This window comes from Streptomyces sp. NPDC104371, from assembly GCF_055583785.1.
In genome coordinates this window covers 436511-494181 of record NZ_JBVJNF010000004.1, presented here as the reverse complement: position 1 = coordinate 494181, position 57671 = coordinate 436511, and the positions used below count along the sequence as shown (strand labels likewise).

Sequence of the window (57671 nt, the reverse complement as noted above, 5' to 3'; positions counted from 1 at the left end):
TGGGCGCCGCCCACGCGTCCCGTACGGCCGCCGCACGGGACGCGGGTGGACCCGGCGCTGCTGGCGCATGTGGCGTCGGTGGTGCGGCGGGCGCTCGCAGAGTGCGCGGGGGACGTGCTGTGCTTCCTGCCCGGCGTCGGGGAGATCGCGCGGGTGGCGGGACAGCTGGGGGGCCTCGGGGACGTCGAGGTGCTCCAGGTGCACGGGCGGGCGCCCGCCGCGGTGCAGGACGCGGTGCTGTCGGCCGGCACCGGCAGGCGGGTGGTGCTGGCGACGGCCGTCGCGGAGTCGTCGCTGACCGTGCCGGGCGTACGCGCGGTCGTCGACTCCGGGCTCGCGCGGGAGCCGCGCGTGGACCACGCGCGCGGGCTGAGCGCGCTGACGACGGTGCGGGCCTCGCAGGCGGCGGGACGGCAGCGCGCGGGCCGCGCGGGGCGCGAGGCGCCCGGCCGGGTCTACCGCTGCTGGTCCGAGGCGGAGGACACACGGCTGCCGCGCTTCCCGGCGCCGGAGATCAGGCTCGCCGATCTGACGGCGTTCGCGTTGCAGGCGGCGTGCTGGGGTGATCCGGACGCCTCCCATCTGGCGCTCCTCGACGCGCCTCCGGGCGGGGCGATGGCGGCGGCGCGCTCGGTGCTGACGGCGATCGGCGCGGTGGACCCGACGGGTCGGGCCACGCCGCGCGGCCAGGAGCTGGCCCGGCTGGGTCTGCATCCTCGGCTGGCGCGGGCGCTGCTGGACGCCGCCCGGGAGATCGGCGCGGACCGGGCGGCCGAGGTGGTCGCCCTGCTGAGCGAGGAGCCGCCGCGGGAGTACGGCGACGACCTGGCGGCGGCATGGCGGACGGCCCGGCGCGGCGGCGACGCCTACGCGGCGCGCTGGCGGGACGAGGCGCGCCGACTGCGTGCCGCGCTGAGCGGGCCGTCCGGGGACTCCCGCGGCACCGGTACAGGTGCGGCCTGGAACTCTCGCGGCGCCGGAACAGGCGCAGCCCGGGACCTTCACGGCACCGGAACAGGCACAGCCGGGAACCCTCACGGCACGAGGACAGGCACGGCTGGGGACCCTCACGGCGCCGGGGCAGGCGCGGCCGGGATCTCTCGCGGCGCCGGGGCAGGCGCGGCCGGGGCTCGGGACGATCAGGTGGTCGGGCTTGTCGCGGCTCTTGCCTTTCCCGAGCGTCTCGCGCGGGCCGACGGGGGTTCGTATCTCATGGTCAACGGCACCCGCGCCACGCCGGGCGACGGGTCGGGGCTGTGCGGCGCGCCGTGGCTCGCCGTCGCTGTCGCGGACCGGCCCGTCGGCGCCGGGCACGCGCGCGTGAGGCTCGCCGCGGCGGTCGACGAGGACGTGGCGCGGCGGGCCGCCGGGGCCCTGTACGCCGAGGGGGACGAGGTCCGGTGGGCCGAGGGGGACGTGGTGGCCCGGAGCGTCGCACGGCTCGGGGCCGTGGAGCTGACGGTACGGCCGCTGCGGGACCCGGCACCCGCCCTCGTACGGGGAGCCCTGCTGGACGGGCTGCGGGAGGAGGGGTTCGGTCTGCTGCGGTGGTCCGCGGAGGCGCGCGCCCTGCGGCAGCGGCTCGCGTTCCTGCGGCTGCATCTGGGTGAGCCCTGGCCGGACGTCCGTGACGACGCGCTCCACGCGCGCGTGGACGAGTGGCTGGAGCCCGAGCTGGGCCGTGCCCGGCGGCGTGCCGACCTCGCGCGGATCGACGCGGGGCAGGCTCTCGCCCGGTTGCTGCCCTGGTCCACCGGGGAGGCGGCGCGCCTGGACGAGCTGGCTCCCGAGCGGATCGCCGTGCCGAGCGGCTCCAGGGTCCGGATCGACTACGCGGACCCCGAACGACCCGTCCTCGCCGTCAAGTTGCAGGAGATGTTCGGGCTTCAGGAGTCGCCCGCGCTCGCGGGGGTGCCCGTCCTGGTGCATCTGCTCTCCCCCGCCGGGCGGCCCGCCGCCGTCACCGCCGACCTCGCGTCCTTCTGGCGGGAGGGGTACAAGGCCGTACGGGCGGAGCTGCGGGGCCGCTATCCCAAGCACCCCTGGCCCGAGGACCCGGCCGGCGCGGAGCCGACCCGGCACACCAACGCGCGGCTCAGGCGCTGAGCGGCGCGGACACGTCGCACACGAAGGCGGCGCCCCACCCTGAGGGGAGGAGCGCCGCCTTCGTACGTGCCTGGTCTACGAGGCCGCCTCGGCCACCGTCAGTTCGACCGTGAGGGTCTTGCCGCCCGCGATCTCGATGCGGAGCAGGAACGTGCCGGTCGTGTCGTCGGCGTACAGCTTCGGCAGCTCGATCCGGCCGTTCGCGTCGGTCTCGAGGCCCGAGAGGGTGCGTACGGCCTTGCCGTTCGCGTCCTTGAAGTAGGGGCCCTTGTCGTTCGCGGTCGGGTCGAGGACGGACTTGACCACGGTGGCGGTGGCCGTGACGCCGCGCGCGGCGGCGCCCTGGTACGTGGCCTGCACACCGACCTGGGTCGCGAACTCGCCGCCCGGGGTGGAGGTCAGCTCGGTGTCGCCGGTGCGGGTGAGGCTGTCGGCCTGCCGTTCGGTGACCGTGGCCGTGTAGTCGACGCCGGGGACCAGGCGGCCGACGACGAGGGCGCGGACCGTGAACGTGCCGGTCTTCGTCCCGGCGACGAGCGCGGGCGCGGTGGCCTTGCCGGAGCCGTCGGTGACCACCGTCGCGACGTTCTCCCCGCCGGTGAACGCGGCGTCCGTGTCCCCGGTGATCGTGAACCGCACGCGGACCTTCGGCACGGCCTTGCCCGCCGTGGTCACGGCCTTGACCGCGACCTTCTGGTCGAACGTGTCGCCCGTCATGGCCGAGAGCGTGCCCGTGCCGCTGTCGGCCAGGTGGTCCACGGTGTCGGTCGGCGTGGGCGCCGGTGTCGCCGGAGGCGTGGACGGCGGCGTCGGCTTCGACGGCGGGGTGGGGTCGGCCGGCGGCGTCGACGGGGTCGAGCCGGAGCCGGTGTGGTCGCCGCCGCCGGGCTTGTGGGTGGCGGGCTTCGTGGGCTTCGGCCCCGTGGTCTCCCGCGGCGTGGGGGTCGGGGTCGGGCCCACGCCGGAGTGGTCGTCGCTGCGGTGCGAGGGCAGCGAGCCCGTGCCGTCCGGGATGGAGTGGCTGCCCTTGCGGTAGTACTCGTACCAGGACAGAACGGTGTTCAGGTAGTCCCGCGAGTTGTTGTAGCTCAGGATCGCCGCGTCCATGCCCGACCGGACCGACATGTCGCGGTCGAGACGGCAGAGGTAGTGCCCGGCGGCGAGGGCGGCGTCGTAGATGTTGTTGGGGTCCTTGACGCCGTCGCCGTTGCCGTCGCGGCCCGCCCAGTCCCACGTGGTGGAGAGGAACTGCATGGGGCCGATGGCACGGGCGTAGGTGCCGTCGTGGTTCAGGATCCGGGCGAAGCCGCTGCTGCCGTCGAGTTCGGGGCCGAGGATCGGCGAGAGGGTCTTGCCATTGGCGTCGACCTGGCCGCCGCGCGCGTGGCCGGACTCCACCTTGCCGATGGCGGCGAGGAGTTGCCAGGGGAGGTTGCAGCCCGGCTTGGACCGCTGCAGTTCGTCCGCCGCCTTCTTGTAGGCGTCGAGGACGGTGGCCGGGATACCGGCCTCGGAGGCCCCGGGGGAGCCGGAACCGCCGGTGGTGGGGTCCGTGGTCGGGCCGGGCGACTCGGTGGGGCTGTTGAGCGGCGGCAGGTCCGTGAAGTAGCGGCTGTTGCCGGTGGCCGTGCCGCCGTCGTCGCCGTTGCCGCCCGCGTCGGGCGTCGGCTGCGCACCGCTGGTCAGTCTGCCCTGGTCGTCGGTGGTCACTCCCGAAGCCTGGGACGCGGTGAGCGCCGCGACCGCGGCCGCGGCCACGGCTGTGGTGGCCGCTCCCCTGCGCAGCCTCTTGCCGAAATGCGCCGCCATTGAGTGAACCCCTCCCGTCGACGACCATGCCTGTGCTGTTGTGGTGGTGCGTGGTACGGCCACACCCCCGGCGTGGCAACCAATTGACCCTACGACAACTTCCGTCGCGCGGGCACCCGTTGGCGCCCGACACTTCCCCTTCGGTCATACCCGCCGCGACCGGCACGCGGACCGGCCGGGCCACCACACCCTTTCACGCGTCCTCCCTAGGGACACCCGTGATCGCCGTATGGTTGCGCCCGGCCGGTCTCATTCATGAGCAGGACATTGCCTGTTGGGGCACTGTCGCTCTAGTGCGCCGCGGACTCCCAGTCGCCGCCGTGGCCCACCGAGACATCCAGCGGCGCCCGCAACCGCACCGCGTCCGCCATCTCGCGGCGGACCAGTTCCTCGACCCGGTCCCGCTCGCCCGGGGCGACTTCCAGGACGATTTCGTCGTGGACCTGGAGGAGCATGCGGGAGGTGAGGCCCGCCTCGCGCAGGGCGCGGTCCACGTTCAGCATGGCGATCTTGACGATGTCGGCGGCCGTGCCCTGGATCGGGGCGTTCAGCGCCATGCGCTCCGCCGTCTCCCGGCGCTGGCGGTTGTCGCTGTTCAGGTCCGGCAGATAGCGGCGGCGGCCGAACAGCGTCTCCGTGTAGCCGGTGGCGCGCGCCTCGTCGACCACGCGGCGCAGATAGTCCCGTACCCCGCCGAAGCGCTCGAAGTACGTGTCCATGAGGCCGCGGGCCTCGGCCGCCTCGATGTTCAACTGCTGGGACAGGCCGAACGCCGACAGGCCGTACGCCAGGCCGTACGACATCGCCTTGATCTTGCGTCGCATCTCGGCGTCCACCGCCGAGCGGTCGACCCCGAACACATGGGAGGCGACCGTGGTGTGCAGGTCCTCGCCGGAGGTGAACGCCTCGATCAGGCCCTCGTCCTCCGACAGATGGGCCATCACGCGCAGTTCGATCTGGCTGTAGTCCGCCGTCAGCAGGGAGTCGAAGCCCTCGCCCACCATGAAGCCGCGGCGGATCGCCCGGCCCTCGTCCGTCCGCACCGGGATGTTCTGGAGGTTCGGGTCCGTCGAGGACAGGCGGCCCGTCGCCGCGACCGTCTGGTTGAACGTCGTGTGGATCCGGCCGTCCGCCGCGATCGTCTTGATCAGGCCCTCGACCGTGACGCGCAGCTTCGCCTGCTCACGGTGGCGCAGCATGATCACCGGGAGTTCGTTGTCCGTCTGTGTCGCGAGCCAGGCCAGCGCGTCCGCGTCCGTCGTGTAACCCGTCTTGGTCTTCTTGGTCTTGGGCAGGCCCAGCTCGCCGAAGAGGACTTCCTGAAGCTGCTTGGGCGAGCCGAGGTTGAACTCACGCCCCGCCGCCGCGTGCGCCTCCTTCACCGCCTGCTGCACGGCGCCCGCGAACATCTGCTCCATGGCCTGCAGATGCGTACGGTCCGCGGCGATGCCGTGGCGCTCCATGCGGGCCAGCAGCGCGGAGACCGGCAGTTCCATGTCGCGCAGCAGGTCCGCCGCGCCGACCTCGCGCAGCTTCTGCTCGAACGCCTCGCCCAGATCGAGGATCGCGCGGGCCTGGATCATCAGCGCCTCGGCCTCGGCGCCCTCGTCCGCCCCGAACGCGAGCTGCCCGTCCGCCAGGGCCGCGGGCTCCAGCTCCCGGCCCAGATACTCCAGCGACAGCGCGTCCAGCGCGAAGGAACGGCGGCCCGGCTTGACCAGATACGCGGCCAGCGCCGTGTCCATCGTCACGCCGTCCAGCGACCAGCCGTGCTCGGGCACGACCCGCATCGCGCCCTTGGCGTTGTGCAGCACCTTGGGCCTGGCCGGGTCGGCGAGCCACTGCGCGAACGCCTGCTCGTCGGCCTCGTCCAACTGCGCCGGGTCGAACCACGCCGCCGCCCCGTCGGCCGCGGCCAGCGCGATCTCGGCCACCGCGCCCGTGCCCAGCGCCCACGCGTCCACCGTGGCCACGCCCAGGGGCTTGTCGCCGTGCTCGGCGAGCCACGGCTTCAGCTCGCCCGCCCCGAGCACCGCGCCGTCCAGCTCGACGCCGCTCGCCGCGACCGGTGTCGTCTCGGCCACCTCGGCGCCCGGGTCGACGGCGAACAGCCGCTCGCGCAGCGACGGGTTCCTGATCTCCAGGGTGTCCAGGATCATGGCGACGCCCGTACGGTCGTAGGGCGCGCGCTCAAGGTCTGTGACCGCCTTCGGCAGTTCGACCTGCCGCTCCAGCTCCGTGAGGCGGCGGTTGAGCTTCACCGACTCCAGATGGTCGCGCAGGTTCTGCCCGACCTTGCCCTTGACCTCCTCGACCCGCTCGACCAACTCCGCGAACGAACCGAACTGGTTGATCCACTTCGCGGCCGTCTTCTCGCCGACGCCCGGGATGCCCGGCAGGTTGTCCGACGGGTCACCGCGCAGCGCCGCGAAGTCCGGATACTGCACCGGCGTCAGCCCGTACTTCTCGAACACCTTCTCCGGGGTGAACCGGGTCAGCTCCGAGACGCCCTTCGTCGGATACAGCACCGTCGTGTGCTCGGTGACCAGTTGGAAGGAGTCGCGGTCGCCCGTGACGATCAGCACGTCGAAGCCCTCGGCCTCGGCCTGGGTGGCGAGCGTGGCGATCACGTCGTCCGCCTCGAAGCCCTCGACCGCGAAGCGCGGGGCGCGCATCGCGTCCAGCAGCTCGCCGATCAGCTCGACCTGGCCCTTGAACTCGTCCGGGGTCTTCGAACGGTTCGCCTTGTACTCCGCGAACTCCGCCGAGCGCCAGGTCTTGCGGGAGACGTCGAACGCCACCGCGAAGTGCGTGGGCGCCTCGTCACGCAGGGTGTTGGCCAGCATCGACGCGAAGCCGTAGATCGCGTTCGTCGGCTGGCCCGTCGCGGTCGTGAAGTTCTCCGCGGGCAGCGCGAAGAACGCGCGGTACGCGAGGGAGTGCCCGTCCATGAGCATCAGCCGGGGACGGCTGCCGCCGGAGGTCTTCTCGGTCTTCTTCGATGCTGTCTTCGCCACGCCCTCGATCCTGCCACGCCCCACTGACAGCGAGAGCCGCCCGGACCGACAGCCGGAGCTGTCCGGTCCCGGCCGGTGGCTCTGTCACAGGCGCGTGCGAGGATCGGAGAGCTACCTCACAGGTGGGAGCGACCGGTGGGGACGGTCAGGGACGGTCGGTGGAATCAGCCGACGGGAACGACCGGCGGGAATCGACCGGTGGGAACGCCGGTGCGATCGGCCGGTGGGAACGCGCAGGTGTGAACGAAGGGGAGGGCCGCGATGGCCAGCAAGCCGCCCAAGGGTGACCCGGTCCAGGACGCGCCGCAGGTGGCCGGGGCGCAGCACGCCGCCGCGGGGCTGCCCGCCGTCAGGCACACCCTGCGCATGGCCCAGCAGCAGATGGGCGTGCGGCGCACGGCGCTCACGCTGCTGCGGGTCAACCAGAAGGACGGCTTCGACTGCCCCGGCTGCGCCTGGCCCGAGCCCGAGCACCGGCACACCGCCGAGTTCTGCGAGAACGGCGCGAAGGCGGTCGCCGAGGAAGCCACGCTGCGCCGGGTCACCCCGGCGTTCTTCGCCGCGCACCCGGTGGCCGACCTCGCCGGCCGCAGCGGCTACTGGCTGGGCCAGCAAGGACGCCTGACCCACCCCGTGTACCTCCCCGACGGCGCGGACCACTACGAGCCCGTCACCTGGGAGCGCGCCTTCGACATCATCGCCGAGGAGATCTCCGGGCTCTCCTCCCCCGACGAGGCCGTCTTCTACACCTCGGGCCGCACCAGCAACGAGGCCGCGTTCCTCTACCAGCTCTTCGCCCGCGAGCTGGGCACCAACAACCTGCCCGACTGCTCGAACATGTGCCACGAGTCCTCCGGCTCCGCACTCTCCGAGACGATCGGCATCGGCAAGGGCAGCGTCCTGCTGGAGGACCTCCACCGGGCGGACCTGATCATCGTCGCCGGGCAGAACCCCGGCACGAACCACCCCCGGATGCTCTCGGCCCTGGAGAAGGCCAAGGCGAACGGCGCGCGGATCATCAGCGTCAACCCGCTGCCCGAAGCGGGCCTGGAGCGCTTCAAGAACCCGCAGACCCCGCAGGGCATCCTCAAGGGCGCCGCCCTCACCGATCTGTTCCTCCAGATCCGTATCGGCGGCGACCAGGCCCTCTTCCGCCTCCTCAACCAGTTGATCCTCGACACCGAGGGCGCGGTCGACGAGGAGTTCGTCCGCGAACACACCCACGGCTTCGAGGAGTTCGCGGCAGCCGCCCGCGCCGCCGACTGGGCCGAGACCCTCACCGCGACCGGTCTCGCGCGCGAGGAGATCGAGCAGGCCCTGCGCATGGTCCTCGCCTCGAAGCGCACCATCGTGTGCTGGGCCATGGGCCTCACCCAGCACAAGCACTCCGTCCCCACCATCCGCGAAGTCGTCAACTTCCTGCTGCTGCGCGGCAACATCGGCCGCCCCGGCGCGGGCGTGTGCCCCGTGCGCGGCCACTCGAACGTCCAGGGCGACCGCACCATGGGCATCTTCGAACGCCCCGCGCCCGCCTTCCTGGACGCGCTGGAGAAGGAGTTCGGGTTCGCGCCCCCGCGCGAGCACGGCTACGACGTCGTACGCGCCATCCGCGCCCTGCGCGACGGCGCGGCCAAGGTCTTCTTCGCGATGGGCGGCAACTTCGTCTCCGCCTCGCCCGACACCGAGGTGACCGAGGCCGCCATGCGCCGCGCCCGCCTCACCGTGCATGTCTCGACCAAGCTGAACCGCTCGCACGCCGTCACCGGCACCCGCGCCCTGATCCTGCCGACCCTCGGCCGTACGGAACGCGATCTCCAGGGCAGCGGTGAGCAGTTCGTGACCGTCGAGGACTCCATGGGCATGGTCCACGCCTCGCGGGGACGACTGAAGCCCGCGAGCCCGCATCTGCTGTCCGAGCCCGCCATCGTCTGCCGCCTGGCCCGCCGCGTCCTCGGCAGCGGCAGCACGACGCCCTGGGAGACGTTCGAGAAGGACTACGCGACCATCCGCGACCGCATCGCGCGCGTGATCCCCGGCTTCGAGGACTTCAACGCGCGCGTGGCCCGCCCCGGCGGCTTCGCGCTCCCGCACGCCCCTCGCGACGAGCGCCGCTTCCCCACCGCCACCGGCAAGGCCAATTTCACCGCCGCACCCGTGGAGTACCCGACGCTGCCCGAAGGCCGACTGCTGCTCCAGACCCTGCGCTCGCACGACCAGTACAACACCACCGTCTACGGCCTGGACGACCGCTACCGCGGCATCAGGAACGGCCGCCGGGTCGTCCTCGTCCGCCCCGAGGACGCCCGCGCGCTGGGCGTGGCGGACGGTTCGTACGTCGACCTCGTCAGCGAGTGGAAGGACGGCGTCGAACGCCGCGCGCCCGGCTTCCGCGTCGTGCACTACCCCACCGCCCGCGGCTGCGCCGCCGCCTACTACCCGGAGACGAACGTCCTGGTCCCCCTCGACGCCACCGCGGACACCAGCAACACCCCCGCGAGCAAGTCCGTCGTGATCCGCCTGGAACAATCGGCGGCCGACTGAGCGTTTGCTCAGCCACCAGCCGCGTGACCGATCACCGCCGAACGGAGCCGTACCCATGGGCGAGCAGCACACCGTGAAGTTCCCGCAGGAAGTCCTCGACGAGTACGCCGCGCTCGGGGTCGACCTGCCCGCCCTCTTCTCCGCCGGGCATCTCGGCACCCGTATGGGCGTCCAGATCATCGAGGCCGCCGCGGAGCGCGTCGTCGGCACCATGCCCGTGGAGGGCAACACCCAGCCCTACGGCCTGCTGCACGGCGGCGCCTCGGCCGTCCTCGCCGAGACGCTCGGCTCGATCGGCGCCATGCTCCACGGCGGCGCCACCAAGATCGCCGTCGGGGTCGACCTCAACTGCACCCATCACCGCGGGGTGCGCTCCGGCCTGGTCACCGGGGTCGCCACCCCCGTCCACCGGGGCCGCTCGACCGCCACGTACGAGATCGTGATCAGCGACGAGGACGGCAAGCGCGTCTGCAGCGCCCGTCTCACCTGCCTGCTGCGTGACGTACGACAGGGCGACGCCGACCTGATCCCCGCCGCGGGCTGACCGCCAGGGGGTGGCCCGGCCGTACGGACACCCCCTGCCGTCCCCGCACTTCTCCGGACCCGCCCTTCTCCGGACTCACCGGACGCCGCGCCCCGACCGGGCCCAAACGCGCCCCTTGCCGTGCGCGCCGGGACAACACACCGCATCGCGCTCGAGACGGCGCGAGACAGCGCGAGACATCCGTATCCGACCGTCATCCGACTGTTCCGGATTACCGCCTGTTCCCGGGATTTACCGCGGAATCCTGGCCCCCATTTCCTGATGTAACACTGCGTAACTCGCGCGCAATTCGACATCAACACCCTCTTCGCCGACATCCGCTTCCTTGATCATTCAGGAAGCGCGACTCGGCCTGCGACGCACGCGCACTCAACTCCCCCACGACGAAACGGAATTGATCGTTCGATAAACGTGTGGAGTACATGGAATTTCCGCCAAACCGGCCAAGATCCACCCCTGCGGAAGCCAGACAACCTGCACGTCATAACAAGAAAGTCACAAGCCAGCGCACGAGATGCCCATTTCGTGAGACCGGGCCTAGAGTCACGGCCAGTCACCGCTCCATCGGGAGTTCGGTACCAGCGCGGCCCCCGCCCGCCCTCACCCCGGGTCAGCCACGCTTGCGGAAAGGACTGATTGTGCGACAGCGTTCTCTGGTGATACTCACCTCCGTTCTCACGACCGGAGCTCTGACTCTCACCGCGTGCGGCTCCCGCGACGACAAGAGCGACAACAGCGGTGACAAGAACGACATCACCGTCACCATCGGCGTCGACGCGCCCATCACGGGCGACCTGTCCGCTCTCGGCCTCGGCATCAAGAACTCCGCCGATCTCGCCGTCAAGACGGCGAACAAGGAAAAGACCGTCCCCGGCGTGACGTTCCAGGTCAAGCCGCTCGACGACCAGGCACAGCCTTCCGTCGGACAGCAGAACGCCCAGAAGTTCATCGACGACGACACCGTCGTCGGCGTCGTCGGCCCGCTGAACTCCGGCGTCTCCCAGTCGATGCAGAAGCCGCTCAACGACGCCGGTCTCACCCAGGTCTCCCCCGCCAACACCGGCACCGAGCTCACCCAGGGCGAACACTGGAAGACCGGCGACAAGAAGCGCCCCTACAAGACCTACTTCCGCACTGCCACCACGGACCAGATCCAGGGCGCCTTCGCGGCGAAGTACCTCTTCAACGACGCGAAGATCAAGCAGGTCTACCTCATCGACGACCAGAAGCCGTACGGCGCCGGTCTCGCGGCCTCCTTCAAGGCGACCTTCACCACCCTCGGCGGCAAGATCGTCGGCTCCGACCACGTCAACCCCGACGACCGCGACTTCAACGCCGTCGTCACCAAGGTCAAGAGGTCCGGTGCCAAGGCTGTCTACTACGGCGGTGAATACCCCGCCGGCGCGCCCCTGAGCCAGCAGCTCAAGGACAGCGTCCAGATCCCCCTCATGGGCGGCGACGGCATGTACAGCGCCGACTTCATCAAGCTCAACAAGAAGGCCCAGGGCGACATCGCCACCTCCGTCGGCAAGCCCGTCGAGGAACTCGACTCCGCCAAGAAGTTCATCGCGGACTACAAGACGGCCGGATACAAGGACGCCTACGAGGCGTACGGCGGCGGCACCTACGACGCCACCTGGGCGATCATCGAGGCCGTCAAGATCGCCGTCGCCGACAACCGCGGCAAGCTCCCTGACAACGCCCGCGCCAAGGTCCTCGACGCCATGAGCAAGGTCAAGTTCGACGGCGTCACCGGCCCCGTCTCCTTCGACCAGTTCGGCGACACCACCAACACCATGATGACCGCCTACCAGGTCGACGGCGGCAAGTGGAAGTCCAAGCTCAGCGAGGTCTACAAGCCCTGACCCCGGCGGAGCCCTCCCGGGCAACGCACTGACTGACACCAGACCGCGCGGGGGCGCTACCAGCGCTCCCGCGCGCTGCCATATCCGAACCACTCCACGGAGGCCCTGCGGTGAACGAACTGCCGCAACAGCTGGCCAATGGACTCATCCTCGGCGCGATGTACGGTCTCATCGCGATCGGCTACACGATGGTCTACGGAATCATCCAGCTCATCAACTTCGCCCACGGCGAGATCTTCATGATCGGAGGCTTCGGAGCTCTCACCGTGTACCTCTGGATGCCGGCCGGTGTCTCCCTCCTCGCGATCATCCCACTCATGATCATCGGCGGCGTCATATGCTCCGTCGCCGTCAGCACGGCAGCCGAACGCTTCGCCTACCGGCCCCTGCGCAACGCTCCCCGACTGGCCCCGCTGATCACCGCGATCGGACTCTCCCTCGCACTCCAGCAGGCCATCTGGAAGTGGTACCCCGACTCCAAGAAGGACCGTTCCTTCCCCCAGTTCAAGGGCGAAGCGATCGACGTCCTCGGCGCCCACATCCAGCGCGGTGACCTCTTCGTCCTCATCACGGCGCCCATCTGCATGCTCGCCCTCGGGCTCTTCGTCTCCAAGACCCGCTCCGGCCGCGGCATGCAGGCCACCAGCCAGGACCCCGACACCGCGAAACTCATGGGCATCAACACCGACCGCATCATCGTCATGGCCTTCGCCATCGGTGCCGCGTTCGCCGCCGTCGCCGCCGTCGCCTACGGGCTCAAGAACGGCCAGATCGGCTTCCGCATGGGCTTCATCATGGGCCTCAAAGCGTTCACCGCGGCCGTACTCGGCGGCATCGGCAACATCTACGGCGCCATGCTCGGCGGCGTCGTACTCGGTGTCGCCGAATCCCTCGCCACCGGCTACATGAGCGACGTCCCCGGCATGGAACTCTTCGGCGGCGGCGCCTGGAAGGACGTATGGGCCTTCGTCCTCCTCATCATCGTCCTGCTGCTCCGCCCCCAGGGCCTGCTCGGCGAACGCGTCACGGATCGGGCGTGATACCGATGACCACCCACCACACCACCACGCCCGGCGCCGCACCCTTCCTCGCCATCCCCACGGCCGCGGCCCGACTCGGCACCCTCGCAGGCGCGGCCGTCGCGTTCGCCGGCACCTTCCTCGCCTGGACCTGGACCAGCAAGTTCCCCGGAGACCTCACCGTCACCGGCTACCCCGGCGGCCTCCAGGTCCTCACCCTCGTCAGCGCCGCGCTCACCGTGCTCCTCGCCCTGTCCGGATACGGCATCCGAGGGCTCCGCTGGCTCACCCCCGGCGGCACCAACAGCCCCGTCCGCCTCCTGGCCCTCGGCACCCTCGGCACCACCGGCTACGCCATCGGCGCCATCGCCTACGACCTCGGCGGAGCCGTCAACCTGGAACCCGGCGCCTGGGTCAGCGGCATCGGCGCACTCATCGCCGTCGTCGCCGCACTCGGACTCCCCGGCGACCAGCCCACCTCCGACGCCGCCGCGGCCGGCGCCTGGGAACGCTTCCGCGACAGCCTCCGCGCGCCGTCGGCCCCCCGGGCCAAAGCCCTCCCCGACTGGGCCGAAATCCTCATCATCGTCGCCTCGTTCGGCATCGGCCTCTACGTCTTCTCCTACGGCATCGACACCGACTACACCGAACTCTTCATCGGCTTCCTCATCACCGTCGGCTTCGCCTTCACCGCACTCCGCCGCGCCGGACTCGTCTCCCGTCTCACCGCGCTGACCACGAAGCACCGCAACATCACCCTCATCGCCGCCCTCGTCGTAGCCGTCTGCTTCCCGTTCACCCAGCAGAAGGAGGAGTACGCGCTCATCGGCGCCAACATCCTCATCTTCGCCACCGTGGCACTCGGCCTCAACGTCGTCGTCGGCCTCGCCGGTCTCCTCGACCTCGGATACGTCGCCTTCCTCGGCGTCGGCGCCTACGCCGCCGCCCTCGTCTCCGGCTCCACATTCTCGTCCGTCGGCGTCCAATTCCCCTTCTGGGCCGCCGTCGTGACCGGCGCCGCGGCCTCGCTCGTCTTCGGCGTCCTCATCGGCGCCCCCACCCTGCGACTGCGCGGCGACTACCTCGCCATCGTCACCCTCGGCTTCGGTGAGATCTTCCGCCTGACCGTGAACAACCTCAACGGCAACAGCGGACCCGACCTCACCAACGGCTCCCAGGGCATCCCCAGCATCCCCGACCTGAAGTTCTTCGGATTCGACTTCGGGCTCAAGCACGACATCCTCGGCTTCAGCCTCGGCAGGTCCGCCAACTACTACCTGCTGATGCTCGTCTTCACCGCCGCCGTCGTCCTCGTCTTCCGCCGCTCCGGAGAGTCCCGTATCGGCCGCGCCTGGGTCGCCATCCGCGAGGACGAGACCGCGGCCACCGCCATGGGCATCAACGCCTTCCGGCTCAAACTGGTCGCCTTCGCCCTCGGCGCCACCCTCGCCGGACTCGCCGGAACCGTCCAGGCACACGTCAACTACACCGTGACCCCCGAGCAGTACCAGTTCGCCGGCTCCGTACCCCCCAACTCCGCGTTCCTCCTCGCCGCGGTCATCCTCGGCGGCATGGGAACCCTCAGCGGACCCCTCGTCGGCGCCGCACTGCTCTACCTCATCCCGGCCAAACTGCAGTTCATGCAGGACTACCAGCTCTTCCTCTTCGGCGTCGCACTCATCCTCCTGATGCGCCTGCGCCCCGAAGGCCTGGTCGCCGACCGCAGGAAGCAGCTCGAATTCCACGAGGACGACCAGCTCGACGTACCGGAGCCACGACAGTCCGAAGAGACCGGCGTCGGCACCGCCAAGGCGGGGGCGTGACCACCATGACCACCACCACGAAGACCGCCACCACCGTCCTCGACGCGAGCGGCGTCACCATGCGCTTCGGCGGCCTCACCGCCGTACGCGACGTCGACCTCACCGTCAACGCGGGCGAAATCGTCGGCCTCATCGGCCCCAACGGCGCCGGCAAGACCACCTTCTTCAACTGCCTCACCGGCCTGTACGTCCCCACCGAGGGCAAGGTCAGCTACAAGGGCACCGTCCTGCCGCCCAAGCCTCACCTCGTCACCCAGGCAGGCATCGCCCGCACCTTCCAGAACATCCGGCTCTTCGCCAACATGACCGTCCTGGAGAACGTCCTCGTCGGACGCCACACCAGGACCAAGGAAGGCCTCTGGTCCGCCCTCCTGCGCCTCCCCGGCTTCACCAAGGCCGAACACGCCAGCCGCGAACGCGCCATGGAACTCCTCGAGTTCATCGGCCTCCAGGACAAGGCCAACCACCTCGCGCGCAACCTCCCCTACGGAGACCAGCGCAAGCTCGAAATCGCCCGCGCGCTGGCCAGCGACCCCGGACTCCTGCTCCTCGACGAGCCGACCGCCGGCATGAACCCGCAGGAAACCCGCGTCACCGAAGAACTCATCTTCGCCATCCGCGACCAGGGCATCGCCGTCCTCGTCATCGAGCACGACATGCGCTTCATCTTCAACCTCTGCGACCGCGTCGCCGTCCTCGTCCAGGGCGAGAAGCTCGTCGAAGGCACCTCCGACGTCGTCCAGGCCGACGAACGCGTCATCGCCGCCTACCTCGGCACGCCCTTCGAAGGCGAACCCGGAGAAGAGGAGGCCGCCGAGGTCGCCGCCGCCGAAGCCGCCGCCGACGCCCCCGCAGACAGCACCACCGGCAGCACCGAGGGAGACTCCCAGTGACCGCACTGCTCGAGGTCCAGGACCTCAGGGTGGCCTACGGCAAGATCGAAGCCGTCAAAGGCATCTCCTTCAGCGTCGAAGCCGGCCAGGTCGTCACCCTCATCGGCACCAACGGCGCCGGCAAGACCACCACCCTGCGCACCCTGTCCGGCCTGCTCAAGCCCACCTCCGGCACCATCACCTTCGACGGCAAGCCGCTCACCGGCACGCCCGCGCACAAGATCGTCGCCCTCGGGCTCGCCCACTCCCCCGAAGGGCGGCACATCTTCCCCCGCCTGTCCATCGCGGAGAACCTCCAGCTCGGCGCCTTCCTCCGCAAGGACAAGGACGGCATCGAGAAGGACATCCAACGGGCCTACGACCTCTTCCCCATCCTCGGCGAACGCCGCAAGCAGGCCGCGGGCACCCTCTCCGGCGGCGAACAGCAGATGCTCGCCATGGGCCGCGCCCTCATGTCCCAGCCCAAGCTCCTCATGCTCGACGAACCCTCCATGGGGCTCTCGCCGATCATGATGCAGAAGATCATGTCCACGATCGCCGAGCTGAAGTCCCAGGGCACGACGATCCTGCTCGTCGAGCAGAACGCCCAGGCCGCGCTCTCCCTGGCCGACCAGGGCCACGTCATGGAAGTCGGCTCCATCGTGCTGTCCGGCACGGGCCAGGACCTGCTGCACGACGAATCCGTACGGAAGGCCTACCTCGGCGAAGACTGAGCGCCGGGCAGGCAAGAGGCCCGCACCCCGGATCGATCACCGGGGCGCGGGCCTCTCTGCGCACGCTGTGCCGTCGCGGGGCCTCAGCCCTTGGCGGCCTTCTTCTCCTCGCCGTCCTGGATGACGGCCTCGGCGACCTGCCGCATCGACATCCGGCGGTCCATCGACGTCTTCTGGATCCAGCGGAAGGCCGCGGGCTCGGTCAGCCCGTACTCCGTCTGCAGCACCGACTTCGCCCGGTCCACCAGCTTGCGGGTCTCCAGCCGCTGGGTGAGGTCCACGACCTCCTTCTCCAGCGTCTTCAGCTCCGTGAACCGCGAGACGGCCATCTCGATCGCCGGTACGACATCGCTCTTGCTGAACGGCTTCACCAGATACGCCATCGCGCCCGCGTCCCGCGCCCGCTCGACCAGGTCACGCTGCGAGAACGCCGTCAGCATGAGCACCGGGGCGATGCACTCCTCGGCGATCTTCTCGGCCGCCGAGATACCGTCCAGCTTCGGCATCTTCACATCGAGGATGACCAGGTCGGGCCGGTGCTCCCGCGCCAGCTCGACGGCCCGCTCACCGTCACCGGCCTCACCGACGACGTGATAGCCCTCCTCCTCCAGCATCTCCTTGAGATCGAGCCGGATGAGCGCCTCGTCCTCGGCGATGACGACACGGGTCGTCAGCGGAGGCACATGCGACTTGTCGTCATCATCGACAGGCTGGGGCGGCTCGGGGGCGGTCACGGGGACTCCTCGTTCAGGGCAGGCAGGTTACTGCTCCCAGAAGCGTACCTAGCTACGATATGGTGGTGACCCAAGGGGGCCCGTTCCCCCTTGATTTCCAAGGCCCCAGTACTCCAACTGGTTAGAGAGGCCGCTCTCAAACAGCGGACAGTGTGGGTTCGAATCCCACCTGGGGCACTTTTCCTTGGATTCCAAGGGCGAGATCATCGGAGGTTCACGTTCTCGTGAACCTCCGCTCTTTGCTGCACGCGACCCCATTCAGTCGCACAGAGTGTGCCGCATGTACGACATCGGCACTCGCCGCGCCTGCCCCAGATGCCAGGACGAGCCCGCCCCGCCCGAAGAACCGGCAGCGTATGCCTACCTCCTGGGCCTCTATCTCGGCGACGGCTGCATCAGCGCTCACCACCGAGGCGTCTACGTCATGCGTATCGCGCTGGACCAGGCGTGGCCGGGCATCATCGACGCCTGCGAAGCAGCGTTGTACGCCGTGCGCCCGGACAACCGCGTATGCCGTGTGAAGAAGCGGGGGTCCTACGCGGTCTCCTGTTTCAGCAAACACTGGCCGTGCCTGTTCCCCCAGCACGGCCCCGGCAAGAAGCATGAGCGTCGGATCGTTCTCGAACGCTGGCAGCAGGAGATCGTCGACGCGTACCCCTGGGAGTTCATCCGGGGGCTCATCCACTCCGACGGCTGTCGCATCATCAACTGGACGACCCGCCTGGTCGCCGGAGAGCGCAAGCGCTACGAATACCCTCGGTATTTCTTCTCCAACAAGTCGGACGACATCCGCAAGCTCTTCACGAACACCCTCGACAAGGTCGGCGTCGAGTGGACCGTGCTCGCCCGCGGCAGCGATCCTTTCAACGTCTCCATCGCCCGCAGAGCCTCCGTAGCCCTCCTGGACACCCACGTGGGCCCCAAGTGCTGACGCCACGACGCGGCGGTCTATCGAGGAGCGTCGTCCTCGCCGATGTGGTGGACGCGGACCATGTTCGTGGAGCCTGATACTCCGGGCGGGGAGCCTGCCGTGATGATCACCACGTCGCCTCGGCGGCAGCGGCCGTGCTTCAGGAGCAGTTCGTCGACCTGGTCCACCATCGCGTCCGTGGAGTCGACATGCGGGCCGAGGAACGTCTCCACGCCCCAGGTGAGGTTGAGTTGGGAGCGGGTGGCCGGGGTGGGGGTGAAGGCGAGGAGGGGGATCGGGGAGCGGTAGCGGGACAGGCGGCGGGCGGTGTCGCCGGACTGAGTGAAGGCGACGAGGAACCTCGCGCCGAGGAAGTCGCCGATCTCGGCCGCCGCGCGGGCGACCGCGCCGCCCTGGGTGCGGGGCTTGTCGTTGCCGGTCAGGGGCGGCAGCCCGCCCGCGAGGATGTCCTCCTCCGCCGCTTCGACGATGCGGGCCATCGTGGCGACCGTCTCCACGGGGTACTTGCCGACGCTGGTCTCGCCGGAGAGCATCACGGCGTCCGTGCCGTCGATCACCGCGTTGGCCACGTCCGAGGCCTCGGCGCGGGTGGGGCGGGAGTTGTCGATCATCGAGTCGAGCATCTGCGTGGCGACGATGACCGGTTTGGCGTTGCGCCGGGCGAGCTTGATGGCCCGCTTCTGGACGATCGGGACCTGTTCCAGGGGCATTTCGACGCCGAGGTCACCGCGCGCCACCATGATGCCGTCGAACGCGGCCACGATGTCGTCGATGTTCTGGACCGCCTGGGGCTTCTCGATCTTGGCGATCACGGGGAGCCGCAGGCCCTCCTCGTCCATGACGCGGTGGACGTCCTTGATGTCCCTGCCGGTGCGGACGAAGGAGAGGGCGATGGCGTCGCAGCCGGTGCGCAGCGCCCACCGCAGGTCGTCCTCGTCCTTCTTGGAGAGCGCGGGGACGGAGACGGCGACGCCGGGGAGGTTGAGGCCCTTGTGGTCGGAGACCATGCCGCCTTCGACGACGGTGGTGTGGACGAGGGGGCCGTCGACGGAGGTGACGTCGAGGGCGACCTTGCCGTCGTCGACGAGGATGCGTTCGCCGGGGCTGACGTCGGTGGCGAGTCCTGGGTAGGTGGTTCCGCAGGTGTGGCGGTCGCCCTCGGCGCCTTCTTCGACGGTGATGGTGAAGGTGTCGCCGCGTTCGAGGAGGACGGGGCCTTCGGTGAAGCGGCCGAGTCGGATCTTGGGGCCCTGGAGGTCGGCGAGGACGCCGACGGTGCGGCCGGTCTCCTCGGAGGCCTGGCGGACGTGCCGGTAGCGCTCCTCATGGTCGGCATGGCTGCCGTGGCTGAGGTTGAAGCGGGCGATGTCCATTCCGGCTTCGACCAGGTCCTTGATCTGGTGGTACGAGTCGGTGGCGGGCCCCAGGGTACAGACGATCTTCGCTCGGCGCATGGTTCGACCCTAGGCCTTACCGACTGGTAGTGGACGGGGAGTTGGCGCTCGCGCGCTGATGGTCCGTCACTGCTCGTCTGGTGGTCACCAGATCGCAACCTTCTGGGGCTGTTGCGCGTGGTGGTGACGGGACCACAATCTACGCGCGTCATTGACCGTTTCCGCAAGGAGTCACCAGTATGCCGTTCAACCGCCGTACGTTCCTGAAGAGTTCCGCCGTGACCGGGGCGGGGGTGGCGCTGACCGGTGCCGTGGCGGCTCCGGCCGCGCAGGCCGCGCCGAAGAAGGGCCCCAAGCGGCACTCGCTGACCGTGATGGGCACCACCGACCTCCATGGCCACGCGGTCAACTGGGACTACTTCAAGGACGCCGAGTACACGGACGCGGCGGGCAACGCGACGGGCCTGTCGCGGATCTCGACGCTGGTCAAGCAGGTCCGCGCGGAGAAGGGCCGGGAGAACACCCTGCTGCTGGACGCGGGTGACACGATCCAGGGCACCCCGCTGACGTACTACTACGCGAAGGTCGACCCGATCACGGCCAAGGGCGGCCCGGTGCACCCGATGGCGCGGGCGATGAACGCGATCGGCTATGACGCGGTGGCGCTCGGCAACCACGAGTTCAACTACGGCATCGAGACGCTGCGGAAGTTCGAGTCGCAGTGCGACTTCCCGCTGCTCGGCGCGAACGCGCTGGACGCGAAGACGCTGAAGCCCGCCTTCGCGCCGTACTTCATGAAGAAGTTCCATGTGAAGGGCGGGGCGCCGGTGACCGTCGCGGTGCTGGGGCTGACGAACCCGGGTATCGCGATCTGGGACAAGGCGTACGTACAGGGGAAGTTGACGTTCCCGGGGCTGGAGGAGCAGGCGGCGAAGTGGGTGCCGAAGCTGCGGTCGATGGGTGCGGACGTGGTCATCGTGTCGGCGCACTCGGGTACGGACGGGACGTCCTCGTACGGCGACCAGGTCCCGTACGTCGAGAACGCCGCGGCGAACGTGGCCCGGCAGGTGCCCGGGATCGACGCGATCCTGGTCGGCCACGCGCATCTGGAGATCCCGGAGCTGAAGGTCACCAACGAGGCGACGGGGAAGACGGTCGTGCTGTCGGAACCGCTGTGCTTCGCCGAGCGGTTGGCGCTGTTCGACATCGACCTGGTCTTCGAGAAGGGCAGTTGGCGGGTGGAGTCGGTGGCGGCGTCGCTGCGCGACTCCAAGACGGTGGCCGACGACCCGCAGATCACCCGGCTGTTGGCGAAGCAGCACGAGGCCGTGGTGACGTACGTCAACCAGGTCGTGGGCCAGGCGACGGAGACGCTGACGACGGTCGACGCCCGCTACCAGGACGCCTCGATCATCGATCTGATCAACAAGGTCCAGGAGGACGTGGTCACGGAGGCGTTGGCGGGTGGCGCGTACGCGTCGCTGCCGGTGCTCTCGCAGGCGTCGCCGTTCTCGCGTACGTCGGAGATCCCGGCCGGTGATGTGACGATCCGGGATCTGTCGAGCCTGTATGTGTACGACAACACGCTGGTCGCGAAGTTGATGACGGGTGCGCAGGTGCGCGCGTACCTGGAGTACTCGGCGGAGTACTTCGTGCAGACGGCGGCGGACGCGCCGGTGGACGTGGAGAAGCTGACGAACGCGAACAACCGGCCCGACTACAACTACGACTATGTGTCGGGGCTTGCGTACGACATCGACGTGGCGCAGCCGGCGGGTTCGCGGATCAAGAACCTGACCTTCGACGGCGCGCCGCTGGACGACGCGCAGGAGTTCGTGTTCGCGGTGAACAACTACCGGGCGAACGGTGGTGGCGCGTTCCCGTACGTGGCGTCGGCGAAGGAGCTGTGGTCGGAGTCGACGGAGATCCGGACGCGGATCGCGGAGTGGGTGACCGCGAAGGGCGTGCTGGACCCGAAGGACTTCGCGTCGGTGGACTGGAAGCTGACGCGGAACGGTACGCCGATGTTCTAGTCCCAAGGTTCTGATGAGCTGTCGAGGGTCCGGCCGGGTTCGGCCGGACCCTCGGCGTGTTCGGGGGTGTTCAGGTCTGGTCGATGAGGGCTTCGGTGGTGTGGTCGGGTGCGTCGGGTACGGCCTCCTGGTGAAGTCCGAAGGTGGTGAAGGCGGTTCGCCGGGGCTGGGGGTAATGCTCCGTGCCGGTGAGGGAGTTGAGGATGGTGGCGCTGCGCCAGGCGGCGAGGCCGAGGTCGGGGGCGCCGACGCCGTGGGTGTGGAGTTCGGCGTTCTGGACGTAGACGGACCCGGTGATGGCGGGGTCGAGGACCAGGCGGAACCGCTCGTCGATGCGCGGGCGTCGGCTGCGGTCGCGGTGCAGGTGGGGGGCGAGCCCGGCGAGGACGCGGTCCGGGGGCCGTTGGCGGTAGCCGGTGGCGAGGACGACGGCGTGGGTGGTGAGGCGGGAGCGGGTGCCCTGCTGGCTGTGTTCCAGGTCGAGTCGGATCGCTCCGCCGGGGGTGCGCTCGGCGGTGTGCACGCGGACGCCCGGGGTGAGGACGGTGTCGGGCCAACTGCCGTGCAGGGTGCGGCGGTACAGCTCGTCGTGGAGGGCGGCGAGGGTGCCCGCGTCGATGCCCTTGTGGAGCTGCCATTGCGCGGGGACGAGGCGGTCGCGTACGGATTCGGCGAGGCCGTGGAAATAGCGGGTGTAGTCGGGGGTGAAGTGCTCCAGGCCGAGCTTGGAGTACTCCATGGGGGCGAAGGCCTCGGTGCGGGCGAGCCAGTGCATCTTCTCGTGGCCGGTGGGCCGGTGGCGCAGCAGGTCGAGGAAGATCTCGGCGCCCGACTGTCCGGCGCCGACGACGGTGATGTGCTCGGCGGCCAGGAGGCTCTCGCGGTGCCTGAGGTAGTCGGCGGCGTGGAGGACGAGGGCGTCGGGGGCGTCGACGAGGGGCCGCAGGGGTTCGGGCACATGGGGTGCGGTGCCGATACCGAGGACGATGTTGCGGGCGTGGGCGCGGCCGAGGGAGGTGGCGGTGCCGTCGATGTCGAGCTGGGTGAAGTCGACGTCGAACAGGGCGCTTCGGGGGTTCCAGCGGACGGCCTCGACCTGGTGGCCGAAGTGGAGCGAGGGGAGGCTGTCGGCGACCCAGCGGCAGTAGGCGTCGTATTCGGCGCGGGGGATGTGGAAGCGCTCGGCGAAGTAGAAGGGGAAGAGGCGTTCGCGGGTCTTGAGGTGGTTGAGGAAGGTCCAGGGGCTGGTGGGGTCGGCGAGGGTCACCAGGTCGGCGAGGAAGGGGACTTGGAGGGTGGCGCCGTCGATGAGGAGGCCGGGGTGCCAGTCGAAGCGGGGGCGTTGTTCGTAGAAGGCGGTGGAGAGGTGGGTGAGGGGGTGGGCGAGGGCGGCGAGGGAGAGGTTGAACGGGCCGACGCCGATGCCGATGAGGTCGTGGGGTGGTGCGGGGTGGTGCGGTGGGGGGTTGGTCATCGGGGGGTGCTTCCTTCTGCCAGTTTCAGGAGGGCGGCCAGGTCGCCGGGGCGGGTGTGGGGGTTGAGGAGGGTGGCCTTGAGCCAGAGGCGGCCGTCGAGCCGGGCGCGGCCGAGGACGGCGCGGCCGTCGTGCAGGAGGGTGCGGCGGAGGGCGGCGACGGTGTCGTCGGGGGCGCCGGTGGGTCGGAACAGGACGGTGCTGATGGCGGGTCGGGCGTGGAGTTCGAGGGTGGGGTGGGCCTCGATGAGGTCGGCGAGTTCGTGTGCGCGGGCGCAGACCTGGTCGACGAGGGCGCCGAGTCCGCTGCGGCCGAGGGTCTTGAGGGTGACGGCGATCTTGAGGATGTCGGGGCGGCGGGTGGTGCGCAGGGAGCGGCCGAGGAGGTCGGGGAGGCCCGCTTCGGTGTCGTCGGCGGCGCTGAGGTAGTCGGCGCGGTGGTGGAGGGCGCGCAGGTCGTGGGGGTCGCGGACGGTGAGGAGTCCGGCGGCGACGGGCTGCCAGCCGAGCTTGTGCAGGTCGAGGGTGACGGTGTGGGCGCGGTCGAGGCCGGTGAGCGCGGGGCGGTGGCGGTCGCTGAAGAGGAGTCCGCCTCCGTAGGCGGCGTCGATGTGGAGGCGGGCGCCGTGGGTGGCGCAGAGGTCGGCGAGGGCGGGCAGCGGGTCGATGAGTCCGGCGTCGGTGGTGCCTGCGGTGGCGGCGACGAGGACGGGCCCGGTCAGGGTGGTGAGGGTGTGGTCGAGGGCGGCGGGGTCGAGGGTGCCGTGCGGGGCGGGGACGAGGACGGGTGCGGGCAGGCCGAGGAGCCAGGCGGCGCGGGGCAGGGAGTGGTGGGCGGCGGTCGAGCAGACGAGGCGGACGGGGCCGAGGGTCTCGCGGGCGAGGAGAAGGGCCAGGAGGTTGGATTCGGTGCCGCCGGTGGTGACGAGGGCGTCGGCGGCGCCGGTCTCCTGGGCGAGGGCCTGGGTGACGAGGGCCTCCAACTCCGAGGCGGCCGGGGCCTGGTCCCAGGAGTCCAGGGAGGGGTTGAGGGCCGAGGCGGCGAGGTCGGCGGCGGTGGCGACGGCGAGGGGCGGGCCGTGCAGATGGGCCGCGCACAGGGGGTCGGCGGGGTCGGCGGCGCCTTCGGCGAGGGCGCGGACGAGGGTGTGGACGGCGTCCGGGTCGCCCTCGGCCGGGAGGACCTCGCCGACGGCGGAGCGCAGCCGCGCGGCGACGGCCCGCGGCCCGCCCGCGGGCAGTGGTCCGCCGCGCGCGCGGGCGCCTTCGGCCAGGGCGTCGAGGACGGTGGCGAGCAACGGGCGTAGTGCGTCCGGCCCTTCGGGTCCGGAGGCGAGAGACGGAAGGCTCATGGGGGGTGGTCCTCCCTGGCGCGCGACGGGAGAACCAAGCCTGCACGGCGGGGAGTTCGGATCGCCAGACGGCAGCCATGATCAGACCCGAAGGAGGTACTCCCCAGGCGGCGCAGAGGGGCCGGCCGGGCCTCCGGGGCCCGGCCGGCTCACGGTGTCTACGCCTCGCGTACGCGCAACACCCGTGCCAGGTCGTCCAGTTCGTCGACGAGGCGACGGCGCAGGGCGGGGATCGGGTCGGCTTCGCTCAGGCACTGTTCGCCCTGGCGGAGCATGTCAGGGCGGGCGGCGTGGCGGGGGAAGGCCCAACGGCCCGCGGCGGCGGCCATGGCGGGGCCGCGTCGGGCGGCGAGGGCGGGGGCGTCGGCCCAGAAGCGGTCGGCGTACTCCCCGAGGAGTTCGGCCTGTTCGGGCTGCCAGAAGCCCTCGGCGGTGGCGGTGAACAGGTAGTTGGACAGGTCGTCGGTGGTGAACATCGCGTCCCAGGCGCGCCGCTTGCTCGCGGGGTCGGGCAGGGCGGCGCGGCAGCGGGCGGCGCCCTCCTGGCCGGTGGCGCTGGGGTCGCGCTCGAGTTCCTCGGCGATCGCGCTCTCGTCCACGGCGCCGAGGACGGCGAGGCGGGCGAGGGTGCGCCAGCGCAGTTCGGGGTCGAGTTCGGGGCCGCCGGGGACGGTGCCGTCGGCGAGCCAGGCGGCGAGGGTGTCGGGGTGGGCGGCGTCGTCGATGAAGTGGCGTACGGCGATCAGGCGCAGCCCGGGGTGGGAGCCGTCCTCGGTGCGGCGGATGAGGTCGCGGCACAGGTCGGTGAGGGTGGCGAGGGCGGCGGGCCGCTGGTCGGGGGTGAGGTAGCGGTCGGCGACGTGGGCGCGGGCGAAGGCGAGGACGCCGTTGACGACGGCGAGGTCGCTCTCGTGGGGCAGGTGGGCGCGGGCCGTCTCCAGGTAGGTGGTGGCGGGGAGGTCGCCGTCGCGGACGGCGTCGCGCAGGGCGTTCCAGATGACGGCCCGGGTGAGGGGGTCGGGCAGGGTGGACAGGGCCCCGCGGACGGCGGTGAAGGAGTCGGGGTCGAAGCGGATCTTGGCGTAGGTGAGGTCGCCGTCGTTGAGGAGGAGCAGGGCGGGGCGCTTGCCGAGGCGGAGCGGTGCGGTCTGCGGGATGTCGAGGTCGAGGCGTTCGCGCAGGGTGAGGGCGCCGTCGGGGAGGTGGCGGTCGTAGAGGCCTACGGTGATGCGGTGCGGGCGGCTGCCGTCGTGGTCGACGGTGAGGGCGCAGGTGCCGTCGGCGGCCTGGGTGAGCCGCGGGGTGAGGGTGTCGACGCCGGTGGTGCGCAGCCAGGCGTCGGCCCAGGCGTGGACGTCGCGGTCGGTGACGCTCGCGAGGGAGTCGATGAAGTCGGCGAGGGCGGCGTTGCCGAAGCGGTGGCGCGCGAAGTGGGTGTTGATCCCCGCGAGGAAGTCCTTCTCGCCGAGCCAGGCGACGAGTTGACGCAGCGCGGAGGCGCCCTTGGCGTAGGAGATGCCGTCGAAGTTGAGGAGCGCGGCGGCGGTGTCCTCGACGGCTTCGGGGGCGACGGGGTGGGTGGAGACGCGCTGGTCGGCGTCGTATCCCCAGGACTTGCGGGCGACGGCGAAGTCGGTCCAGGTGTCGGTGAAGCGGGTGGCTTCGGTGAGGGTCTGGTAGCCCATGTACTCGGCGAAGGACTCGTTCAGCCAGATGTCGTCCCACCAGCGCAGGGTGACGAGGTCGCCGAACCACATGTGGGCCATCTCGTGGGCGATGACCATGGCGCGGGTCTGGCGCTCGGTGTCGGTGACGGCGGAGCGGTAGACGAACTCGTCGCGGAAGGTGACGAGTCCGGGGTTCTCCATGGCGCCGGAGTTGAACTCGGGGACGAACGCCTGGTCGTAGGAGTCGAAGGGGTAGGGCTCCTGGAACTTCTCGTGGTAGCGGTCGTAGCACTGGCGGGTGATCTCGAAGAGTTCGTCCGCGTCGGCGTCGAGGTGGGGGGCGAGGGAGCGGCGGCAGTGGATGCCGAAGGGCAGGCCGCGGTGTTCGGTACGGACGGAGTGCCAGGGTCCGGCGGCGACGGCGATGAGGTAGGTGGACAGGGGCGGGGTGGTCGCGGCGCGCCAGGTGCCGTCGCCCTGGTGGGTGGTGATGCCGTTGGCGAGGACGCTCCAGCCGTCGGGCGCGGTCACGGTCAGGTCGAAGACGGCCTTGAGGTCGGGCTGGTCGAAGGCGGCGAAGACGCGTTGGACGTCGTGCATGAACAACTGGGTGTAGGCGTACGTCTCGCCGTCGGTGGGGTCGGTGAAGCGGTGCATGCCCTCGCCGGTGCGCGAGTAGTGCATGGCCACGTCGACGCGCAGTTCGTGCGGGCCCGGCGTGAGGTCCTTCAGCGGCAGCCGGTTGTCGGTGAGGGTGGCGGGGTCCAGTGGTGCGCCGTCGAGGGTGGCGCTGCGCAGTTCGGCGGGCTTGAACTCCACGAAGGTGTCCGCGGCCCGGTCCCCGCGCACCGTGAACTGGATGAGGGTACGGGAGTCGAAGGTCTCGTCGCCTCGGGTCAGGTCGAGGGCGATCTCGTAACGGTGGACGTCGAGGAGCCGGGCACGGGTCTGCGCTTCATCGCGCGTCAGTACGGACATGGGGACATGCTGCCTGACGCCGCCCGCGGGGCACAGGGGCGGTCCGGTACACGGCCTGCGGCCGCCGTCCGCGCCGATGCGTCGGACGGGGCACGAGGGCGCGGGGTCCGGGAGCGCGGGGGGTCACTTCCCGTCGGCGGTGTCCTCCGCGATCCGCTCATGGTGCCGGATCACCTCGGCGATGATGAAGTTGAGCAGCTTCTCGGCGAAGGCGGGGTCGAGCTTGGCGCTCTCGGCGAGCCTGCGCAGCCGGGCGATCTGGGCGGCCTCGCGCGCGGGGTCGGCGGGCGGCAACTGGTGCGCGGCCTTGAGGTGGCCGACCTGCTGGGTGCACTTGAAGCGTTCGGCGAGCATATGGACGAGGGCGGCGTCGATGTTGTCGATGCTGTCGCGCAGCCGGGCGAGTTCGGCACGGACGGCGGGGTCGGCGTCCGGGGCGGCGGTGTCGCGGGGGGTCATGAGGGACCAGCTTAGGGTGTGCGGGGCGCCCTGATCCTCGGTGTCCACAGTCCGGATCGTCCGTGGGTGGTGCCGTTGTCCGTGGTGGCCGTGTGCGCCCGGCTCTCGGGTGCGGGCGCGTCTACAGTGGGAGGCAGTGCGGGCGTCTTTGGGGGTGCGGGCGTGGCGAACGGCGGTCCGGTCGAGCACGGGTTTCCGCATCTGGACACGGTGCGGGCGGCGATCACGGCGTTGTACAGGCGGCTCTCGTACGACACGGTGCGGACCTTCGCGACGAGTGTGGCCCCGGCCGATGTGGCGTTCTGCGATCAGGACGATCTGTATCTGGGCACCCAGCGGGTGGCGCGGGAGCTGGTGCGGCACTACCGGCTGCCGGACGCCCGGATGATCGTGAGCTTCCGTGAGATGACCCATGCGGCGAACGTCGAACTCGCCGCGGGGCCCGAGTACTTCATCGAACTGAACGACCGGTTCCGTACGCATCGGCGGGACATCGGCGCGGCTCTCGCGCACGAGGTGATGCATGTCTACCTGCACCGCCTGGACCTGTCGTTCCCCGGGACGCGCGACAACGAGATCCTGACCGACACGGCGACGACGTATCTGGGCGCGGGCTGGCTGCTGCTGGACGCCTTCCGCGAGGACGCGCTGACGTCGCAGAAGCTGGGCTATCTCACCCCGGAGGAGTTCGGTTACGTCCTGGCCAAGCGGGCGCTGCTGTTCGACGAGGACCCGGCGATCTGGTTCACGAGCCCGCAGGCGTACACGGCGTACACGAAGGGCCTGGCGCTGGCCCGCCGCGACGAGCAGCAGCCGCCGCTGACGGCGGCCGGGTGGGCGGGCCGCCGCCGCTATGCCAGGGACCGCCGCCATGCCCAGGAGTACTCCGGCTCCGGCCCGCGTCCCGATGTCCCGTACGCCTTCACGCGGGCCGACGGCGACGGCCCGCTGAGCGTCTCCTTCCCGTGCCCGACGTGCGGGCAGCGGATCAGGGTGCCGGTGCGCGGGCGGGTGCGGGCGCGGTGCGGGCTGTGCCGGACGGTGCTGGAGTGCGACACCTGACGTTCAGTGGTGGTCGCCCTTGGTCGTGAGTTCGCGGTACTCCTCCACCGTCGGCTTGGGGATGCGGGCCCGCGGTCCGTACAGCGCCCTGGCGAGGCGGGCGCGCAGCCGGTGGGCGCGCCCGACCTGCCGGGTGACCCCGTTCGCGTCGACGAGCGGTCCGATCTCGTACGGCGGTGCCTGCTCGTGCTGGGTGAGGGTGAACAGCCGCTCCGGGGTGAGGCGTTCATGGACCTCGACGTACCCGCCGTTCGGGAGCCGCTTGATGACGCCGGTCTCCCGGCCGTGCATCACCTTGTCGTGGTCGCGGCGTTGGAGCCCGAGGCAGATCCGTTTGGTGAGGACGAACGCGAGGACGGGTACGACGAAGAACGCGATGCGGACGAACCAGGTGATCGCGTTGATGGAGAGGTGGAAGTGGGTGGCCCACAGGTCGTTGCCGCCGCCCACGAGCAGTACCGCGTACAGCGAGAGCCAGGCCACGCCGAGGGCGGTGCGCACGGGGACGTTGCGCGGCCGGTCCAGGATGTGGTGTTCGCGCTTGTCCCCGGTCACCCATGCCTCGACGAAGGGGTAGACGCCGATGGCGAGCATGATGAGCGGGAAGAGCATGAAGGGGATGAAGACGCCCAGTTGGAGGGTGTGTCCCCAGGCGTTGATCTCCCATCCCGGCATCACCCGGATCAGGCCCTCGGAGAAGCCGAGATACCAGTCGGGCTGCGCTCCGGTGGTGACCAGATCGGGCCGGTAGGGCCCGAAGGACCAGACGGGGTTGATGGTGGCGATCCCGCCGAGAAGCGCCAGCACACCGAAGACGAGGAAGAAGAACCCACCGGCCTTGGCGGTGTAGACGGGCATGAGCGGCATGCCCACCACGCTCTTCTCGTCGCGTCCGGGCCCGGGGTACTGGGTGTGCTTGTGGTAGAAGACCAGGATCAGATGGGCGACGACCAGGCCGAGCATGATCCCGGGCAGCAGCAGCACATGGATCGGGAAGAACCGCGGGATGATGTCGTGGCCCGGGAACTCGCCGCCGAAGAGGAAGAACGCGAGATACGTGCCGATGACCGGTACGGACAGGATGGCGCCCTGGGCGAAGCGGACGCCGGTGCCGGAGAGCAGGTCGTCGGGCAGCGAGTAGCCGGTGAGGCCGGTGATCAGGGCGAGGAACAGCAGGGTCCAGCCGAACAGCCAGTTCACCTCGCGGGGCTTGCGGAAGGCGCCGGTGAAGAACACCCGCATCATGTGGATGAGCATCCCGGCGACGAAGACGAGGGCCGCCCAGTGGTGGATCTGCCGGATGAGCAGCCCGCCGCGTACGTCGAAGCTGATGTGCAGCGTCGACTCGTACGCCCGGGTCATGAGGACGCCGCCCAGCGGGTTGTAGGAGCCGTGGTAGACGACCTCGGCGCTGCTCGGTTCGAAGAACAGTGTGAGATAGATGCCGGTGAGGATGAGGACGAGGAAGCTGTAGAGACAGACCTCGCCCAGCATGAAGGACCAGTGGTCCGGGAACACCTTGCGCATCAGGTAGTTGGCGGACCGGTGTGTGCCGAGGCGGCCGTCGGTCCAGTCGGCGAGCCGCTCGCCCTTGCCCACCGGGCGTCCGCGTCGCGAACTCCCGCTGCCCGCCGGGTCGTTCACCGTTCGTAGGCCGTCGTCCATGGAACGCCTCCCCCACGCTTCACTTCAGAGTGGCACGGCGGGCGGCGCGGACCAAGAGGGGGGACGGCGGGATCCGGTCACCCTTGAGCGGCGGTCCGGCACGCGCGGCGGCGCCTGCCCGGTGGTCCGGTCGGGGACCGGGTGGGCAGGCGCCGTCAGGATGCGTCAGACCATGAGCGAGCGGTCCGTCGGGCGGATCGGGGCCGGCAGGTCGCTCGCGCCGGTGAGGAAGCGGTCGACGCCGCGCGCCGCCGAGCGGCCCTCGGCGATGGCCCACACGATGAGGGACTGGCCGCGGCCGGCGTCGCCCGCCACGAACACGCCGGGGACGTTCGTCGCGAAGTCCGCGTCGCGCGCGATGTTGCCGCGCGCGTCCAGCTCCAGGCCGAACTGGTCGACCAGTCCGTTGTGCTGGTCGGTGCCGGTGAACCCCATGGCCAGGGTGACCAGTTGGGCCGGGATCTTCCGCTCGGTGCCGGGCTTGTGGACCGGCCTGCCGTCCACGAACTCGACCTCGGCCAGATGCAGCCACTGCACCTGCCCGTCCTCGTCGCCCTCGAAGTGGGTGGTGGCCGCCGCGTAGACGCGCTCGCCGCCCTCCTCGTGGGCCGAGGTCACCTTGTAGAGGATCGGGAAGGTCGGCCAGGGCTGGTCGACCGGGTGCCGCTCGTCGTTCGGGCGGGGCATGATCTCCAACTGCGTGACGGAGGCCGCGCCTTGGCGGTGGGCGGTGCCCACGCAGTCGGCGCCCGTGTCACCGCCGCCGATCACGACGACATGCTTGCCCTCGGCCGAGACGGGCGCGGTGACGTAGTCGCCCTCCTGGACCTTGTTGGACAGCGGCAGATACTCCATCGCCTGGTACACGCCCATGAGTTCACGGCCGGGGACCGGCAGATCGCGGGCCGTCGTCGCGCCCGCCGCGATCACCACCGCGTCGTAGCGCTTGCGCAGGTCCGTCGCCGTGATGTCGCGGCCGATCTCGACGCCCGTACGGAACCGGGTGCCCTCCGCGCGCATCTGCTCGATACGGCGGTTGATGTGCCGCTTCTCCATCTTGAACTCGGGGATGCCGTAGCGCAGCAGACCGCCGACGCGGTCCGCGCGCTCGTACACCGCGACCGTGTGGCCCGCCCGGGTCAACTGCTGGGCGGCGGCGAGACCGGCCGGGCCCGAGCCGATGACCGCGACCGTCTTGCCCGACAGCCGCTCGGGCACGCGCGGCCGCACGGCACCGCTGTCCCACGCCCTGTCGATGATCGAGACCTCGACGTTCTTGATGGTGACCGGCTGCCGCCCGATGCCGAGCACACACGCCGACTCACAGGGAGCCGGGCACAGCCGGCCGGTGAACTCGGGGAAGTTGTTGGTCGCGTGCAGCCGTTCCGCGGCGGCCGACCAGTCGCCGCGGTAGGCGAAGTCGTTCCACTCGGGGATCAGGTTCCCGAGCGGGCAGCCGTTGTGGCAGAACGGGATACCGCAGTCCATGCAGCGGCTCGCCTGCGTGCTGATGATCGGCAGCAGGGAGCCGGGGACATAGACCTCGTTCCAGTCCTTGACGCGCTCGTCCACCGGACGGGACACGGCGACCTCGCGGCCGTGCGTCAGGAAGCCCTTGGGATCAGCCATGGGTCGCCGCCTCCATCATCTTCTCGGTGATCTCGGTCTCGGAGAGACCGGCTCGCTCGGCGGCGTCCTTGGCGGCGAGCACTGCCTTGTACGTACGGGGGATGATCTTGCTGAAGCGGCCCGCGGCCACGGGCCACTCGGCCAGGAGCTTCCCGGCGACCGTGGAGCCGGTCTCCTCGGCGTGGCGGCGCACCACGTCGTGCAGCCACTGCCGGTCGGTGTCGTCCAGGGCCTCGACGGCGTCCTGGTTGCCGACGTTGACGTGGTCGCGGTCCAGATCGAGGACGTAGGCGATGCCGCCGGACATCCCGGCCGCGAAGTTGCGGCCGGTCTCGCCGAGCACGACCGCGTGCCCGCCGGTCATGTACTCGCAGCCGTGGTCGCCCACGCCCTCCGCGACCACCAGCGCACCGGAGTTGCGGACACAGAACCGCTCGCCCGTGCTGCCGCGCAGGAACAGCTCGCCGCCGGTCGCGCCGTAGGCGATGGTGTTGCCCGCGATCGTCGCGTACTCGGCGAGGTGCTCGGCGCCGCGGTCCGGGCGGACGACGACCCGGCCGCCGGACAGGCCCTTGGCGACGTAGTCGTTGGCGTCGCCCTCCAGGCGCAGCGTGATGCCGCGCGGCAGGAACGCGCCGAAGGACTGGCCCGCCGAGCCGGTGAAGGTGATGTCGATCGTGTCGTCGGGCAGACCCGCGCCGCCGAACTTCTTCGTCACCTCGTGGCCGAGCATGGTGCCGACCGTGCGGTTGATGTTGCGGATCGGGACGTGGGCGCGCACCGGCTGGGCCTCGGCCGCCGAGCCCGCGGCCAGGGCGTCGGCGGCGAGCTTGATCAGCTCGTTGTCGAGCGCCTTCTGGAGTCCGTGGTCCTGGGCGATGACCTGGTGGCGTACGGCGCCCTTCGGCAGGTCGGGCACGTGGAACAGCGGCTCCAGGTCCAGCCCTTGCGCCTTCCAGTGGTCGACGGCCCGCCGTACGTCGAGGACCTCGGCGTGGCCGACGGCCTCCTCCAGGGAGCGGAAGCCCAGTTCGGCCAGCAGCTCGCGGACCTCCTCGGCGATGAACTGGAAGAAGTTCACGATGTGGTCGGCCTTGCCGGTGAAGCGCTCGCGCAGCACCGGGTTCTGGGTGGCGATGCCGACCGGGCAGGTGTCCAGATGGCAGACGCGCATCATGACGCAGCCGGAGACGACGAGCGGCGCGGTCGCGAAACCGAACTCCTCGGCGCCGAGCAGGGCGGCGATGACGACGTCGCGGCCGGTCTTCAACTGGCCGTCGGTCTGGACGACGATACGGTCGCGCAACCCGTTGAGCAGCAGCGTCTGCTGGGTCTCGGCGAGGCCGAGTTCCCAGGGTCCGCCCGCGTGCTTGAGGGAGGTCAGCGGGGAGGCGCCGGTGCCGCCGTCGTGCCCGGAGATCAGGACGACGTCGGCGTGCGCCTTGGAGACGCCCGCGGCGACCGTGCCGACCCCGACCTCGGAGACCAGCTTCACATGGATGCGGGCCGCGGGGTTGGCGTTCTTGAGGTCATGGATGAGCTGGGCGAGGTCCTCGATGGAGTAGATGTCGTGGTGCGGCGGCGGGGAGATGAGCCCCACGCCCGGCGTCGAGTGCCGGGTCCTGGCCACCCAGGGGTACACCTTGTGGCCGGGCAGTTGGCCGCCCTCGCCGGGCTTGGCGCCCTGGGCCATCTTGATCTGGATGTCGTCCGCGTTGACCAGGTACTCGGAGGTCACACCGAAGCGGCCGGAGGCCACCTGCTTGATCGCCGAGCGGCGCGCAGGGTCGTACAGGCGCTCGGCGTCCTCGCCGCCCTCGCCGGTGTTGGACTTGGCGCCCAGCCGGTTCATGGCGAGCGCGAGCGTCTCGTGCGCCTCCTGGGAGATGGAGCCGTACGACATGGCGCCCGTGGAGAAGCGCCGGACGATCTCGGAGACGGGCTCGACCTCGTCGAGCGGGATCGGCTCGCGTCCGGAGGCGAAGCCGAACAGACCGCGCAGGGTCATCAGCCGCTCGGACTGCTCGTTCACGCGCGAGGTGTACTGGCGGAAGACGTCGTAGCGGCCGGTGCGGGTGGCGTGCTGGAGGCGGAAGACCGTCTCGGGGTCGAAGAGGTGCGGTTCGCCCTCGCGGCGCCACTGGTACTCGCCGCCGATCTCCAGCGCGCGGTGCGCGGGGGCGATACCGGAGGCGGGGTAGGCCTTGGCGTGGCGGGCGGCGACCTCCTGGGCGATGACGTCGAGGCCGACACCGCCGATCTTGGTGGCCGTGCCGTCGAAGTACGTGGCGACGAAGCCGTCCGCCAGGCCGACGGCCTCGAAGACCTGGGCGCCGCGGTAGGAGGCGACGGTCGAGATGCCCATCTTGGACATGACCTTCAGCACGCCCTTGCCGAGGGCGTGGATCAGGTTGCGCAGGGCCTTCTCGGACTCGATGCCCGGCAGGAACGTGCCCGCGCGGACCAGGTCCTCGACGGACTCCATCGCGAGGTACGGGTTGACGGCGGCGGCGCCGTAGCCGATGAGCAGGGCGACATGGTGGACCTCGCGGACGTCACCGGCCTCGACCAGCAGGCCCACCTGGGTGCGCTGCTTGGTGCGGATGAGGTGGTGGTGGACGGCCGCGGTGAGCAGCAGCGACGGGATCGGCGCGTGCTCGGCGTCCGAGTGGCGGTCGGAGAGGACGATCAGCCGGGCGCCGTTGTCGATCGCGGCGTCGGCCTCGGCGCAGATCGTCTCGATGCGCGCGGCGAGGGCGGCACCGCCGCCGAAGACCCGGTAGAGACCGGAGAGCGTGGCGGCCTTCATCCCGGGCATGTCGCCGTCGGCGTTGATGTGGATCAGCTTGGCCAGCTCGTCGTTGTCGATGACCGGGAAGGGCAGGACGACGCTGCGGCAGGACGCGGCGGTCGGCTCCAGCAGATTGCCCTGCGGGCCCAGCGACGAGCGCAGCGAGGTGACCAGCTCCTCGCGGATCGCGTCCAGCGGCGGGTTGGTGACCTGCGCGAAGAGCTGGGTGAAGTAGTCGAAGAGCAGCCGGGGGCGCTCGGACAGCGCGGCGATCGGCGAGTCCGTGCCCATGGAGCCGATGGGCTCGGCGCCGGTCTTGGCCATCGGCGCGAGGAGGACACGCAGCTCCTCCTCGGTGTAGCCGAAGGTCTGCTGGCGGCGGGTGACCGAGGCGTGGGTGTGGACGATGTGCTCGCGCTCGGGCAGGTCGCCCAGCTCGATCTCCCCGGCCTGGAGCCACTCCTGGTAGGGCTGCTGGGCGGCGAGGGTCGCCTTGATCTCCTCGTCCTCGATGATGCGGTGCTCGGCGGTGTCGACGAGGAACATCCGGCCGGGCTGCAACCGCCCCTTGCGGACGACCCGGGACGGCTCGATGTCCAGGATGCCGACCTCGGAGCCGAGGACGACCAGACCGTCGTCGGTGACCCAGTAGCGGCCGGGGCGCAGCCCGTTGCGGTCCAGTACGGCGCCGACCTGGGTGCCGTCGGTGAAGGTGACGCAGGCCGGGCCGTCCCAGGGCTCCATCATCGTGGAGTGGAACTCGTAGAACGCGCGCCGGGCCGGGTCCATGGAGGCGTGGTTCTCCCAGGCCTCCGGGATCATCATCAGCACGGAGTGCGGCAGGGAGCGTCCGCCGAGGTGCAGGAGTTCCAGGACCTCGTCGAAGGACGCGGAGTCGGAGGCGTCGGGGGTGCAGATCGGGAAGAGCCGCGCCAGCCTCTCCCCCGGCCCGAACAGCTCGGACAGCAGTTGTGACTCGCGGGCGCGCATCCAGTTGCGGTTGCCCTTGACCGTGTTGATCTCGCCGTTGTGTGCGACGAAGCGGTACGGGTGGGCGAGCGGCCAGCTCGGGAAGGTGTTGGTCGAGAAGCGCGAGTGGACCAGCGCGATCGCGGTGGCGAAGCGGCGGTCGGACAGGTCCGGGAAGAAGGGTTCGAGCTGGCCGGTGGTCAGCATGCCCTTGTAGACGATCGTGCGGGCGGACAGCGACGGGAAGTACACGCCGGCCTCGCGCTCGGCGCGCTTGCGCAGCGCGAACGCCTTGCGGTCCAGGTCGATGCCGGTGCGCACACCGTCGCTCACGAAGAGCTGGCGCAGGTGGGGCATCGTCGAGCGGGCGGTGGCGCCGAGCAGCTCGGGGGCGACGGGGACCGTGCGCCAGCCGAGGACGGTCAGGCCCTCGTCCGCGGCGATGGCCTCGATCCGGGCGACGGCCTCGTCGGTGCCGGACGTGGGCAGGAAGGCGATGCCGACCGCGTAGGCGCCCGCCTCGGGCAGCTCGCATCCGGCCACCTCGCGGAAGAAGGCGTCGGGGACCTGGGAGAGGATGCCTGCGCCGTCACCGGAGTCGGGCTCGCTGCCCGTGGCGCCGCGGTGCTCGAGGTTGCGCAGCACGGTGAGCGCCTGCTCGACCAGCGTGTGGCTCGCCTCACCGGTGAGGGTCGCTACGAAACCGACACCACAGGCGTCGTGCTCGTCGCGGGGGTCGTACATACCCTGCGCGGCAGGGCGGGCATCCATGAAGGACCAGGTCGTGCGGTCCGTCGCGGAGTGCTGGGACGGCTGGCGCGGCGTACGCATCGGCTCTCCCGTCGTCGTCGTGGCATGTGCTGGTGCCGAGGGACGACGTTGGCCCTCTGCGTGGAGTGCGTGATTCCGTGCAGTTCAGATGATGGAGCCTATTCCGGGAGACGGATAGCTCGTTCCACCATGCGGACATCGCTGGGGTGCTACGGCACGGGAGGTCCACTGCTGCACGGTGTGGGGACTTACGAGGGGGCGCGGGGGAACAGATCGGTGTCCGTCGGCCCGGGGTGCGGTGGGCCTCGTCGCCCGCCGCGATCTCTTGCGAAGCAGGCGTCATTGCCCGCGCTGCTTACGGGTCATGCCCGGCGGTAACCCGGTCGAAACCGCCGGGTAACAACTCCTTGTGCGAGGCTCCTCGCACAAGGAGTCGCACGCGTCATCCTACGGCCGTGCCGAACAGGGTGCCCAGAAGGAAGGTCACGCCCGCGGCGGCGCCACCGAGGGCGAGCTGCCGCAGCCCGCTGTACCACCAGCTCCGCGCGGTGACCTTGGCCACGACCGCGCCGCACAGGAAGAGCCCGGCGAGCGCGAGCAGCACGGCGGGCCACAGGGCGCTGGCGCCCAGCAGATACGGGAGGACCGGCAGCAGGGCGCCGAGCGCGAAGGACCCGAAGCTGGAGAAGGCGGCGACCGTCGGCGAGGGCAGGTCACCCGGGTCGATGCCCAGCTCCTCGCGCGCGTGTATCTCCAGGGCCTGCTCGGGGTCGCGGGAGAGCTGCCGGGCGACCTCGCGGGCCAGTCCCGGCTCGACGCCGCGGGCTTCGTAGAGCGCCGCCAGCTCTTCCTCCTCGCCCTCCGGGTGCTTCTTCAGCTCGCGCCGCTCGACGTCGAGTTCGGCCTCGACCAGTTCGCGCTGCGAGGCGACGGAGGTGTACTCGCCGGCGGCCATGGAGAAGGCGCCCGCGGCCAGGCCCGCCAGGCCGGTGATGATGATGGTCTGCTGACTGACGGCTCCCCCGGCGACGCCCGTCATCAGCGCCAGATTGGACACCAGCCCGTCCATCGCACCGAAGACGGCCGGGCGCAGCCAGCCACCGTTGACATCGCGGTGGGTGTGGTTGTTCCGGTGCGCCTCGTGCAGCGTCGCTTTGGTCTCGATGATGGCCATGCCCCAGCCCCCAAGTGCTTGATTGGACTGTTTCCACTTTTCGACTAACCCGAAAGTACGCCGAATCTCTGGATCCCGCCAGCAAGGAAAGGCTGGGCTAACCTGCGGTTTTACCTTCGCATGCCCATCTGGGCCCGCACACACGTACGCCGGGATCGAAGGCCGCGCCCTCGATCCCGGCGTACGTGAAGCCCTTGCTCAGACCTTCTTCGCCGACTTGACCTCGTCCGCTGCGGCCTCGGCGTCCTCAGGGGCCTCGGCATCCTCGGCGGCTTCGCCGTCCCCCGTGGCCCCGGCGGCCTTGGTGGCCTCATCAGGGGCCTTCTCGGCCTGCTTCTCGTCCTTCGGGCCCTGACCGCCCGTGGAGTCGGCCTTGGCGTCGGTCTTGGAATCAGCCTTGGTGTCGACCTTGGAATCGGCCTTGGTGTCGGCCGCGGCCTCGACCGCCGTCTCGGACGCGCCCGGTTCCACGACCGCCTCCCGGCCCGGCCGCAGCCGTGCCGACACCACGAGGTAGGACACAGCCAGCAGGAACACCAGGATCGCGGTCCAGACGTTCAGCCGCACGCCCAGGATGTGATGCGCGTCATCGACCCGCAGATACTCGGTCCAGCAGCGGCCCGCGCAGTACGCGGCCACGTACAGCGCGAAGGCCCGTCCATGGCCGAGTTGGAAGCGGCGGTCCGCCCAGATCACCAGGAATCCGACGCCGACGCACCACAGCGACTCGTACAGGAAGGTCGGGTGGTAGTAGCCGGGGGCCCGGCCGTCCGTCGCCGCCGTGATGTGCAGCGCCCAGGGCAGGTCCGTCGCCCGGCCGTACAGCTCCTGGTTGAACCAGTTGCCCCAGCGGCCGATCGCCTGGGCGAAGACGATGCCGGGGGCGAGGGCGTCGGCGTACGCGGGCAGGGGGATGCCCCGGCGGCGGCAGCCGATCCACGCGCCGAGCGCACCGAGCGCGATCGCGCCCCAGATGCCGAGCCCGCCCTGCCAGACCTTGAAGGCGTCCACCCAGTCACGGCCCTCGCTGAAGTACAGCTCGTAGTCCGTGATCACGTGGTAGAGCCGGCCGCCGACGAGGCCGAAGGGCACCGCCCAGACCGCGATGTCGGCCACCGTGCCGGCGCGCCCGCCCCGGGCGATCCAGCGCTTGTTGCCGAGCCACACGGCCACGAAGACACCGATGATGATGCAGAACGCGTAGCCGCGCAGCGGAACGGGGCCGAGATGCAGCACTCCGCGCGACGGGCTGGGGATATAGGCAAGTTCCATGGCAGGTCCGACGCTACCGTGCCGGGCAGGTGGCATGGCAACCATCCCGGCTACGGCTCCATAACGTAGCCCCCCGGCGGATCGGCACCGGGGGCCCGCTGATCATGGTGCTCCTCAGGACTTCCTCAGGACCTGTGCGCCGCCTCCACCAACTGCTTGAGCTTCGCCGGGGTCATCGTCCGGTCCTCGATGATGTTCTTGTCACCGAGGAGCACGGTCGGCGTCCCCGTGAAGTGACCCTTCTCGAAGGCGTCGTTGGACTTCTTCACCCAGCCGTTGTGCGTACCGTCCTTGACGCACTTCTGGAACGTCGGTGTGTCGAGGCCGCTCACCTTGCCCGCCAGCCCGATCAGCTTCGCGTGGTCCGCGAAGGTGTCCTCGGTCTCCTTGGGCTGGTTGTCGTACAGCACGTCGTGGTACGCCTTGAACTTCCCGGCGTCCTGCGCGCACGCCGCCGCGTTGGCCGCGTGGAGCGAGCCGCTGCCGCCCATGTTCCCGTCGATGAGCGTGACCAGGTGGTACTCGACCTTCAGCTTGCCCGCGTCGACCAGTTCGCGGAGCGTCGGGCGGTAGACCGTCTCGAAGACCTTGCAGGCCGGGCAGCGGAAGTCCTCCCAGACCGTGAGGGTCGACCGGGCGGCGTCCTTGCCGACGGGGATCGCGAGGCCGTCCTTGCCCGTCGCCCCCGAGGGCCCGATGGTGGGGCCCGAGGCGCTGCTCTTCTTGCCGCTGTTCGCCGCCAGGAGGCCCCCCACCGTCGCCAGGGCCAGCACGCAGATGATCGCGGCGCCCACGATCATCCCGCGCCGACGCTTCTCCGCGGACTTCTGCTTCTCGCGCTGCGCCGCCAGCCGGTCCCGGGCGGCGCGCTTTCCCTCACGGTTCTTCTCGCTCACATCCGGCAGAACGAACCGGGGAGGCGCTGCGCGCCTCCCCGGCCTCAGGTCCACCCGTTCGAGTGAGCCAATTGTCCTTCGTTGCCCGATTCACCCGCGACGGTTGCGGGGCTTCACCGGTGACGGTGCGGGGCGACGGGTGTCACGCCCTGCGGCGGACGCCCTCGGCCAGCTCCCCCGCCAGGGCCCGTACGGCCTCGAGACCGGCCTGCTCGTCCGGCGCGTCCAGCATCCGCTTCACGAACGCCGAGCCGACGATCACGCCGTCGGCGAACCCGGCGACCTCGGCGGCCTGGGCCGGGTTGGAGACGCCGAGGCCGACGCAGACCGGCAGCTCGGTGGTCGCGCGGGTGCGCCGGACCAGTTCCTGGGCCTGCGTACCGACCGATTCACGCGTACCGGTGACGCCCATGAGCGAGGCCGCGTAGACGAAGCCGGAACCCGCCGCGGTGATCTCGGCGAGCCGCTCGTCCTTGCTGCTCGGCGCGACCACGAAGACCGTCGCGAGCCCCTGCTTCTCCGCGTGCTCGCGCCACAGGGCCGACTCCTGCACGGGCAGGTCCGGCAGGATGCAGCCCGCGCCGCCCGCCTCCGCCAGCTCGGTCGTGAAGCGCTCCACGCCGTAGCGGTCGATCGGGTTCCAGTACGTCATCACGAGCACCGGCTTGCCGGTCGCCGCGTGCGCCTCGCGGACCGTGCGCAGGACGTCGGCGATCCGGACGCCACCGCGCAGCGCGATGTCGTCGGCGGTCTGGATGACGGGGCCGTCGAGGACGGGGTCGCTGTGCGGCAGGCCCACCTCCACGACGTCGGCGCCGCCGTCGAAGACGGCCTTGATCGCGGCGATGCCGCCGTCGACGGTCGGGAACCCGGCCGGGAGGTACGCGATGAGGGCGGCACGGTCCTCCGCCTTCGCGGCGGCGAGCGTGTCGGCCAGCAACTGGGCCTGTCCGCCGGTCACTTCTGCGCTCACTGGGCGTCCCCCTCGATCTCGGCGGTCTCGCTGTCGGCGTCCGCGGCGACGGACGCGTCGGTCTCGTACAGGCCGAAGTAGCGGGCGGCCGTGTCCATGTCCTTGTCGCCGCGCCCGGACAGGTTGACGATGATCAGCCCGTCCTTGCCCAGCTCCTTGCCCACCTCCAGGGCCCCGGCGAGCGCGTGGGCGCTCTCGATGGCCGGGATGATGCCCTCGGTGCGGGAGAGCAGGCGCAGGGCCTGCATGGCCGCGTCGTCGGTGACCGCGCGGTACTCGCCGCGACCGCTGTCCTTGAGGTACGCGTGCTCGGGGCCGATGCCGGGGTAGTCCAGGCCCGCCGAGATCGAGTACGGCTCGGTGATCTGCCCCTCGTCGTCCTGGAGGACGTAGGACCGCGAGCCGTGCAGGATGCCCGGCTCACCGGCGGTGAGGGTGGCGGCGTGCTCGCCGGTCTCGATGCCGTGGCCCGCGGGCTCGCAGCCGATGAGGCGGACGGAGCTGTCGGGGATGAAGGCGTGGAAGAGCCCGATGGCGTTGGAGCCGCCGCCCACACAGGCGACGGCGGCGTCGGGCAGCCGCCCGGCGCGCTCCAGGATCTGCCGCCGTGCCTCGACGCCGATCACCCGGTGGAAGTCGCGCACCATGGCCGGGAAGGGGTGGGGACCGGCCACCGTGCCGAACAGGTAGTGGGTGTGGTCGACGTTGGCGACCCAGTCGCGGAACGCCTCGTTGATCGCGTCCTTCAGCGTGCGACTGCCTGACTTCACCGCGACGACCTCGGCGCCGAGCATGCGCATACGCGCGACGTTGAGGGCCTGTCGCTCGGTGTCGATCTCGCCCATGTAGATGGTGCAGTCGAGGCCGAACAGGGCGCAGGCGGTGGCGGTGGCGACGCCGTGCTGTCCGGCGCCGGTCTCCGCGATGACCCGGGTCTTGCCCATGCGCCGGGTGAGCAGCGCCTGGCCGAGCACGTTGTTGATCTTGTGGGAGCCGGTGTGGTTGAGGTCCTCCCGCTTGAGGAAGACCCGGGCGCCACCGGCGTGTTCGGCGAACCGCGGCACCTCGGTGAGGGCGCTGGGCCGGCCGGTGTAGTGGACGAGCAGGTCGCCGAGTTCACGGGCGAACTCGGGGTCGGTCTTCGCCTTCTCGTACTCGGCGGCGACCTCGTCCACGGCGGCCACGAGGGCCTCCGGGATGAACGTGCCGCCGAACGCGCCGAAGTAGCCGGCCGCGTCGGGCACCTGGCCCTCCGGGTCGGGAACGAAGAATTCGCTGGGCATGCGGTTACCTCGCAGGGGCGTACGCCCCGGGTAGGTCGGACGGTGGGTGACGTCGATGCGTACACGCGCGACCCTGCGGCGAACCGACGGACCGGTGGTGAACCGGCGACAACCGACGGCAGTCGCGGTTCAGTTCACTCGGTTCGGTTCACTCGGTTCTGGTTCACCGCAGGCGCGCACGCGGGCAGCGCCATCGCATCCCGTTGACCTGGCCGGGCTCGTCCCCGATGACGTACCGCACCCGTCGCCCGTGCACCCGGCGCGCGGGCGCGCGGCAGCCACGCGGGCGGCAGCCGCGCGCGAGGCGGGCGTACGGGTCACCGGGGCCTGTCCTGAGACAGGTCCTGGTGGCCACGGCGAGCGGAGGCATCATCGACGTCATCCGGTGAGGCGTCAGTCCCGGCCGTGCCGCAGCGCGGGGTGCGCACCGGCGGCGACGAGGTCGGCGACCGCCGTCTTCGGGTCGCGTCCGGTCACCAGCGACTCGCCCACCAGCACGGCGTCGGCGCCGTGTTCGGCGTACGCGATCAGGTCGTGCGGTCCGCGGACGCCGGACTCGGCGACCGTGACGACCGACCCGGGGACCTCGGGGGCGACCCGCTCGAACGTGGAGCGGTCGACCTCCAGGGTCTTGAGGTTGCGCGCGTTGATCCCGATGACCTTCGCCCCGGCGTCCACCGCCCGCTCGACCTCGTCCTCGTCGTGCACCTCGACGAGCGGCGTGAGCCCGATGGACTCGGCGCGCTCGATGAGGGACTCCAGGGCGGGCTGGTCCAGGGCGGCGACGATCAGCAGCGCGAGGTCGGCGCCGTAGGCCCGCGCCTCCCAGAGCTGGTAGGAGGTGACGATGAAGTCCTTGCGCAGCACCGGGATGTCGACCCGGGCCCGGACGGCCTCCAGGTCGGCCAGCGAGCCGCCGAAGCGGCGCTGCTCGGTCAGGACGGAGATGACGGCCGCGCCGCCCGCCTCGTAGTCCGCGGCGAGCCCGGCCGGGTCGGCGATCGCGGCGAGCGCGCCCTTGGAGGGGCTGGACCGCTTGACCTCGCAGATCACCTTGACGCCGTCCCCGCGCAGGGCGGCGAGGCCGTCCTTGGCCGCGGGGGCCTTCGCCGCACGCTCCTTGAGCTCGTCGAGGCTGACGCGCGCCTGCCGCTCCGCAAGGTCGGCACGGACTCCGTCGATGATCTCGTCGAGCACACTCACGCGAGCGGCCCCCTTCCTGACGGTTGAGGATTCCAGCGGCTCAGTCGGGCTGAGCCTGGGTCGCCGGGCGAGTCCGGACGGACGGAACCGGCGGTCACTGTGATGGTATCCGGAGGATGGGCCGGGCCTCGCATCCGGTGGAGCGGCGACCCTCCTACCTGGGGGTTCACGGGTCGGCCCACCGGGGGATGCCCGGATCGATCAGGGATGCAGCCACCCGCCGAAGGGCAGGTTCCGGACCACGGTGAAGGCCACCAGCAGGGTGCCCAGGCACCACAGGTGTACCGGCCCGAGGTCGAGCCGCAGCGGCCGTCCCCGCACCGCGCGGACCAGCCACACGCTCCACACCACCGCGAAGAGCAGATAGCCGCCGACGGCCAGGGCGTTGTCCTGGAGCGCCGCGAGGACGTCCCCGTGGACGAACGCGTGCGCGCCGCGCAGTCCGCCGCAGCCGGGGCAGTACACCCCGGCGAAGCGCAGCAGCGGGCAGACCGGGTAGTGGCCCGGCTGGTTGGGGTCCACCGCGCCGACGTAGGCGAAGGCCGCGAGGACGCCCGCGAGGACCCCGACGGGAGGGGCGGTGCGCCGCAGCAGGCCGCGGGCGGCCGGGGCGTGCGGCGGGGACGGACTCACGCAGCGGGATGCGGTGTTCACGCCTCGCATTCTGCCCGCCCGCGCCCCGGCCCGCCCACCCCGGCCCGGGTACGCGTGAGGCGGCCCGCGCGCTGCGCGCGCCTGGCCGCCTCACGTGTGGTTGTTGCGGAGGGCTCAGTGCTCCGTGATCGCGTGCCGCTTCATCAGGTCGCCGACGTTCTCCTGGCCGTGGCCCATCATGCGCATGATGCCGCCGACGACAGCGCCGAGGAGGGTGACCGCGACGCTCGCCCAGAAGCCGACGGGCTGAGCCATCACGGTGAAAGCGCCCGCGGCGCAGAAACCGATGAAGGCGATGATGACACCGGTCCAGGCGGCCGGGGTGTGACCGTGGTGGGTTGTGCCCGCCATGACTTGCTCCTCGTTAGCTGGCTGTACGTGTGTGAGTCCAAGGCTCGGCGTCATTGTCCCGTACCCGCGAGCAGCGGGTGAGCGCGGGGTCACCGTCGCGCGTCGACCGGGCGATCGGCCGGTGGATGTCAGCCGGTGGGGTCCTCACCCCGGTCCAGCGCCTTCCACAGCTCCTCGGGGCGCTCCGGGTCGACGGGCGCCGCGCGGCGGCGCGGCCGGGGAGTGCCGTCGCGTTCGTAGCGGCCGGACATCGTGGGCCACAGCCGGCCGTAGCGCAGGGCGAGCAGTCCGGCCAGCAGGATGAGGGCGCCGCCGAGGACCGCGACGTACGGCCAGGCGGTGTGGGTGAGCGCGGAGGCGGTCGCGGCGGTGTCACCGGCCGTCCGCGCCGCCTTCTCGTCCAGCGCCGAGTTGTCGGTGAGGCCTTGGAACGCGGCGGTGATGGTGCCGAGGCCGGAGAGCGCGAGGAGCCCGGCGACGAGGTAGCGGCCGGTTCTGCGGACGGCGAAGACGGCGACGAGCGCGGCGAGGCCCACTATGGCCAGGGCCGCGGGCACGCCCGTGACATCGCTGCCCTTGGCGCTGAGCGGGAAGTCGCCACCGGCCAACGGCACGGTGCCCGCCGCCCAGTCCTGCCGGGAGGACAGCAGTGCCACGGCGGCACCGGCCGCACCGCACAGCAGGGCGAGGGCGAGGCTGCGGCGGCCGGAGCGCGCGGGTGCGGCGGCCTCGGGTCGGGGGTGGGGTACGGCAGTCACGTACTCCACTATCGCCCGGACCACGGGCGAACCTTCACCCGGGGCCCCTGCGAGATACGACTCATCGGCGGTCAGCGGCCCAGCCGGTTGGCCGTGTGCACCGCCCGCAGCACCGCCGCCGCCTTGCTGCGGCACTCGGTGTCCTCGGCGACCGGGTCGGAGTCCGCGACGACACCGGCACCGGCCTGGACGTAGGCGGTGCCGTCGCGCAGCAGTGCCGTACGGATGGCGATGGCGGTGTCGGAGTCGCCCGCGAAGTCGAGATAGCCGACGCAGCCGCCGTACAACCCCCGCCGGGACGGCTCGAGTTCGTCGATGATCTGCATCGCGCGCGGCTTGGGCGCGCCGGAGAGCGTGCCCGCCGGGAAGCAGGAGGTGAGGACGTCGAAGGCGGTGCGGTCCGGGGCGACCTGGCCGGTCACGGTCGAGACGATGTGCATGACGTGCGAGTACCGCTCGACGGACATGAAGTCGACCACCTCGACCGAGCCGGGGGTGCAGACCCGGCCGAGGTCGTTGCGGCCCAGGTCGACCAGCATGAGGTGCTCGGCGCGCTCTTTGGGGTCGGCGAGCAGTTCCTCGGCGAGGGCCTGGTCCTCCTGCGGGGTCGCGCCGCGGTGCCGGGTGCCCGCGATGGGGTGGACCATCGCGCGGCCGTCCTCGACCTTCACCAGCGCCTCCGGGCTGGAGCCGACGACGTCGAAGGCGTCGCCGTCGGCGCAGGGGAAGCGGAACAGGTACATGTACGGCGACGGGTTGGTGGCCCGCAGGACCCGGTAGACATCCAACGCGCTCGCCGTGCACGGCGTTTCGAAGCGCTGCGAGGGGACGACCTGGAAGGCCTCGCCCGCGCGGATGCGCTCCTTGATGTCCTCGACGGCCTCCTGGTAGTCCGGGCCGCCCCAGCGGGCGGTGTACTCGGGCAGCGCGGAGGGCGGGAGCACGGCGGGCGGCTGGGCGACCGCGCGGGACAGGTCGGCCTCCATCGCGTCCAGGCGGGCCACGGCGTCCGCGTAGGCCTCGTCGACGCCCGTGTCGAGGTCGTTGTGGTTGATCGCGTTGGCGATCAGCAGGACGGAGCCCTCCCAGTGGTCCATGACCGCGAGGTCGCTGGTGAGGAGCATGGTCAGCTCGGGCAGCCGCAGATCGTCGCGCTCGCCGGGGCCGATCTTCTCCAGGCGGCGCACGATGTCGTAGCCCAGATAGCCGACCATGCCGCCGGTGAAGGGCGGCATGCCCTCCTGGTGGGGGGTGTGCAGGGCCTCGATGGTCGCGCGGAGCGTGGCCAGGGGGTCGCCGTCGACGGGGACGCCGACGGGCGGGACGCCGAGCCAGTGGGTGCGGCCGTCCTTCGCGGTGAGGGTGGCGGAGCTGCGGACGCCGACGAAGGAGTAGCGGGACCAGGAGCGGCCGTTCTCCGCGGACTCCAGCAGGAAGGTGCCCGGGCGCTCGGCGGCGAGCTTGCGGTAGAGCGCGACCGGGGTGTCGCCGTCGGCGAGGAGCTTGCGCGTGACCGGGATGACGCGGCGGTCGGTGGCGAGCTTGCGGAACGTCTCGAGATCCATGGCCGCCGACCCTACTGATCCACGGCGGGCGCGGCGGACGCGGTGTCCGCGAGCAGTACGTCGGCGTCGAAGCACGTGCGGTCGCCGGTGTGGCAGGCGGCGCCGACCTGGTCGACCTTGACGAGGAGGGTGTCGGCGTCGCAGTCCAGGGCGACGGACCTCACGTGCTGGACATGGCCGGAGGTGTCGCCCTTGACCCAGTACTCCTGACGGCTGCGCGACCAGTAGGTGCAGCGGCCGGTGGTGAGCGTGCGGTGCAGCGCCTCGTCGTCCATCCAGCCGAGCATCAGCACCTCCCCGGTGTCGTACTGCTGGGCGATCGCGGGGATCAGCCCGTCGGGGCCGCGCTTGAGGCGTGCCGCGATCTCGGGGGCCAGGCTGCTGGGTGGGGGCGTGCCGGTCATGCGGACCATTGTGCCGCGCCGCGGTGGCCTGCCTCGTCGCCGTCCGGTGGGCGGACGCTCCGCGTGGCCGTACGCTGACTGCATGTCGACCCATGCCAAGCGTGAACGGCTTCTTCTCGCCGATCTGTTGGAGTCCACCGGGCCGGACGCCCGCACCCTGTGCGAGGGCTGGACCACCCGGGACCTCGCCGCGCATGTGGTGGTGCGGGAGCGCCGCCCGGACGCGGCCGGAGGCATCCTCGTCAAACCGCTGGCGGCGCGTCTTGAGCGGGTGATGACCGAGTTCGCCGCGAAGCCGTACGAGGAGCTGATCCAGCTCATCCGTACGGGCCCCCCGCGGTTCTCGCCGTTCGCGCTGAAGCAGATCGACGAGATGTCGAACACCGTCGAGTTCTACGTCCACACGGAGGACGTGCGCCGGGCGCAGCCCGACTGGACGCCGCGCCCGCTGGACCCGGTGTTCCAGGACGCGCTGTGGGCGCGGCTGGAGCGGATGGCCCGGCTGACCGGCCGCAGCGCTCCGACGGGCCTGGTGCTGCGCCGCCCGGACGGCCGGACGGTGGTGGCGCACCGGGGCACTCCGGTGGTGACGGTGACCGGTGAGCCCTCGGAGCTGCTGATGTTCGCGTTCGGGCGGCAGCGCACGGCGGACGTGGAGCTGGAGGGCGACAAGGACGCCATCGCCACGGTCTCCGACACCAAGGAGCTGGGGCTCTGAGCCGTCCGCCCGGCGCGGCGGTTCATCGCGGAAGCTCGGCGCGGCGCAGGTCGCGGAAGACGAGGGCGACGACCCCGCCGAGCCCGCACACCGTCGCGCTGACGACGAACACCGGGCCGGTGCCCCAGGCGCCGATGGCGGCGGCGGACAGCGGCATGCTGAGCGGTGCGAAGCCGAGGCTGACGAGGCTCGAGACGGCGGTCACGCGGCCCAGGTAGGCGGGGTCGGTCTGGGTCTGGAGCAGGGCCCCGCACAGGGCGCCGCTCAGGCCGACGAGGAGGCCGACGGCCAGGGCCAGCGCGACGGCCGTGATGACTCCCGGGGCGTAGGCGAGGCCGCCGATCGCGACGGAGCCCGTGATGATCGTGGGCGCCAGCAGCCGTCCCGCGTGCGGCATCCGGCCGCGTACGGCGAGCAGCAGGGAGGCGATGCCCGCGCCGGTGCCGAAGCCCGCGAGGACCCAGCCCATGCCGGAGGCGCCCCAGCCGCGCTCGTCGGCCAGCAGGGTCAGGCCGACGTTGAGCGGGCCGACGAAGCCGAGGTCGCCCAGGGCGATGGCCAGCATCAGCGGGGCGAGGACGCGGTGGTGCCGGATGTATCCCAGGCCCGCCGCGAGGTCGCGCCAGGCGGTCTTCTCGCGAGCCTTGGAGGCCGTCTCGTCCTCGGGCAGTTCGCGCAGGCGCAGGGACATCAGCAGCGGCACCGACACGGCGATCAGCGCTCCGGCGATCGCGAAGGCGGCTGCGGCGCCGCCCAGCGCGACGCCGAGGCCGCCGAGCGGGGCGCCGACGACGCTCGCGAACCGGATGGACAGGCCTCGCATGCCCTGGACCCGGGTGAGCTGGTCCCGGCTCGTGACCCGCGAGGGCAGGGCGCCCACGGCGGGCACGAACACGGCGTCGACCGTGCCGAAGAGCAGCGCCAGCAGGGCCAGCGGCCACAGCGTCGGGCCGGTCAGGAACAGCAGGGCCGACACCGCGAGGACGGCCACGCAGCGCACCGCGTCGCTGCCGATGACGACCTTGCGCGGCCCGAACCGGTCGGCGACCACGCCGCCGCCCAGCATCAGCACGGCCCTCGGCAGGGCGCTGATCGCCGTCACGATCCCGGCCTCGGTGGGCGTTCCGGCCCGGACGGCCGCCCAGGAGAGGGCGAGGTAGTAGATGTTGTCGCCGACCATCGAGGCGGTGTAGGCGGAGAGCCAGCGCAGGACGTTGCCGTCACGGTGCGCGGGGCGCTCGGCGGTCGGAGTTAAGGTGCCGGCGGTCGCGGGCGTGGCGGTCATGGTGGTCGGTCCTCTCGGGCGCGGTGCGGAGGTCAGGTGCGGTACGGGGGTCAGACGCGGAACGGGAATCCGTAAGTGTGAAAGGCGACGTTCTCGCGCCCCTCGGTGTCGCCGGCGGCCTCGCGGGCCCGCCCCTCTTCGTCGTAGCGCATCAGCAGGGCGATCAACTCCCGCTTCAGCGAGGCCAGTTCCGGAGCGGTCAGCCGGAGCAGCGCCTCGGAGTCGTACGCGGCGTCGTGCCACTCGACTCCCCAGTCCGCGCGTTCGTCGAGATAGGCGCGGTACATGTCGGAGCGCTGGTCGAGGAAGAGCCGGGTGGCGGCGAGGTGGGCCGCCACCATCTCCGGCGCGTCCCGGAAGGCCTCGCCCCGGATGCTCACCCCTTCCGAGGCGGGCTGCCACCAGCGCTCCCGGCCGTCCCCGCTCTGCGGCGCGGCCTCCTCGATCAGCCCGTGCTCGGCGAGCTTGCGCAGGTGGTAACTGACCAGGGAGACGGCCTCGTCCACCTGCTCGGCGAGCTGCGAGGCGGTCGCCACCTCGGCCACGAACAGCAGTCGGTAGAGCTTCATACGAAGCGGATGGGCCAGCGCCTTGAGCGTGCCCACATCGGCGATCCGGCGTTTCTCCTTGCTTGCCATGACCACGACCCTAGATACGAAAGAGAAGTTGCGCAATAGAGTTTGCGCAACTTCTCTTTCGTATCTGCCGACAAGAGAGCCCCGGTCCCCCACCAGGGATGACCGGGGCTCAGGTCGAGCGAAGCGTCACCGCACCGGGTGACCCGCCTCCCGCAGCGTCCGCTTCACCTGATCGATGCGCAGATCGCCGAAGTGGAACACCGACGCCGCCAGCACCGCGTCCGCGCCCGCCTCGATCGCCGGGGGGAAGTCGGTCAGCTTGCCCGCGCCGCCGGACGCGATGACCGGGACCGTCACGTGCTTGCGTACGGCCGTGATCATCTCCAGGTCGTAGCCGTCCTTGGTGCCGTCCGCGTCCATGGAGTTGAGCAGGATCTCGCCCGCGCCCAGCTCGGCCGCCCGGTGCGCCCACTCGACCGCGTCGAGGCCCGTGCCGCGGCGACCGCCGTGGGTGGTCACCTCGAAGGAGCCGGCGTCCGTGCGGCGCGCGTCCACCGACAGCACCAGCACCTGGCGGCCGAAGCGCTCGGCGATCTCCCGGATCAGGTCCGGGCGGGCGATCGCGGCCGTGTTGACGCCCACCTTGTCGGCGCCCGCCCGCAGCAGCTTGTCCACGTCCTCGGCCGTACGGACGCCGCCGCCGACCGTGAGCGGGATGAACACCTGCTCGGCGGTGCGGCGCACCACGTCGTACGTCGTCTCACGGTTGCCCGAGGACGCGGTGATGTCCAGGAACGTCAACTCGTCGGCGCCCTCGGCGTCGTACACCTTGGCCATCTCGACGGGGTCGCCCGCGTCGCGCAGGTTCTGGAAGTTGACACCCTTGACGACCCGGCCGTTGTCCACGTCCAGGCAGGGGATGACTCGGACCGCCAGGGTCATGAATCCACGGCTCCTTCACACGCTCTCAGTCTTCGGGGTGCCGACCCCGGAAGGCTTCCAGTTCCACTTCGACCAGGATGCGCGGGTCGACGAATCCCTCCACGACCAGCAGGGTCGAGGCGGGGCGCACCGAGTCGAACAGTTCCTTGTGGGCCCGGCCCACCTCGTCCACGTCCCGGGGGTGCGCCAGATACATCCGGGTACGGACCACGGACTCGACGCCGAGCCCGAACGCGCCGAGCGCCTCGACCGCGCTCGCGAAGGCCACCTTGGCCTGCTCGTACGGGTCCCCCTCGCCGTACAGCACGGGGCCCTTGAAGGCGCTGGTGCCGCCCACCAGCACGTGGTCGCCCGCCGCGACGGCGCGCGCGTATCCGAAGTTCTCTTCCCAGGGACTTCCGCTCTGCACGCGCCGTACGGCTTCGGACGTCATGACACCGTGTCCTTCGTCAAGATACGACCTCCAGGGCCTCTTCCAGCGTGAACGCCTTCGCGTAGAGGGCCTTCCCGACGATGGCGCCCTCGACACCGAGCGGCACCAGGTCGGCGAGTGCCCGCAGGTCGGCGAGCGAGGAGACGCCGCCGGAGGCGACCACCGGCCGGTCCGTGGCCGCGCAGACGTTCTTCAGCAACGCGAGGTTCGGGCCCTGGAGCGTGCCGTCCTTGGCGATGTCCGTGACGACGTACCGCGCGCAGCCCTCCTTGTCGAGGCGCTCCAGCGTCTCGTAGAGGTCGCCGCCGTCCCGGGTCCAGCCGCGGCCGCGCAGCGTCGTGCCGCGTACGTCGAGACCGACCGCGATCTTGTCGCCGTGCTCGGCGATGACCCGGGCCACCCACTCGGGGCTCTCCAGGGCGGCCGTGCCGAGGTTCACGCGCGTGCAGCCGGTGGCCAGCGCGGCGGCCAGGGTGTCGTCGTCGCGGATGCCGCCGGACAGCTCCACCTTGACGTCCATCGCCTGCGCGACCTCCGCGACCAGCGCGCGGTTGTCCCCGGTGCCGAACGCGGCGTCTAGGTCGACCAGATGCAGCCACTCGGCGCCCGCCCGCTGCCAGGCGAGGGCGGCTTCCAGCGGAGAGCCGTACGAGGTCTCCGTGCCGGACTCGCCGTGGACGAGGCGGACGGCCTGACCGTCACGGACGTCGACGGCGGGGAGGAGTTCGAGCTTGGCCATGGTCTACAGGGTTCCGATCCAGTTGGTGAGGAGCTGCGCTCCGGCGTCGCCGGACTTCTCGGGGTGGAACTGCGTGGCCCACAGGGCGCCGTTCTCCACGGCCGCCACGAAGGGCTTGCCGTGCGTCGCCCAGGTCACCTTGGGGGCCCGCATCAGCGGGCTGTGGGTCTCCAACTGCCAGTCGTGGACGGCGTAGGAGTGGACGAAGTAATAGCGGGCGTCCGTGTCCAGACCGGCGAACAGGTCGGAGCCCGCCGGTGCCTCGACGGTGTTCCAGCCCATGTGCGGCACGACGTCGGCCTCGAGCGGCGCGACCGTGCCGGGCCACTCGTCGAGGCCCTCGCTCTCCACGCCGTGCTCGATGCCGCGCGCGAACAGGATCTGCATGCCGACGCAGATGCCCATCACCGGGCGCCCGCCGGCCAGCCGCCGCTCGATGATCCAGTCACCGCGCGCCCGCTTCAGGCCCTGCATACAGGCGGCGAAGGCACCGACGCCCGGCACCAGCAGGCCGTCGGCGGCCATCGCCTTGTCGTAGTCGCGGGTGATCTCGACCTCGGCTCCCGCGCGCGCGAGGGCGCGCTCGGCGGAGCGGACGTTGCCGAAGCCGTAGTCGAAGACCACGACCCGCTTGGTCAGCGGGCTGCTCAATTCCATACCTCCAGCCGCAGGACGCCCGAGACGAGGCACATCGCCGCACCGATGGACAGCAGCACGATGAGGCTCTTGGGCATCTTCTGCTTGGCGAAGGAGATGATGCCGCCGACGAAGAAGAGACCGACGACGATCAGGACGGTCGACAAACCGTTCATGGCTCTACAGGGCACCCTTCGTGGAGGGGAGGATTCCGACAGCGCGCGGGTCGCGCTCGCTCGCGTAGCGCAGGGCGCGCGCGAGGGCCTTGAACTGGCACTCCACGACGTGGTGCGCGTTGCGCCCGTAGGGCACGTGGACATGCAGGGCGACCTGGGCCTGGGCGACGAAGGACTCCAGGATGTGCCGGGTCATCGTGGTGTCGTACGAGCCGATCATCGGCGCCAGGTTCTCGGGCTCGGTGTGCACGAGATAGGGGCGGCCCGACAGGTCGACGGTGACCTGGGCGAGCGACTCGTCCAGCGGGACCGTGCAGTTGCCGAAGCGGTAGATCCCCACCTTGTCGCCGAGCGCCTGCTTGAAGGCGGCGCCCAGCGCGAGGGCGGTGTCCTCGATGGTGTGGTGCGTGTCGATGTGCAGATCGCCCTCGGTCTTGACGGTCAGGTCGAACAGACCGTGGCGGCCGAGCTGGTCCAGCATGTGGTCGAAGAAGCCGACGCCCGTGGAGATCTCGGTCCTGCCGGTGCCGTCGAGGTCGATCTCCACGACGACCGACGTCTCCTTGGTCGTGCGCTCGACTCTTCCGAAGCGACCCTCGCGCGTCATGCGTTCTGCTCCTTCTTCAGCTCACGAACCGCGTCGAGGAACGCGTCGTTCTCCTCGGGGGTGCCCGCGGACACCCGCAGCCACCCCGGTACTCCGTTGTCCCGGACCAGGACGCCCCGGTCGAGGATCTTCCGCCAGGCTTCCTGGGTGTCGGCGAACCGCCCGAACTGGACGAAGTTCGCGTCGGACGCGGTGACCTCGCAGCCGAGCGCCCGCAACTCCGTGACCAGCCGGTCCCGTTCGGACTTGAGCTGCTCGACGTACTTCAGCAGCGTGTCGGTGTGCTCCAGGGCGGCCAGCGCGGTCGCCTGGGTGACGGCCGACAGGTGGTAGGGCAGCCGTACGAGCTGGACGGCGGCCACGACCGCGGGGTGCGCGGCGAGATAGCCGAGGCGCAGACCGGCGGCCCCGAACGCCTTGGACATGGTCCGCGAGACGACGAGATTCGGCCGACCTTCGAGGAGCGGCAGCAGCGAGTCGCCGTGGCTGAACTCGACGTACGCCTCGTCCACGATGACCATGGACGGCTTCGCCGCCTGCGCCGCGTCGTACAGGGCGAGGACCGTCTCGGCGGGAAGCGCGTTCCCCGTGGGGTTGTTGGGGGTCGTGAGGAAGACGACATCCGGCCGGTGCTCGGCGATCGCCTGCCCGGCGGCGGCCACGTCGAGCGTGAAGTCCGCGCTGCGCGGGCCGGAGATCCAGCGCGTGCCCGTGCCGCGCGCGATGAGCGCGTGCATCGAGTACGACGGCTCGAAGCCGATCGCGCTGCGGCCCGGTCCGCCGAAGGTCTGCAGCAGTTGCTGGATGACCTCGTTGGAGCCGTTGGCCGCCCACACGTTCTCGGCCGTGACCGGGTACTTGCCGGTCTTCGTGAGGTACTCGGCGAGCTGGGTGCGCAGCTCGACCGCGTCCCGGTCCGGGTAGCGGTTCAGGCCACGGGCGGCCTCGCGCACACGCTCGGCGATCCGCTCGACCAGCGGCTCGGGCAGCGGGTACGGGTTCTCGTTGGTGTTCAGCCGTACGGGGACGTCCAGTTGAGGGGCGCCGTAGGGGGACTTGCCGCGCAGCTCGTCCCGTACGGGAAGATCGTCGATTCCGAAGCTCACTTGCTCTCAGGCACCTTCCAACCGAACCTTGCCTTGATCGCCGCGCCGTGCGCGGGCAGGTCCTCCGCCTCCGCCAGCGTCACCACATGGGCTGCGACGTCGGCGAGCGCGTCACGCGTGTAGTCGACGATGTGGATGCCGCGCAGGAAGGACTGCACGGACAGGCCCGAGGAGTGACAGGCGCAACCGCCCGTCGGCAGCACGTGGTTGGAACCGGCCGCGTAGTCACCGAGCGAGACCGGCGCCCAGGGGCCGACGAAGATCGCGCCCGCGTTCCGTACGCGGTGCGCCACCGCCGCGGCGTCGGCCGTGTGGATCTCCAGGTGCTCCGCGCCGTAGGCGTCGACCACCCGCAGGCCCTCGTCGATGCCGTCCACGAGCACGATCGCGGACTGCTCGCCCGCGAGCGCGGGGCGGATCCGGTCCTCGACGTGCTTGGTGGCCTCGACCTGCGGCTTGAGTTCCTTCTCCACCGCGTCGGCCAGCTCGGCCGAGTCGGTGACGAGGACGGCCGCCGCCAGCGGGTCGTGCTCGGCCTGGCTGATCAGGTCCGACGCCACGTGCACCGGGTCGGCGGTGTCGTCCGCGAGGACCGCGATCTCGGTGGGACCGGCCTCCGCGTCGATGCCGATCCGGCCGGTGAAGTAGCGCTTGGCCGCCGCGACCCAGATGTTGCCGGGGCCGGTGACCATGGGGGCGGGCGGGCAGGACTCCGTGCCGTACGCGAACATCGCGACGGCGGTCGCGCCGCCCGCCGCGTACACCTCGTCCACGCCGAGCAGGGCGCAGGCGGCGAGGATCGTCGGGTGCGGCAGGCCGTCGAACTCGGCCTGGGCCGGGGAGGCGAGCGCGATCGACTCGACACCGGCCTCCTGCGCGGGCACGACGTTCATGATCACGGAGGACGGGTAGACGGACCGGCCGCCGGGCGCGTACAGCCCGACACGCTCGACCGGGACCCACTTCTCCGTGACCGACCCGCCGGGGACGACCTGGGTGGTGTGTGTGGTGCGGCGCTGCTCGCGGTGGACGGCGCGGGCGCGGCGGATGGACTCCTCCAGGGCCGCGCGCACGGCGGGGTCGAGCTCGTCGAGCGCCTTGCCGAGCGCCTCGGCCGGGACCCGGACGGATGTGAGCCGTACGCCGTCGAACCGCTCCGCGAAGTCGATCAGTGCCGCGTCGCCGCGATGATGCACGTCCTCGCAGATCGGACGCACCTTCTCCAGGGCGGCCTGAACGTCGAAGTCGGCTCGGGGCAGCAGGTCACGCAGGGCGCGGCCCTCGGGGAGGGCGTCGCCGCGCAGATCGATTCGGGAGATCACAGGGCCAATTCTCTCAGACGGCGTGGAAAGGCCGGACGGCCGTATCAGTGGCTGATACGTGACGCGGACGCACCGGCGGCGTCCACGGTCCGGGCGGCGCGCCCGCGCGACCGGGCAGGACACGGGCCGCACCGCGCTCGGCCCGGCGGCGACCGGTGGCGGCCCGCGTGTGCCGCGGCCGGGGCCGCGCGGGTGTGTCGCCGGACACGATGACCGGATCCGGTGGCCTGTGCGGCCGGAATCCGGCGGCGGGCGCCGCGAGCGCCGTGGCCGAATCCCACCGGCCCCGTACGGCACCCGGAAGATCCCCTTCACGCAGGGCGTTCGGCCCGTCACACAACGGGCATCACGGTCGTACACCCCCACCGGTAGCCAGGGAGGAGGGAACCGCCGTGACCGAGAGTTCCGCCTTCAGCAGGGGGGACCTGCCGGACGAGCTGACCGCCGCCGAGGCCGGGATGTGGCAGGCCTTCCGCAACGGCACCGTGTACGACCTGCGCGCCGGGGACTCGGCCGTGGACGATCCGCACGGCCGCCACCCCTGGGGGCCCGAGCGCACCGTACGGGCGCGGATCGTGGCCTGGCTGCTGCTGGACGGGCCGCCCGCGCTGGCGGGCCGGGTCTCGTCGCTGAAGCTGACCGGGGTGCGGATCGCCGACACGCTCGACCTCGCGGGCGGCACGATCCTGCCGTACGTGGAGCTGAAGGGCTGCCGGTTCGAGAAGGAGGTCCTGCTGCCGGAGGCCCGCTTCACCACGCTGCGGCTGGTGAACTGCTCGGTGCCGCGTCTGGAGGCGGCGCGGGTGCACACGGAGGGCGATCTGCATCTGCCGCGCTGCCGGTTCCAGGGCGGCGTCCGGCTCACCGACGCCCATATCGGCACCGATCTCCTGCTCAACCAGGCCGTGGTCCACCGCGACCGGCGCGGGCGGTCGATCACCGCGGACGGGATGACGGTCGGGCAGGACCTCCAGGCCGAGATGCTGGAGTCGTACGGCGAGATGAGCCTGCGCAGCGCCACCGTCGGCGTCTCGCTGAGCCTGCGCGGCGCCCGGCTGGACAACCCGTACACCCGGCTGGCGCTCAACGCCCCCCAGTTGACCGTCGAGCGGACCCTGTATCTGACCCCGGCGGCCGTCGGCAATCCGCTGCTGACCAGCGGCACCACACCGGCGCGCGGGACCCGGGTGCAGTACTTCGAGTGCCGGGGCGGCGTCCGCCTGGACGACGGGCGGTTCGGGGACGCCGTCGACCTGGACCGGGCCCGGTTCTTCCTCGACGACGACCAGGAGCTGTCGCTGCGCCGGGTCCAGACGCCCGAGCTGCGCTTCCTCGGTGACCGGCCCGAGCACGGCAAGGTGATCATGTCGGGTGCGCGGACGGTGAACCTGGTCGACCGGTGGGCGAGCTGGCCGGGCCTCGGCAATCTGCACATGGGCGGCTTCGCCTACGAGAACCTCGTGCCGCAGGACGCCTTCCCGCTGGCCCGGCGGCTCGCGTGGGTGGCGGCGGCGACCGCCGAGTACAACCCGGAGCCCTACGAGCGGCTCGCGAGCGTGCTGCGCGCCTGCGGGGAGGACGAGGACGCGCGCGAGGTGCTGCTGGCCAAGCAGCGGCGGCGGCGCGAGACGCTTCCGCTCGCGGCGAAGCTGTGGGGGTACGCGCAGGACTGGACCGTCGCCTACGGCTATCGGCCCGGCCGGGCGGCGGTGTGGATGGCGGTGCTGTGGGCGGCGTCGTCGGTCGCGTTCTCGCACGCGAGCCATCCGCCGGTCGACAAGGGCGGGCATCCCGCGTGGAACCCCGCCCTGCTCGCCCTGGACCTGCTGCTGCCGGTCATTGATCTCGGCCAGGCGGGCGAGTGGCGGCTGAGCAAGGGCTGGCAGTGGGTGTCGGCGGCGATGATCCTGCTCGGCTGGACCCTCGCGACGACGGTCGCGGCGGGCGCGACGCGGCTGCTGCGGCGCGGCTGAGAACGGCGCCGGGAAGGCCGTCCGGACCTGCTCCTCGGGCGGCCCACCGGCTTCACACGGCGTGCGCGCGGCGACCACACCGGACGCAGTCCCGTCCGGGACCATTAGGCTTTCGGGTCGTGACCACCGTCCGGCTCCCGCTCTTCCCCCTGAACTCGGTGCTGTTCCCCGGGCTCGTGCTCCCGCTGAACATCTTCGAGGAGCGCTATCGCGCCCTGATGCGCGATCTGCTGAAGACCCCCGAGGACGAACCGCGCCGCTTCGCCGTCGTCGCCATCCGCGACGGCCACGAGGTCGCGCCGAGCGAGCCCGGTATGCCGGACACGACGGCGCTGCCCGCCCGCGGGCCCGCGGCGGGCTTCGGCCCCGATCCGGCCAAGGCGT

Annotated in this window: 47 protein-coding genes and 1 tRNA gene (2 of these 48 running past the window's edge); 15 read left to right on the top strand and 33 right to left on the bottom strand. The window is 71.1% G+C overall.

The window, feature by feature from the left end; genetic code table 11:
- On the top strand, positions 1-2106 hold the 3' portion of the coding sequence (locus tag ACZ60T_RS16300; RefSeq protein WP_469666447.1) for an ATP-dependent RNA helicase. Its footprint begins 582 nt before the window's first position; the window shows 2106 of its 2688 coding nt (coding positions 583-2688); its start codon lies beyond the left edge, outside the window; its stop codon occupies positions 2104-2106.
- Between the two features lie 75 nt (positions 2107-2181).
- On the opposite strand, the gene ACZ60T_RS16295 is transcribed toward ACZ60T_RS16300, so the two are convergent.
- Together ACZ60T_RS16295 and polA are read right to left on the bottom strand one after the other, a co-directional pair.
- Complete coding sequence (locus ACZ60T_RS16295; protein ID WP_469666445.1) at positions 2182-3915, bottom strand: lytic transglycosylase; 1734 nt, start codon at positions 3913-3915, stop codon at positions 2182-2184.
- A 290-nt stretch (positions 3916-4205) separates the two neighbouring features.
- Entirely contained in the window at positions 4206-6932 is a 2727-nt protein-coding gene (gene polA / locus ACZ60T_RS16290; protein WP_469666443.1) for a DNA polymerase I, read from the bottom strand.
- 261 nt (positions 6933-7193) lie between these two features.
- Here polA and ACZ60T_RS16285 point away from each other — a divergent pair, with 261 nt between their 5' ends.
- The 7 genes from ACZ60T_RS16285 to ACZ60T_RS16255 all read left to right on the top strand — a co-directional run bounded on the left by ACZ60T_RS16285 (position 7194) and on the right by ACZ60T_RS16255 (position 16330).
- Complete coding sequence (locus ACZ60T_RS16285; protein WP_469666442.1) at positions 7194-9473, top strand: FdhF/YdeP family oxidoreductase; 2280 nt, start codon at positions 7194-7196, stop codon at positions 9471-9473.
- 55 nt (positions 9474-9528) lie between these two features.
- A complete protein-coding gene (locus ACZ60T_RS16280; RefSeq protein WP_365620469.1) occupies positions 9529-10017 on the top strand; it encodes a PaaI family thioesterase in 489 nt (162 codons plus the stop codon).
- A 653-nt stretch (positions 10018-10670) separates the two neighbouring features.
- Positions 10671-11882 (top strand): branched-chain amino acid ABC transporter substrate-binding protein, encoded by a 1212-nt coding sequence (locus ACZ60T_RS16275; RefSeq protein WP_365621102.1) that lies wholly within the window; start codon positions 10671-10673, stop codon positions 11880-11882.
- Between the two features lie 110 nt (positions 11883-11992).
- A complete protein-coding gene (locus tag ACZ60T_RS16270) occupies positions 11993-12922 on the top strand; it encodes a branched-chain amino acid ABC transporter permease (RefSeq protein WP_365620466.1) in 930 nt (309 codons plus the stop codon).
- A 5-nt stretch (positions 12923-12927) separates the two neighbouring features.
- The gene (locus ACZ60T_RS16265; RefSeq protein WP_469666590.1) at positions 12928-14724 is read left to right on the top strand and encodes a branched-chain amino acid ABC transporter permease; all 1797 of its coding nucleotides are present in this window, start codon (positions 12928-12930) and stop codon (positions 14722-14724) included.
- A 5-nt stretch (positions 14725-14729) separates the two neighbouring features.
- The gene (locus ACZ60T_RS16260) at positions 14730-15617 is read left to right on the top strand and encodes an ABC transporter ATP-binding protein (RefSeq protein WP_365621096.1); all 888 of its coding nucleotides are present in this window, start codon (positions 14730-14732) and stop codon (positions 15615-15617) included.
- Positions 15614-16330 carry an ABC transporter ATP-binding protein gene (locus ACZ60T_RS16255; protein ID WP_365620463.1) on the top strand — a complete coding sequence of 239 codons (717 nt, stop codon included), beginning with the start codon at positions 15614-15616 and terminating at the stop codon, positions 16328-16330. The genes ACZ60T_RS16260 and ACZ60T_RS16255 overlap by 4 nt, the downstream gene beginning before the upstream one ends.
- A gap of 83 nt (positions 16331-16413) precedes the next feature.
- Here ACZ60T_RS16255 and ACZ60T_RS16250 read toward each other — a convergent pair whose 3' ends face one another.
- Complete coding sequence (locus ACZ60T_RS16250) at positions 16414-17064, bottom strand: ANTAR domain-containing response regulator (protein WP_365620460.1); 651 nt, start codon at positions 17062-17064, stop codon at positions 16414-16416.
- Positions 17065-17166: 102 nt separating this feature from the next.
- Here ACZ60T_RS16250 and ACZ60T_RS16245 point away from each other — a divergent pair.
- A tRNA-Leu gene (locus tag ACZ60T_RS16245) sits at positions 17167-17241 on the top strand.
- 103 nt (positions 17242-17344) lie between these two features.
- Entirely contained in the window at positions 17345-17995 is a 651-nt protein-coding gene (locus tag ACZ60T_RS16240; RefSeq protein ID WP_469666441.1) for a hypothetical protein, read from the top strand.
- 17 nt (positions 17996-18012) lie between these two features.
- Here the strand turns inward: ACZ60T_RS16240 and pyk are convergent, their stop codons facing one another.
- Positions 18013-19449 (bottom strand): pyruvate kinase, encoded by a 1437-nt coding sequence (gene pyk / locus ACZ60T_RS16235; RefSeq protein WP_469666440.1) that lies wholly within the window; start codon positions 19447-19449, stop codon positions 18013-18015.
- Positions 19450-19628: 179 nt separating this feature from the next.
- Here pyk and ACZ60T_RS16230 point away from each other — a divergent pair, with 179 nt between their 5' ends.
- Entirely contained in the window at positions 19629-21422 is a 1794-nt protein-coding gene (locus tag ACZ60T_RS16230) for a 5'-nucleotidase C-terminal domain-containing protein (protein WP_469666439.1), read from the top strand.
- Between the two features lie 70 nt (positions 21423-21492).
- Here ACZ60T_RS16230 and ACZ60T_RS16225 read toward each other — a convergent pair whose 3' ends face one another.
- The 4 genes from ACZ60T_RS16225 to ACZ60T_RS16210 form a co-directional block, all read right to left on the bottom strand.
- Positions 21493-22896, bottom strand: a complete 1404-nt coding sequence (locus ACZ60T_RS16225; protein WP_365620448.1) for a lysine N(6)-hydroxylase/L-ornithine N(5)-oxygenase family protein — start codon at positions 22894-22896, stop codon at positions 21493-21495.
- The gene (locus ACZ60T_RS16220; protein ID WP_469666438.1) at positions 22893-24248 is read right to left on the bottom strand and encodes a pyridoxal phosphate-dependent decarboxylase family protein; all 1356 of its coding nucleotides are present in this window, start codon (positions 24246-24248) and stop codon (positions 22893-22895) included. The genes ACZ60T_RS16225 and ACZ60T_RS16220 overlap by 4 nt, the downstream gene beginning before the upstream one ends.
- 158 nt (positions 24249-24406) lie before the next feature.
- On the bottom strand, positions 24407-26893 hold the full coding sequence (gene pepN, locus ACZ60T_RS16215; protein WP_469666437.1) for an aminopeptidase N: 2487 nt from the start codon (positions 26891-26893) through the stop codon (positions 24407-24409).
- A gap of 123 nt (positions 26894-27016) precedes the next feature.
- A complete protein-coding gene (locus ACZ60T_RS16210) occupies positions 27017-27352 on the bottom strand; it encodes a chorismate mutase (protein WP_252421905.1) in 336 nt (111 codons plus the stop codon).
- A 162-nt stretch (positions 27353-27514) separates the two neighbouring features.
- Between ACZ60T_RS16210 and ACZ60T_RS16205 the strand changes: the two genes are divergently transcribed.
- Positions 27515-28414 (top strand): hypothetical protein, encoded by a 900-nt coding sequence (locus ACZ60T_RS16205; RefSeq protein ID WP_469666436.1) that lies wholly within the window; start codon positions 27515-27517, stop codon positions 28412-28414.
- Between the two features lie 3 nt (positions 28415-28417).
- Here ACZ60T_RS16205 and qcrB read toward each other — a convergent pair whose 3' ends face one another.
- The 15 genes from qcrB to hisI all read right to left on the bottom strand — a co-directional run bounded on the left by qcrB (position 28418) and on the right by hisI (position 46781).
- Entirely contained in the window at positions 28418-30079 is a 1662-nt protein-coding gene (gene qcrB, locus ACZ60T_RS16200) for a cytochrome bc1 complex cytochrome b subunit (protein WP_469666434.1), read from the bottom strand.
- A 165-nt stretch (positions 30080-30244) separates the two neighbouring features.
- Positions 30245-31708 carry a glutamate synthase subunit beta gene (locus ACZ60T_RS16195; RefSeq protein ID WP_469666433.1) on the bottom strand — a complete coding sequence of 488 codons (1464 nt, stop codon included), beginning with the start codon at positions 31706-31708 and terminating at the stop codon, positions 30245-30247.
- Positions 31701-36299: a glutamate synthase large subunit gene (gltB, locus tag ACZ60T_RS16190; protein WP_469666432.1), complete on the bottom strand. Its 4599-nt coding sequence runs from the start codon at positions 36297-36299 to the stop codon at positions 31701-31703. Before gltB ends, ACZ60T_RS16195 begins: the two co-directional genes overlap by 8 nt.
- Positions 36300-36681: 382 nt before the next feature.
- The gene (locus tag ACZ60T_RS16185; protein ID WP_365620428.1) at positions 36682-37413 is read right to left on the bottom strand and encodes a VIT1/CCC1 transporter family protein; all 732 of its coding nucleotides are present in this window, start codon (positions 37411-37413) and stop codon (positions 36682-36684) included.
- Positions 37414-37611: 198 nt separating this feature from the next.
- The gene (gene lgt / locus ACZ60T_RS16180; protein ID WP_469666431.1) at positions 37612-38685 is read right to left on the bottom strand and encodes a prolipoprotein diacylglyceryl transferase; all 1074 of its coding nucleotides are present in this window, start codon (positions 38683-38685) and stop codon (positions 37612-37614) included.
- Positions 38686-38810: 125 nt separating this feature from the next.
- A complete protein-coding gene (locus ACZ60T_RS16175; protein ID WP_365620422.1) occupies positions 38811-39581 on the bottom strand; it encodes a DsbA family protein in 771 nt (256 codons plus the stop codon).
- A gap of 142 nt (positions 39582-39723) precedes the next feature.
- Positions 39724-40554: a tryptophan synthase subunit alpha gene (gene trpA, locus ACZ60T_RS16170; protein WP_469666430.1), complete on the bottom strand. Its 831-nt coding sequence runs from the start codon at positions 40552-40554 to the stop codon at positions 39724-39726.
- Positions 40551-41837, bottom strand: a complete 1287-nt coding sequence (gene trpB, locus ACZ60T_RS16165; protein ID WP_469666429.1) for a tryptophan synthase subunit beta — start codon at positions 41835-41837, stop codon at positions 40551-40553. Before trpB ends, trpA begins: the two co-directional genes overlap by 4 nt.
- 163 nt (positions 41838-42000) lie before the next feature.
- On the bottom strand, positions 42001-42210 hold the full coding sequence (trpM, locus tag ACZ60T_RS16160) for a tryptophan biosynthesis modulator TrpM (RefSeq protein WP_469666589.1): 210 nt from the start codon (positions 42208-42210) through the stop codon (positions 42001-42003).
- A 20-nt stretch (positions 42211-42230) separates the two neighbouring features.
- Entirely contained in the window at positions 42231-43040 is an 810-nt protein-coding gene (gene trpC, locus ACZ60T_RS16155) for an indole-3-glycerol phosphate synthase TrpC (protein WP_365620414.1), read from the bottom strand.
- 201 nt (positions 43041-43241) lie between these two features.
- Positions 43242-43703: a DUF2752 domain-containing protein gene (locus tag ACZ60T_RS16150; RefSeq protein ID WP_365620412.1), complete on the bottom strand. Its 462-nt coding sequence runs from the start codon at positions 43701-43703 to the stop codon at positions 43242-43244.
- A gap of 105 nt (positions 43704-43808) precedes the next feature.
- Positions 43809-44045, bottom strand: a complete 237-nt coding sequence (locus tag ACZ60T_RS16145; RefSeq protein ID WP_365620409.1) for an HGxxPAAW family protein — start codon at positions 44043-44045, stop codon at positions 43809-43811.
- A gap of 128 nt (positions 44046-44173) precedes the next feature.
- Complete coding sequence (locus ACZ60T_RS16140; protein ID WP_469666588.1) at positions 44174-44812, bottom strand: TIGR02234 family membrane protein; 639 nt, start codon at positions 44810-44812, stop codon at positions 44174-44176.
- Between the two features lie 62 nt (positions 44813-44874).
- Positions 44875-46368, bottom strand: coding sequence for an anthranilate synthase component I (locus ACZ60T_RS16135; protein WP_469666427.1), 1494 nt, complete (start codon positions 46366-46368; stop codon positions 44875-44877).
- Positions 46369-46379: 11 nt separating this feature from the next.
- A complete protein-coding gene (gene hisI, locus ACZ60T_RS16130) occupies positions 46380-46781 on the bottom strand; it encodes a phosphoribosyl-AMP cyclohydrolase (protein WP_365620405.1) in 402 nt (133 codons plus the stop codon).
- Positions 46782-46854: 73 nt separating this feature from the next.
- Here hisI and ACZ60T_RS16125 point away from each other — a divergent pair, with 73 nt between their 5' ends.
- Entirely contained in the window at positions 46855-47490 is a 636-nt protein-coding gene (locus ACZ60T_RS16125) for a TIGR03085 family metal-binding protein (protein WP_365620403.1), read from the top strand.
- 22 nt (positions 47491-47512) lie between these two features.
- Here ACZ60T_RS16125 and ACZ60T_RS16120 read toward each other — a convergent pair whose 3' ends face one another.
- The 10 genes from ACZ60T_RS16120 to hisD all read right to left on the bottom strand — a co-directional run bounded on the left by ACZ60T_RS16120 (position 47513) and on the right by hisD (position 55314).
- Positions 47513-48775 carry an MFS transporter gene (locus tag ACZ60T_RS16120; protein WP_469666426.1) on the bottom strand — a complete coding sequence of 421 codons (1263 nt, stop codon included), beginning with the start codon at positions 48773-48775 and terminating at the stop codon, positions 47513-47515.
- 50 nt (positions 48776-48825) lie between these two features.
- Positions 48826-49413 (bottom strand): ArsR/SmtB family transcription factor, encoded by a 588-nt coding sequence (locus tag ACZ60T_RS16115; protein WP_469666425.1) that lies wholly within the window; start codon positions 49411-49413, stop codon positions 48826-48828.
- Between the two features lie 126 nt (positions 49414-49539).
- Positions 49540-50295: an imidazole glycerol phosphate synthase subunit HisF gene (gene hisF / locus ACZ60T_RS16110; RefSeq protein ID WP_469666424.1), complete on the bottom strand. Its 756-nt coding sequence runs from the start codon at positions 50293-50295 to the stop codon at positions 49540-49542.
- A gap of 25 nt (positions 50296-50320) precedes the next feature.
- Positions 50321-50728, bottom strand: a complete 408-nt coding sequence (locus tag ACZ60T_RS16105) for a RidA family protein (protein WP_469666423.1) — start codon at positions 50726-50728, stop codon at positions 50321-50323.
- Between the two features lie 16 nt (positions 50729-50744).
- A complete protein-coding gene (gene priA / locus ACZ60T_RS16100) occupies positions 50745-51467 on the bottom strand; it encodes a bifunctional 1-(5-phosphoribosyl)-5-((5-phosphoribosylamino)methylideneamino)imidazole-4-carboxamide isomerase/phosphoribosylanthranilate isomerase PriA (RefSeq protein WP_365620389.1) in 723 nt (240 codons plus the stop codon).
- A gap of 3 nt (positions 51468-51470) precedes the next feature.
- Positions 51471-52124 (bottom strand): imidazole glycerol phosphate synthase subunit HisH, encoded by a 654-nt coding sequence (gene hisH, locus ACZ60T_RS16095; RefSeq protein ID WP_469666422.1) that lies wholly within the window; start codon positions 52122-52124, stop codon positions 51471-51473.
- Positions 52115-52279, bottom strand: a complete 165-nt coding sequence (locus tag ACZ60T_RS16090) for a hypothetical protein (protein ID WP_252421932.1) — start codon at positions 52277-52279, stop codon at positions 52115-52117. The genes hisH and ACZ60T_RS16090 overlap by 10 nt, the downstream gene beginning before the upstream one ends.
- Before the next feature lie 4 nt (positions 52280-52283).
- Positions 52284-52886: an imidazoleglycerol-phosphate dehydratase HisB gene (gene hisB, locus ACZ60T_RS16085; RefSeq protein WP_365620381.1), complete on the bottom strand. Its 603-nt coding sequence runs from the start codon at positions 52884-52886 to the stop codon at positions 52284-52286.
- Entirely contained in the window at positions 52883-53992 is a 1110-nt protein-coding gene (locus ACZ60T_RS16080) for a histidinol-phosphate transaminase (protein WP_365620378.1), read from the bottom strand. Before ACZ60T_RS16080 ends, hisB begins: the two co-directional genes overlap by 4 nt.
- Positions 53989-55314, bottom strand: coding sequence for a histidinol dehydrogenase (gene hisD / locus ACZ60T_RS16075; RefSeq protein WP_469666421.1), 1326 nt, complete (start codon positions 55312-55314; stop codon positions 53989-53991). The genes ACZ60T_RS16080 and hisD overlap by 4 nt, the downstream gene beginning before the upstream one ends.
- A 458-nt stretch (positions 55315-55772) precedes the next feature.
- Between hisD and ACZ60T_RS16070 the strand changes: the two genes are divergently transcribed.
- Both ACZ60T_RS16070 and ACZ60T_RS16065 read left to right on the top strand, forming a co-directional pair.
- Positions 55773-57287: an oxidoreductase gene (locus ACZ60T_RS16070; RefSeq protein WP_469666587.1), complete on the top strand. Its 1515-nt coding sequence runs from the start codon at positions 55773-55775 to the stop codon at positions 57285-57287.
- 119 nt (positions 57288-57406) lie between these two features.
- Positions 57407-57671 carry the 5' portion of an LON peptidase substrate-binding domain-containing protein gene (locus tag ACZ60T_RS16065; protein WP_469666420.1) on the top strand. It continues 476 nt past the right edge of the window, so only the first 265 of its 741 coding nucleotides appear in the window; the start codon lies at positions 57407-57409; its stop codon lies off the right edge, out of view.

Bases quoted from the DNA above. Each gene is read 5' to 3' on its own strand.
- ACZ60T_RS16260 (WP_365621096.1), top strand. From the start codon at position 14,730: ATGACCACCACCACGAAGACCGCCACCACCGTCCTCGACGCGAGCGGC.
- ACZ60T_RS16225 (WP_365620448.1), bottom strand. From the start codon at position 22,896: ATGACCAACCCCCCACCGCACCACCCCGCACCACCCCACGACCTCATC.
- qcrB (WP_469666434.1), bottom strand. From the start codon at position 30,079: ATGGACGACGGCCTACGAACGGTGAACGACCCGGCGGGCAGCGGGAGT.
- trpB (WP_469666429.1), bottom strand. From the start codon at position 41,837: ATGCCCAGCGAATTCTTCGTTCCCGACCCGGAGGGCCAGGTGCCCGAC.
- ACZ60T_RS16105 (WP_469666423.1), bottom strand. From the start codon at position 50,728: ATGACGTCCGAAGCCGTACGGCGCGTGCAGAGCGGAAGTCCCTGGGAA.
- ACZ60T_RS16145 (WP_365620409.1), bottom strand. From the start codon at position 44,045: ATGGCGGGCACAACCCACCACGGTCACACCCCGGCCGCCTGGACCGGT.
- ACZ60T_RS16195 (WP_469666433.1), bottom strand. From the start codon at position 31,708: ATGGCTGATCCCAAGGGCTTCCTGACGCACGGCCGCGAGGTCGCCGTG.
- ACZ60T_RS16135 (WP_469666427.1), bottom strand. From the start codon at position 46,368: ATGGATCTCGAGACGTTCCGCAAGCTCGCCACCGACCGCCGCGTCATC.
- hisB (WP_365620381.1), bottom strand. From the start codon at position 52,886: ATGACGCGCGAGGGTCGCTTCGGAAGAGTCGAGCGCACGACCAAGGAG.
- ACZ60T_RS16240 (WP_469666441.1), top strand. From the start codon at position 17,345: ATGTACGACATCGGCACTCGCCGCGCCTGCCCCAGATGCCAGGACGAG.
- ACZ60T_RS16070 (WP_469666587.1), top strand. From the start codon at position 55,773: ATGTGGCAGGCCTTCCGCAACGGCACCGTGTACGACCTGCGCGCCGGG.
- ACZ60T_RS16115 (WP_469666425.1), bottom strand. From the start codon at position 49,413: ATGGCAAGCAAGGAGAAACGCCGGATCGCCGATGTGGGCACGCTCAAG.
- ACZ60T_RS16265 (WP_469666590.1), top strand. From the start codon at position 12,928: ATGACCACCCACCACACCACCACGCCCGGCGCCGCACCCTTCCTCGCC.
- ACZ60T_RS16125 (WP_365620403.1), top strand. From the start codon at position 46,855: ATGTCGACCCATGCCAAGCGTGAACGGCTTCTTCTCGCCGATCTGTTG.
- ACZ60T_RS16230 (WP_469666439.1), top strand. From the start codon at position 19,629: ATGCCGTTCAACCGCCGTACGTTCCTGAAGAGTTCCGCCGTGACCGGG.
- ACZ60T_RS16285 (WP_469666442.1), top strand. From the start codon at position 7,194: ATGGCCAGCAAGCCGCCCAAGGGTGACCCGGTCCAGGACGCGCCGCAG.
- ACZ60T_RS16210 (WP_252421905.1), bottom strand. From the start codon at position 27,352: ATGACCCCCCGCGACACCGCCGCCCCGGACGCCGACCCCGCCGTCCGT.
- pepN (WP_469666437.1), bottom strand. From the start codon at position 26,893: ATGTCCGTACTGACGCGCGATGAAGCGCAGACCCGTGCCCGGCTCCTC.
- ACZ60T_RS16220 (WP_469666438.1), bottom strand. From the start codon at position 24,248: ATGAGCCTTCCGTCTCTCGCCTCCGGACCCGAAGGGCCGGACGCACTA.
- hisH (WP_469666422.1), bottom strand. From the start codon at position 52,124: ATGGAATTGAGCAGCCCGCTGACCAAGCGGGTCGTGGTCTTCGACTAC.
- ACZ60T_RS16090 (WP_252421932.1), bottom strand. From the start codon at position 52,279: ATGAACGGTTTGTCGACCGTCCTGATCGTCGTCGGTCTCTTCTTCGTC.
- lgt (WP_469666431.1), bottom strand. From the start codon at position 38,685: ATGGAACTTGCCTATATCCCCAGCCCGTCGCGCGGAGTGCTGCATCTC.
- ACZ60T_RS16185 (WP_365620428.1), bottom strand. From the start codon at position 37,413: ATGGCCATCATCGAGACCAAAGCGACGCTGCACGAGGCGCACCGGAAC.
- ACZ60T_RS16120 (WP_469666426.1), bottom strand. From the start codon at position 48,775: ATGACCGCCACGCCCGCGACCGCCGGCACCTTAACTCCGACCGCCGAG.
- trpM (WP_469666589.1), bottom strand. From the start codon at position 42,210: ATGATGCCTCCGCTCGCCGTGGCCACCAGGACCTGTCTCAGGACAGGC.
- ACZ60T_RS16295 (WP_469666445.1), bottom strand. From the start codon at position 3,915: ATGGCGGCGCATTTCGGCAAGAGGCTGCGCAGGGGAGCGGCCACCACA.
- ACZ60T_RS16150 (WP_365620412.1), bottom strand. From the start codon at position 43,703: ATGCGAGGCGTGAACACCGCATCCCGCTGCGTGAGTCCGTCCCCGCCG.
- ACZ60T_RS16280 (WP_365620469.1), top strand. From the start codon at position 9,529: ATGGGCGAGCAGCACACCGTGAAGTTCCCGCAGGAAGTCCTCGACGAG.
- priA (WP_365620389.1), bottom strand. From the start codon at position 51,467: ATGGCCAAGCTCGAACTCCTCCCCGCCGTCGACGTCCGTGACGGTCAG.
- pyk (WP_469666440.1), bottom strand. From the start codon at position 19,449: ATGCGCCGAGCGAAGATCGTCTGTACCCTGGGGCCCGCCACCGACTCG.
- hisF (WP_469666424.1), bottom strand. From the start codon at position 50,295: ATGACCCTGGCGGTCCGAGTCATCCCCTGCCTGGACGTGGACAACGGC.
- hisI (WP_365620405.1), bottom strand. From the start codon at position 46,781: ATGGTCCGCATGACCGGCACGCCCCCACCCAGCAGCCTGGCCCCCGAG.
- gltB (WP_469666432.1), bottom strand. From the start codon at position 36,299: ATGCGTACGCCGCGCCAGCCGTCCCAGCACTCCGCGACGGACCGCACG.